Raw genomic sequence first — 57,671 nt, 5'->3', positions numbered from 1 at the left:
TTCACATTCCCAAATATTATCGATCAGTTTTATAACCTTTAGCTGACCCTTTATAGTATAGCGGTATCCCCTTCTATCTGAAATTTCATGTTCAACTACACCCTCTGGTGAATAAATAGAAAAAAGATCCCCTGGTTTTGGCCCAACACTTTCATCAAAATCTACATAGACTTTGTTCGAGTTACTTAAATAAAGAGCTTCAGTACGAGCAAATGAAATTTTACCTAGATCCTGAACAACGTTAGTAGTGACAAAACTGTTCAGAGAAAAGCCTTCTTTAAAATCAAAAGTCACTCGAGATGTCTTATCAAATCCAGCATCATCATATGTTTCATCAGGTTCGAGGATGACGATCTCTGTAACAGGAGGTTCATATTTTTGATATTCTCTGTTTAAATATTGTTTAGATACTTCAAATAAATCATCATAGGTTTCTTCAGATGCATATTGAAAAAATGTCCCTTGATTAACAAGTTTATCTCTTTCATCAACCCATCTTGGTTTAGCACTATCTCCAAAATCAGCAAAATCTATTTTTTTAATATCTTTAATATTTTGATCTGTGGCAAATTTTCCGACTGTCACAGATGGTGGTCTATCAAAATCTCCAGTACTGAAAACAAGCTCCATTCCAGGTTCAATTTGGTGTGGGTTAGTAATATAAGGGTTTAACGACCATATTTTTGAGTAGTAAAAACCAGATCCAAAGAGTTGTTTAGCTATTTTCCATAGCCAATCTCCCTCTTGTACAATGTATTTCCCCTCTTTAGAAGTTACAGCAATTTCTGCCCATTCATCACTTGGAATTTTTCCTTCAACAAATTTCGCCATTTCAAGTAATTTCGCCTCTTCTTCTCCCAAATCAAATATTACGGCCTTCTTTTTAAGTTTTTTTGCTGTCTGTTCATCATTAACTATAAGTTTTTTTTCTTCGCCTTTTTCATTAAGTAATTCATTTAGTTCATTATCTGATGTTTCTTCCTCTTTCACACCAGTGTCTTGGATATCTTTTCTCAATTCGGCAAGTTCATTTTCCTCATCTACACTTTCAAACTCACTAACATCCATATCAGTTTTTGGTAGTGGATCTTCAACTGTCATATCTTTGGCCAGGACATCATCTTCAGATTCTTCAAATAGTTTCATATTATCAAGATCCTGTGCTAACAAAATCTTAGATAAAAATATCAACATGATTGCAAGAATGCGTAGTTTATTCAAAATCTAACCTTCTTGTTTGTCATACCCAAAGAGATCATGCAAGATTGAGTAGTATTTTTGTTGTTTACTAGCTAAATTTAGCTTTTCACTACATACAACTAATCTTCCTAAAACTTTAAAAATCACTGATGAAAAAGCATATTTCATAACGATTTCTTCATATATTTGCATTGATAAATCATATTCTTTTTGTTGAAAAAGAATTTCTCCCAACAAAAATTTTGCTCTAACTTTAATTTGAATTAAAGGCGAGGCCTCCATTTCTCTAAGCAAAATTAGTGCTTCATTATATTTCGCCTCACCAACTAGTTCTTCTGCCTTCAAAATATTTCTGACATGAGATTCGACTGTTTCATCTTCAACTAATTCTCTTAATATTCCTGAATTACTTGTGCTTAGGTCCATTGCCTTTTTTTCAACAGTTGGAAAAACGTCAACTGTTTCTATTAACTGTGCAGGGCCCTTGGCCTCATTGAGATCAGACATAATATTTTGTTGGTTTGAAACACTTGAGTCCATTTCCATTTCGAAATTTTTTATTTCAGGATCGTTTGGGTTAACATCTTTATATTTTTTTAAAAGGGCCAGATATTTTGATCTGACATCTGATGGTTCATTCTCTGTATTACTTACTACTTCTGCAGATTGATTTGAACCAACTTGAGTACTTTTACTTTCTTCTTTTTTGGGTTCATCTTTGCCTTTTCTTGAAATCATTGAACAAGAGAATAGTAATGTATATGGAAGTAAATAAATAAGAGCTACTTTAACTGCTTTGAGTAACATCCTTGTCTCCCTTGAGGTCATCCTGACCTGATAAAAAATACCTTTTTTCTCAGATTATCTTTGAAAAAGGAAAATTCATCTTATATTAATTCTAATTCAAGCTGGGCCCAAGTCAATAACTAATCGATATGAGGTTTAATTATGTCCAACAATATTTTCAAATTTACGATTAGAGTCCCAAAAAGCCAGTCGGCCTTTACATATTTTCAACTTGAATCAAATGAAGGTTTATGTTTTTACTCAACTTTGGAAGAGTCACTTGGTAAGTTATACCGAGATATAGAAATCTGCGGACCGATTGAATTTAAAGATGAGGTAAATAGGTTGTTAGACTTCTTAGGTAAGCAGTACACGATCACAAAAATTTGAACATATTCATTTTAAGTATTTTGTTCTAGCAAATTGCACTGAGTCACGTGCATATAATTAAAATTTGACGAGAGTAGCTCAATTCAGGTATTAATTCTCTAGGTTCAGGAGAAAAATTGAAAAAACAAACACAATCTTTTTTTACACATACTACAATCCTCCCATCTTGGTGGTGGAAATTAGTTATTTATGGGTGAGAGTTTGTTTTAATCAGCATGATAAATTTTTAAAACATAACCAGGCCCACTAATTTAGTGGGCCTTTTTTTTGAGGTAAAAATGATAATTGTACTTAGACCAGAAGTTGAGATGCAACAGGCAGAAATCATTTTAAAAAAAATAGAAGATAAGGGACTAAAACCATTATGTATGCCAGGAATTGAACGAATTGTGCTGGGTGCAATTGGTGATGAAAGAATCCTGCAATCATTAAATTTAGAAGCTGACCCTGCTGTAGAAGAATTGCGCCCCATCCTATCGAAATACAAACTCGTCAGTAAAGAATTTCACTCACATGAAAAAATAGTGAAAATTGGATCTACTAAATTTGGAGGAGGACACCTGGGGATAATCGCTGGCCCTTGTGGGATTGAAACCTTAGTTCAAGCATTGGATTCAGCAGAATATATAAACGAAACCGGAGTAACATGTTTTCGAGCTGGAATTTTTAAACCTCGTACTTCACCCTACTCTTTTCAAGGCCTGGGGCTAGAGGGTTTAAGTATTTTAAATGAAATCAAAAAACAATACAACATGTCTATTGTTTCCGAAGTTATAGAAACAAAAGATATAGAACTCATTTATGAACATGTGGATGCTTATCAAATTGGTGCCCGAAATATGCAAAACTACAGATTATTAGAGGCCATGGGAAAAACTAATAAACCAGTTGTTCTCAAAAGGGGTATGTCTGCTACTGTTGAGGAATTTCTCCTTGCAGCTGAATATATTTACAATGCTGGAAATGATCAAATTATTCTTTGTGAAAGAGGGATAAGAACTTTTGAAACAACAACCCGAAATACGCTTGATTTAAACTCTGTGGCCTATATAAAAGAAAAAAGTCAACTTCCAATAATTGTCGATCCAAGTCATGGAACAGGAGTTAGAAATTTAGTTAATCCACTAACCAAAGCGGCCATAGCGGTTGGTGCAGATGGTATCATTGTAGAAACACATCCTAACCCTGAAGTAGCTCTATCAGATGGTAAACAGTCTTTGTATCCACAACAATTTAAACAATTAATTCGAGAAATTTCACAAATTTCAACAATTTTTGGAAAAACCTTATGATTAGTGAAATAAATCTAGGCAAAATGACAAGCATTAACCTACAAATTGATTGTATTGTTGATCCAGTCATTTTTTTTAATAAATTTTCAATGTCTAAAAATACACTGCTTTTGATGAGTTCTGAAATTGATTCTAAGAAAAAGCAAGAAAGTCTTATGATTCTTGAAAGTGCTGTAAAAATAGTTGCCCATGATAGGCTTATTAGTGTCATTGCTCTAACTGAAAATGGTAAAGATTTACTAACTCATTTGTTGAATATATTTTCAGAAACTGAAATCAGCAAAGTATCTCAAGATGAAATCCAAATCAAATTTGAATCTCAAACAGATTCAAAAATTTCAGAAGATGAAAGATTAAGATGTGAAGGGCCATTTAGTATTGTCAGAAAAATAATTGCTTCAATTGATTGTCTTGAAAGCAAGAGTGATCTTTTCTTAGGTGGAAATTTTTCATATGATTTTATAGAAACATTTGAAAAACTAGCACCTGTCAGTAAAAGCGAAACATCATGTCCATACTTTACTCTATACGTTGCACAACTGATGGCCAAAGTAGATCATTCAACAGGCAAATCAAAATTACAGACATGCTTGTTTGGAGGAAAATCATATACTCGAAGTTTTCATGAATATTCTCGAAAAATGGGTGAAATTAAAAAGAGTTATGGCCAATTGAGTAAAAAGGAATTTGATAACACAACATTTCCGGAATCTAATTCTTTTAATTACGAAATGAATATATCAGATGAAGAATTTGCAAAACATGTATCGAATATAAAGCAAAAAATTATTGAAGGAGACATTTTTCAAGCTGTATTATCACGAACTTTTAAAATGTCCTGTAATAATGCATTAAAATGTTTTCGAAACTTGATTGGTATAAATCCAGGGCCTTATATGTTTTATATGAATGATGATGATTTTGAACTTTTCGGGTCATCTCCAGAGAGTGCTTTAAAATTCTTAGCAAAAGAAAGAAGTATTCATATTTATCCAATTGCAGGAACCAGAAGAAGAGGCCTTAAGGAAGATGGAACGATTGATTTAGACTTAGATGGCCGGCACGAACTTGAACTTAGAATGTGTGAAAAAGAAGTCGCAGAGCATATGATGTTAGTCGATCTGGCCAGAAATGATGTCGCGAAAATTTCCCAAACAGGTACTCGCTTTGTTTCACCATTGATGAAAGTAGATCGTTATAGTCGAGTCATGCACCTCGTTTCTCAAGTGAATGGTATTTTAAAAGAAGACCTTGATGCTTTACATGCTTATCAGGCAACAATGAATATGGGAACATTGACAGGTGCTCCAAAGATTTCAGCGATAAATATCGTAAGAAATATTGAAAAACAAGAACGAGGCCCATATGGAGGGGCCGTTGGCTACATTACAGGTGAGGGCAATTTTGATACTTGTATTGTTATTCGTTCAGCATTTGTAAAAAATAAAATGGCCTATGTGCAAGCTGGTGCTGGAGTAGTTTATGATTCAGATCCAATGGCCGAAGCTATGGAGACAAAAGATAAGGCACATGCGGTAATTAAAGCAATTCAACTAAGTGAGGATCAATATGAGTAATGTTAATAAGGTTATAATGATAGATAACTTTGATTCATTTTCTTACAACTTAGTAGATCAAATTCGTGCTTCAAATACTTTAGTTGATATATACAGAAATAATATCGAAATGGATGTCTTAGACAAGGCCATTAACTCTCATTTGGGTAAGATGGCATTAGTGTTATCTCCAGGGCCAGGAAATCCTCAAAGTGCTGGTAATTTACTTCCTATAATTGATAAATATCTTGGAAAAATCCCGATGATAGGGATATGCCTTGGCCATCAAGCATTAATTCAGGCCTATGGTGGTAAAGTGATCAAATCAAACAAAGTCGTTCATGGAAAAACTTCCATATTAAATTTAAGTGACCATCCATTATTTCGAGGTTTGGGAAAAACAGAAACAATCGGTCGCTATCATTCATTACAGGGAAGTGAAATTCCTTGTGAACTTGATGTTCTATCCTCAGTTGATGATATACCAATGATAGTATTCGACAAAAAAAAGAAAGTTATAGGGTTTCAATTTCACCCTGAGTCTATTATGACTATACATGGTAAAACATTTTTATCGAATGCCCTTAATTTTCTTTTCATATAAAAGAGGAGTTCAATTGAAAGAGATTCTAGAAAAACTATATGACGGAAATAACTTATCTATTTTTGAATCCCAAAGAATTTTCAAAGAAATACTGGCCGGTCAAGTTGATCCCATTATCATTAGTTCAATTTTAACAGCATTTCGTGTAAAAAAAGAAACTGATAAAGAAATTACTGGAGCGGCACTAGAAATCTTGGCCGCAGCAGAACTCTACCCTATTCTCTCTGAACCTGTTGGAGATATCGTTGGAACAGGAGGAGATCATTCAGACACGATTAACGTATCGACATTATCTTCGATTACGGCCGCGGCCCTTGGAGTAAAGATGGCCAAACATGGGAATAGAAGCGTATCTTCAAAATGTGGTTCTTTTGATTTATTAGAGGCCCTCAATGTGAATTTTATGAAAGGCCCAAGAGAACTCAAATCTGATCTTGAAGAAGTTGGAATTTGTTTTTTATTTGCTCCTTTATTTCACAAAAGTTTTAAACATGTTATGCCTGTCAGAACGATGTTGAAAACAAGAACCATCTTCAATATTTTAGGGCCATTGGTTAACCCAGTTAGGCCAACGTATCAAATGGTTGGAGTTTATTCGAAAGAGCTTTTAACTCCTATTGCAGGAGTCTTAAATGAAATAGGACCCGAACATGCGTTAGTCATCCATGGTAATGGTCTCGATGAAATTTCTCCAAATGGTGAAACATTAGCTATTGAAGTAAAACAAGGAAGTTGCAAACCTTTTACACTCTCTCCAAAAACATTTGGTTTTGCAGAATTTTCCATTGAAGAAATTAAAGGTGGAGACAAACAAAGGAACTTGGAGAAATCACTTTTAATTTTAGATGGAAAAGGGAGTGAAGGACAAAAGAAAATGATAGCAATGAATGTTTCTCCACTGCTTGTTATGGCCAGTAAAGCAAAAGATTATAAAAGCGCATCACATATGGCGATGGATATGCTAAGTACAGATGAACCAATGAAAGTAATTAAGAGGCTAGCACAAAGAAAATGAAGAAAAATATCCTAAGTACCATTGTTGAACATAAAAAAATAGAAAATGAGCTTGCAAAAAAATCGTTTTCATTAGATTTTCTTAAAAGTAATTGTAAGAAAACAAATGACCTCTTCTATCAAATTCTATCGATAAAAAAAACCCACTTTATTTTAGAGTGTAAAAAAGGATCACCTTCAAGAGGAATTATAAATCCCAATTATAATCCTGTTGAAAGTGTAAAGGTATACAACCAATATGCTAGTGCTATAAGTGTTCTAACCGATGAAAAATTTTTCTTTGGAAGTTTCAACGATCTTAAATTAGTAAGAGAAGTGACTACTTTGCCAATTTTGTGTAAAGACTTTGTCATCGATGAATATACAATTTATCGTGCTCGTTTTCATGGGGCCGATGCTATACTTTTGATTCTAGAGATATTAACAGATGAAGAATATCTTAATCTGAGCTCAATTGCACACGAACTTGGGATGGGGGTTCTCACTGAGATTGCGACTGAGCAACAAGCATTAAGGGCCAATCAATTAGGTTCAAAAGTGGTTGGAATTAACAACAGGAATCTTAAGGATTTCACAATTGACTTAAAGAAATGTGAAAGGCTAGCAAAACTTCTAACAAATTCTCCGGTTGTTATTAGTGAATCAGGAATTTCCAATCACGCACAGATTAAAGAAAATAAAATTAAAGCAGATGGTTTTCTTATTGGAACTTCTCTCATGAAAGAAAGTAATCTAGATTATGCCTGTAGGTCTTTAATTTATGGGAAAAACAAAGTATGCGGAATAACTTCTTCTGAAATATTAGCTGCAGTTTACGAAGCAGGGGCAGCCTATGCGGGAATCAATTTTATTAAAACTTCTCCTCGTTTTGTAGAAATTTCAAAGGCGATTGAAATAACCAAAAACTCCCCCCTTCCTATTGTTGGAATATTTTGTAATCAAAGCATTGAAGAGATTAAAAAAGTTATTGAGAATGTTCCTCTTCAAGTTGTACAACTGCATGGAGATGAAAATGAATCTTATATCCATGAACTTAAAAACCAGCTTCCAAATGATTGTAAAATATGGAAGGCGATCTCTGCTGATCAAATAGACCTCCTCAATTTAGTGGATGTTGAAATTTTTGTCATTGATTCAAGAAAACTTGGTCAATTTGGCGGAACCGGTACGACATTTGACTGGTCAATTTTAAATAATCTTCCAAAAGAAAAAATTCTGCTCGCCGGTGGGATAGGCCCCGCAAACGTGAAAGAGGCCTCTCAAATTGGTTGTGTAGGACTTGATCTCAATTCAAAATTGGAAAATGATGACGGACTTAAAGATCTTGATAAAATAAAAGAAACTTTTAAACAAATTATTAATTACTGAGTATTTATGAAAACATTATTAGATCCTTTCTATGGTGAATTTGGGGGAATGTTTGTTCCTCAAATTCTGATTCCCTCTCTAATTGAACTTGAACAAGCGTTTGTGAAATGTAAAGATGATCCGAAATTTAACCAAGAATTTTCAGATTTACTTTCAAAATACGCAGGAAGGCCAACTCCTTTAACCCTTTGTCGTAATCTGTCCAGAGGCACAAAAACTAAAATATATCTTAAACGCGAAGATTTACTTCATGGAGGGGCCCATAAAACCAATCAAGTTATAGGCCAGGCCTTATTATGTAAATACATGGGAAAAAATGAAATCATAGCAGAAACTGGCGCTGGACAACATGGAGTAGCGACGGCGATGATTTGTGCTTTAATGAATATTAAATGTCGTATTTATATGGGAGAAGTCGATTGCAAAAGGCAAGAGCCAAACCTATTTAGGATGCGTCTTCTTGGAGCTGAAGTTATTCCAGTGACAAGTGGTAGTGCGACTTTAAAAGATGCATGTAATGAGGCCTTAAGAGATTGGAGCTTAAACTACCCTACTGCTCATTATTTATTAGGTACGGCCGCAGGTCCCCATCCTTTCCCAAAAATTGTGTGTCATTTTCAAAAGATTATTGGAGAAGAAGCAAAACAGCAAATTCTCTCTGAAGAAGGAAAGTTACCTGATGCTGTCATCGCTTGTGTTGGAGGAGGGTCAAATGCAATTGGAATTTTCAATGATTTTCTCTCTGATGAAGATGTAAAACTTATTGGAGTTGAGCCTGCAGGTAAAGGTCTAGAAACAAATATGCATGGGGCACCAATATATAATAATCAAAAAGGTATTTTTTTTGGAATGCATTCATTTCTTATGCAAGAACATGATGGACAAATAAAGGAATCCTATTCCATTTCAGCAGGGTTAGACTTTCCATCTGTAGGCCCACAGCATGCATATCTGGCCCAGACAGGAAGGGCAACTTATACATCTGTAACAGATGATGAAGCACTTGGTGCTTTTCAGTCTCTTTGTAGACATGAGGGAATAATTCCGGCACTAGAGTCTTCCCATGCTTTAGCTTATGCCTTAAAACTTATGTATGAAGATCCTACGAAAGAACAAATTTTTGTTGTTAATATTTCAGGGCGTGGAGATAAAGATCTCTCTACAGTGAATCAATATCTTAAAAAATGAGTTAAAAATGAATAGATATGAAAAATTAAAAACGAATAATAAAAAAGTTTTTATACCTTTTGTCACTTTAGGTGATCCAAACCCTGAGCTTTCATTTGAGATTATTCAGTTTCTCATTCAAAATGGTGCTGATGCTTTGGAATTAGGACTTCCTTTTTCTGATCCTGTTGCGGATGGAGTTGTTATTCAGGATGCCAATCAGCGAGCTTTAAAAGCTAATACATTTACCAAAGACGCCTTTAGAATTATTGAAAAAATTCGTTCAAAGTATCCAGAAATTCCAATTGGCTTACTGAGCTATTGTAATCTAGCGACTGGTTTTGGGGTTGATCAATTTTTCAAAGAACTTTCTCGAATTGGAGTGGATTCAATTTTGTTTGCAGATCTGCCCATTGAGATGGGTGATTTTTTTAATTATCATTTTTCAAAAAATAATATTTCAAAGGTACTTTTAGCTCCTCCAAATGCAGATCATTCAACTCTTGAATATATTGCTAAAAATTCTGAGGGATATATTTATCTTGTTGGAAGAAGCGGAGTAACGGGGGTAAATCTTAAAACAACAATTGATTTAAGTTCAAATATATCTGAGCTTAAAAAATTTGGGATACCAGTTTATCAAGGTTTTGGAATTTCGGGTAAGAAAGATGTAGAAAAAGCAATTGAAAGTGGTGCTGATGGAGTCATTGTAGGTTCAGCGATTGTAAAAATTATTGCTGAAAATTTTTCAAATAAAGATGACCTTTTTACGAATCTTAAAGGATTGGTTTGTGAAATAAAATCTGCAACATTCTAGATTTATTTTACAATAGAGGAGTATCGTTTCATGGCGATCAATATCAAAATTGTCGACAAGTATGATGAAGAAATTTTTAAGAATTTAGTCGATAAAAATTTAAAAAGTCAAGGTATATTTCTCTCTCCAAAAGATGTTGAAACTACGGGTGATGAAGAATTTGAAATTAAAAGAAAAAAAATAAATATTGCGGCATTTGATGGAGAAAATCTGATTGGTCTTTCGACAGGAGAATCTGTAAAAAAAAATAGGTTCTCAATGCAAATATCTTTAGTAGAAAAGGAATACAGAGGAAGAGGAATTTATCAAGAAATGTTGAAACTTATGTTAAAAGAAACTAAAGGTTTTGATGAAATCGAGTCAAACCATCAACTTTTCAATAACAAAATAATTGCAATAAAATTAAAGTATGGATTTCACATTATTGGTATTGAGCAAAGCATTTTCGTGGGGCCAAGAATTACCATGAGACTTTATAATAATAAAAATATATACGATCTAATGAGATTTCGAGTTGGACTTATCGATAAAAGTACAACAGTATAATTTTTTAAAAGAAAAACAAAAATATTAAAAAAATCCGATTAAAAATTATCTCAATTGAGTACATTTACTCATAGAATTTTTTTTAAGTTTTTCTGCATCAGTTGTAAACTTCACATATATTGGGAAATGATCAGAAAATCCAGCATTTTTAGAAGTCGTTGCACCAAAATTATAGCTTTTTGGAGTATTCATTATTTTTGTCCCGTAAGCAGGATCTTGTCTATCTCTATATTTGAAAGATTTGGTAATAAAATCCGGAGCATAAATATGGTAACTTTCAAGATCAATATCCAATCCTTTACCATCAAGAAGATTTTCATTTACAAAGAAACGATCAAGATAGTTCCAGACCATATCTCGATAAAAGAAATATGTTCCACGGGGCATTCGTTTTTTCCACTCTTCAGAAACAAAATCACTAGACATATAACAGTGATGGACATCTCTTAAGAAATCACCTGGAAAAAAAACTGTTTTAAAAGGATGAGGGTGATCGTCGTCTACTGTATTAAAGTCTCCTGTGAGGATGATTAATCTCTCAGGATCTTGTGCTTGTAGATTCTGAATTACTTTCTTTAATTTGGTCGCTGCAATAACCCTGGTTTGATCAGGGTTTCCCTGAGAGGGCCAGTGGTTTACAAAAATGGTTAATTTATGTTTATTTTCAATTAAAAAATCGACTTGCAAAACATCTCTTGTTGGCTTTCTTTCGAAGTAATTTCCACTTAATCGCAATTCTTGATAATTCACAAGTTGAGCATTTTCTCCTTTATAAAAAAGTGCAACATCTATTCCTCGTTGGTCTGGCCCATTTGTAATAAGAAACTTATTTCCATACCCTAACCTCTTGGCCAGCATATTGGCGACACCTTGAGATTCATTTTGAGTATCTTTGATTGGTTTGTCAGGCCTATTACCTTCAACCTCTGTAATTGCCAAGAAGTCAGGAAGCTGCGCAGAGCGAGACTTGATAACTCTAACAATTTGATTAAGTTTGATTTCAAGTTTTTCATGTGTCCAATTAGTTGATAAACATTCTTTTGAACGAAATTTACTTTTAATGGCCAGGCAATGTTCTTTTTTTTCAGGGTAATCTTTTGGTAGAAAAGTCCAATCATTCTTGGCATTATCATGAGTAAGATCAAAAAGATTTTCTACATTGTAGGCCATAAATTCATAAGAATTGGCGAAAATTTTATGTTGAACAGAAAAAAATAAAATAAAAATTAGAATTGATTTTTTTTTCAAAGTCCATCCTCCCTGAGAAACCTCTAGCACATTCTACTTAATTAAGAAATTAACTGACTACATAATAATTCTGACTTTAAAATACAACTTCTTGTTTGAGAGTCAATCAAATGAGTTTCGCGACGCTTCTATTCAAGAGTTTTCAGGATCTTAAGAACATCATCATGATGAGTTTTTGTATTTACCTTATCCATAATGTGTAAAATTTTTCCATCCTGGCCAATAATAAAAGTTGTACGAAGAATTCCCATAAATTCTTTACCCATAAATTTCTTATTTCCCCACACACCATACTTTTCAGCGATTTTATGATCAGGATCACTCAAGAGAGTAAAATTTAAATTCTTTTTTTCTACAAACTTTGTAAGCTTCTCTGGTTCATCTGGACTTACACCTAAAACCACAGTGTTAAATTTATCAAATTTTTTCTTAGAATCAGTAATTCCACACGCCTGAACTGTGCATCCTGGAGTCAAGGCCCTCGGATAGAAATAGAGAAGAACCTTTTTCTTTCCTTTGAAATCTTTCAAAGACACTTTATTTCCATCTTGGTCATTTAATGAAAATGATGGGGCATTACTACCAATTTTTAATTTACTCATTTGTTACCTCTACCATTTATCTCGTAATTGTCTTAATTTCACAAAAACTTGTTTGTCACCCAATTCAGTGCTATCTTCAATTTGAAAAGTCTTTCGAACCCCTTCAACAACTTCCTTTTGTTCTATTCTCATAAAACTATTAATTTTTTTTTCTTCACCTATTGTTGTTAGAATATGTTCGGCCTTAAGTTTTTTCTTATAACGATCGAACATTTTTTGGGCGTCATTATTACCAGGCTCTCTATCTAGGGTAAATTGGATATTATTTCCCAAATATTCATGTCCAGGATACACAATAATTTCATCAGCAAGTTCATTTATTTGACGATAAATTGTTTGATAAAGAAGCTCGGGGTTTCCTCCATGATAGCAGTTTCCGACACCAGCATTGAAAAGAGTGTCTCCAGAAAATAACGCATAAGGTTTATCGTTAACGTAAAGAAGAAGACATATACTTGAATAGGTGTGGCCTGGAGTTTCTAGAACTTCTAAAAATGTACCGTTTTCAATGTCAATAATATCGCCTTTTTCTAAAGGATGGCTCATTTTGGGAATTTTAGATTCAAGATCTTTATGAGCATATACTTTGCATTTTGTTTTTCTTGCGAGTACTTTATTTCCTCCAATGTGATCATCATGTTCATGTGTATTTATAATTGCAATAAGTTTTCCCCCAATTTTTTCAATTTCGTCTAGGATATATTGTGCGTCAAGGGGATCAATGCAAATAACTTCTTTCTTTGAGTTTTGAATTAAATAATTAAAATTTCTCAGGGGTGAATCTGGAAAAAGTTGATGTACTTTCATAGGATACCTTTTTCTCTAATAATGCTCAGAGTTGAACAAATATTTAGTTATTTTTGAGTATTCATAAATACGGAGTTATAATACTGAATCTTTTTGCAATCCATCAAGGGAAAAAAATGACCTCAAAAGAAGTATCGATCCTGTTTTTAGTTTTCTTAATCATGAAATTCACAATTAAAATATATCTAGACCTTAGAAACAAAGAGTATATCAATAAGCATTCAAAAGAGGTTCCAAATACTTTCAGAGATAAAGTTGAACTTGCGGATCATCAAAAGGCCGCTTTGTATTCATCTAGTAAAATCAATTTTGGTTTAGTATCAGGAGTAATAGGAACGTTGGTACTTTTGGGTTGGACACTTGGAGGTGGACTTAACTACATAGATGAGTATGCCAAGGGTTTTAATCAGGGAAATATTGCCACTGGATTAATTTGTTTTGGTCTGTTTGCTATAGTTTCAATGTTAATTTCATTGCCTGAATCACTTTATTCAACATTTGTACTAGAAGAAAAATTTGGTTTTAATAAAACAACACCTAAAACATTTATTGTGGATATGATTAAGGGTACGGCCCTTGGGATTTTAATCGGAGGACCAATATTAACAGGAATATTATGGATTATGGAGAAATTGGGAACATTTTGGTGGGTTTATGCCTGGGCCTTCTTATGTATTATACAGGTTCTTATGCTTTGGTTGTACCCTACACTCATAGCTCCCATTTTTAATAAGTTTACAGAAATGGAAGAAGGTGAAGTAAAAGAAAAAGTTTTAAAATTACTTGAAAAAACTGGATTCACAAGTAAAGGATTATTTGTCATGGATGCTTCAATAAGGAGTTCACATGGAAACGCATATTTTACAGGTTTTGGACAAAATAAGAGAATTGTTTTCTTTGATACTCTTATTAAGACTTTAACACCCGGAGAAGTTGAAGCAGTCTTGGCCCATGAGTTAGGGCATTTTAAAATGAAGCATGTTCTTAAAAATATAGCTAAGTCATTTATATTTTCATTGATAGGTTTTGCGATTTTAGGTCAGTTAATCCAAAGCCAAAGTTTTTTTAATGGACATGGAGTACAGAATGTATCTATTTATATGGGACTCCTCTTGTTTTCAATGGTTTCGGATGTCTACACATTTTTGATTACACCTATTAATTCTTTGTCATCCAGAAAGCATGAGTTCGAAGCGGATGCATTTGCAGCAAAGTATTCAAATGCATCTGAATTAATTTCAGCTTTAGTTAAACTCTATAAAGATAATGCAAGTACCTTAACTCCAGATCCACTTTATAGTAAGTTTTATCACTCACATCCACCAGCTCTCATAAGAGTAGAACATTTAGATGAGCTAAAGGATCACGCCCTCTAATTCGAGCCATTTTTTTTTCAATTTAAGGCCATAAAAAAAACCACCAAGTCCATTTTTTGCCTTTACTCTATGGCATGGCACTAGAAGTGCGAATGGGTTTTTTCCACATGAGTTTCCTATGGCCTGATATGCTCTTGATTTAAGTTTTTGAGCAATATCACTGTAGGTTATTGTTTTGCCACAAGGAATTGAGAGTATTTGTTTCCAAACTTTGATCTGAAATGGAGTACCTTTAAAATGTAATGGAAGATCAAACTTTTTAAGCTCTCCCGAATTGTACTTTTCTACCTGATCAAGAATTTGTTCTTCGAGAGTACAAGTTGGGATAGGATTTATTATTGTTTCTTGTTTTAAGAGCTCACATTTAAAAATTTCTTCCTCATCATGCACGACTAGGAAATCGCCCACCATTGTGTGAATGAGAAATTCTTTATTGGGCGTCATAGATTAAATCTCTCAAATAATTCTTAAGGTAATCAAAATAAGGCTCTCGATATTTTGCAAGTTCATTGTGCAATTCATGATAAGCACCATTAAATACTTTATGCATAGTTCCCTTATCTACAGTTGAGAAATAGTATACTAAATCTTTTTGTCCTATAATATGGTCTTCACTACCACTGACACAAAGAGCAGAACATTTAGTCCTTAAAGGCCTAGAAAAAATATCTTTACTGGCCTTAATGAGTTCAAATACTAAATGTGTATGTATTTTCAAACAATTTAGAGCATCTTCAAGATATTGTTCTTTGACGTATGGATCATGTGAGAGATTATCAAGATCAACAAGACCGGCCAAAGGAATAGAAGGTAATTTTACTAAGTTTGATAGTAATATATCTGGGGCATATTTAAAAAACTGACCAGCTGGCCCTCCAACAACGGCAGGAGGAGCGCTCAAGATAATTCTTTCTGGATAAAAATCTTCTTTTACATAACGCTGAATAAATCCGGCAGTGATGAGTGCACCCATTGAATGTCCGAAGAGAACATATCGTTTAACTTTATATTCTCTTTTAAGAAATTCAAGCAAGGCCTCAAGATCATCAAAGTAATCTGAAAATGATCCTACGTTTCCTCTTTTTCCGAAGCTTTTGCCATGCCCCCTAAGATCGTAGAGGCAAATATTAAAATCAGAAGCAAAAAGATCAAACAAATAAGTATGCCTCCCTGAGTGTTCTCCCAATCCATGAGTCCCAATAATCCAAATGGGGGCACCAGATTCTTTGATTTTCAGATGAATTTCTTTGTCTTCTGCAATTTCTAAAGTCTTTTCTTCTATAATCACAATTTTCCCTCTACTATTAAACAGTGAACGGACGCAAAATTTTAATTGAGAATAGGTTTATTAAAAACACGAAAAGAGTATCATAAACAGAGAGCTTGAGTCATGACAAAAAGATTATATTGTCCAATATGTTTGAACGACACAATGACGATTTGCAAAAGAGGACTTATTCACCTCTCAGTCAACGGTAGGTCTCGTGATACTGGACGTTTTTTATTCAATATAGAAACGCAAGACCATGATGAAATTCTTGAGGAATTTGAGAACAAGGTTGAAGATTTTCTTAAGTGGTATTCCAATTTTCAGAATATAGAGCCAATTAATAAAATTGAAGTTTATTCAAATGATTTTATATGTGAAAGTGGATGCAAAATCCCTATCGATAAAACCTTTACAATTCTTGATGTACTTTTTACTCATCAAGAGGCCTATAGTGCAGTTGAAAAAATTGCTCAAAAATACAAAATGAAAGTAGAATTAATTACGTCCTAATACATTTTCTTCTTTATCCACAAAGTTTTTGTGACTCGTGCAATTTTTCGATTATCACCATCGGTTATAAAAACTTCAAAAATTGGCTCATGTTTTTTCCCATCTTCACAGGCATTGTGAATTTCTTGGATGGCCTCGGGAGATACATGGAAATGGGCAAATACTTTCGATTTTCCAGGATGAAGAAATTCAATTTCGGCCTTTTTGTCCCAGACGATATATTCTTCGCCAAGTCTTTCGATAAGAATTAACATGTAAAAAGGGTCACACATGGAATACAAAGAACCTCCATAATGAGATCCAACATAATTTCGGTTCCAAAATCGCAATTTCAAAGAAACATCAATAGTATCAAACTCGGGGGAGACATAATCTATAGAAATCCCAGATCCCAAAAATGGGGGCCAGTAGTTGACAATTTTTTTTAGTATTTTTTGTCTTATTCTTAAATTATTCACGATTATTTTTTATATTTAGGTGACTTATAACTTTGTTAAATCTATCGGCAAGTTCATGAAATTCATCCTTATTTCTAAAAACAATTTTTTCACTGTCCTTATTTTCTAAAACTTCATCCATTGTTCTAATTAATTTAGAAATTGGCCCGGCTATTTTATGAGAATAGAATATACAAACTAAAACAACAGCTATTAAGAAAAGTACTGAAATTATAATTAGCCCCTGTATGACGTTTTCCATGTCAGTTCTTAAAACATCTCTTACCTCAAGGGATAAAGTGGACATTTGCAAAACTTCCAAAAAATTTTTTTTGATATACAGAAAAAATGTCCCAAGATAGAGAATTGTTAAAACAAGTCCAGAGATATAGCCTAGGATAATAAACCTTAGTTGAAACCCTGGAATGGGAAAAATATTTTTGATACTTCTTCTCATTTTGTTCCCCAAAAAAACAACATCACCTGGTCGTAAAATCAGATAGTTTTGCAATATTTTAGCAATAAATTTATTTAAAACATAGAAAATTGTATCAATAATTTTTATTTTCACATATAATGATATTATTTTTTAAGAAGCTGTATTTTATGAATAAAAATGGACTAAGTCTGGTTGAATTGATAATTGCTGCGGCCATTTTAAGTGGTTTGGCCCTTGTTGGTGGAAACATCATCACCTCAAGTATGAAGGGCATCAAAACTGTTGAAATCAGAAGTGATGAGTTGAGTTATCTTTCAGAAATTAGAGATATTATATCGGACCGAGATACATGTATTTCTAACTTTCAGGGGTTAAGTGCATACACAGGAACTTTACTAGAGATAAAAAATAAAGAAGGTCTTGCTGTTTTCAAAACTGGGGTAGATTTAAATAATAATGGACATCAAATAAAATCGTTTGAACTTAATCACTCAGATCCTCTCTTAACAGATGATACAACCCATTTATTTGTTTATTTTACAAGAGGACACAGTACAGTGGGTGTTAAAGAGTCTGTCAAAAAAATCAAACTATCTGTGATTCTCGATGGGAATCAGGAGATAACAAGTTGTCGAGCTTTGAGTATTGAAGGAGCAGGTGGCAGTAGTCTGTGGTCTTTAAGCTCAAATTCCCCACAGGGACAAGATAATATATTTTATAACTCTGGTAACGTTGGGATTGGATTAGAAGATCCTAAAGTGAGCTTAGATATAGCAGGAAGTATAAAACTTAGTATGTCTACTGTTGAGTGTAAACCAGAGACAGAAGGAACGATTCGATATGATGCTCGATCAAAAAAACTTCAGTATTGTAACTCTACTTCCTGGGCAAATATTGCTCAAGAACTTATAACGGAAGAAAAATTCTATGACGTTAATCCAAATTTATATGGAGTTACACTTGTAGAAGAAACTAGACAACATAGAAGCGGTAGTGGTGAGCCGTGGGAAAGTATTGGAACTGGAATATATCAATTCAGAGGGAGAAACCTAACAGTTAGTCATTTAGTAAATTTATATTCACTATTTCCAAATTTAAAATCTGCAATGGAAACTGACCCAAGCTCTTTAGTTTATATAGAATTAGTGAATATGGGAGTAGGACTTTTTCCAGATTTTACTGAAAAATTCTCTGATGCTAATAATTTGCCCTTAACTCCCACTGATACAAATATTGACCCACCAAATTGTCAAATGAGACTTAACGTCAAAATGATTTACCCAAATCTAACTGCAGAAACAAAAGATGGTAGGGATAAATATTGGATGGCAAAAATGACATTTGATCCAAGAACAGGATTTATGGAAATCTTTGGAATAGCCGGTGGTGGTTGGGGGGAATGTGCAGGCAACGAATGTACTGGATGTTTAGATAATTTAACCATCCGTGTGAGATATGCACCAATCTAAATTTTTGAATATTTTATATGCTTAGAAGTTAAATAAAAAAAGGGGCCTTACTGGCCCCCGTGAATGATTATTTGTGGGTCAAATTATCATTTATTAACCGAGCAATCTAAGCGCAATTTGTCCTTGAGTATTTGCTTGACTAAGAACAGCTGCACCAGATTGATTAAGAATAGAAAGTTTCGTATTCGTTGCAGTTTCAGTAGCATAATCAGTATCTCTGATACGAGAGTTAGCAGAGCTTAAGTTCTCGTTAGTGATCTGAATATTTTGTATTGTTGAAGTTAGTCTATTTTGCATAGCACCAAACCCAGCTCTCTGTCCAGATACTTGAGTTATCGCACTGTCTAAAATCCCAAGAGATTCTTGTGCAGACTCTTTCGATTGAACAGCAAGGCCATCAACGCCTAAAGCTGCGAGCGTAGAATTTGTAGCTGAAGCATTGAAAGTAATTCTGTCCTCGTTTTCAATATTGTTGATACCAATTTGAAAATCATAGAATTCACCTGTTCCATTTAATAGCTTCTTGCCGTTAAATTCTGTCACATTAGCAATTCTCTCAATTTCTTCTTTCATGTTCTGATACTCTTTATCAGCAAAGCTTCTTTCTGTGTCGCCTACTGTATCTGAGGCAGATTGAACAGAAAGTTCTCTAAGTCTGATAAGGATACTCGAGATTTCATTGAGACCGCCTTCTGCAGTTTGAATAAGAGAAATACCGTCACTGGCGTTTCTTTCGGCCTGAGTAAGGCCTCTAATTTGACCCCTCAATTTTTCAGAAATTGCCAAACCAGCTGCATCATCAGCGGCCTTTACAATTCTTGAACCTGAAGAGAGTTTCCCAAGCGACTCGGCCTGGTCATTTGTGGTCTTCCCTAATGTTCTCTGGGCAGAAAGAGAAGTCACATTCGTGTTAATACGTAAACCCATAGTTGAACCTCCTTGGTCACAGCGCTCCACCCTTGGAACTAAATCTCGCCTTGAGATTTATCTGCTTCGTGCAATATTCGTATAAGTTACTTAATCTTTGTAAAGCATCATTGCTTACATCATGCATATCGGAGTGGAAAATTTTTCCTTAAGAAATTTTTGCCGAATATTAAAAATATTTTTTCACGAGTGTTATCAAGAGTTTAAGGCAATAAAAAGGTGATTTTTAATGAGTTTTTAATTGACAATAATACTTTGTTCGATTAATTTAGCCCCACTTTGAAACATTCCGATTGGGGCGGTTAGCTCAGCTGGGAGAGCACTAGCCTTACAAGCTAGGGGTCACAGGTTCGAACCCTGTACCGCCCACCATATAAATCTCAACTCGACACTATTCGATTCTTCACGTTTCACGGTGGAACACAGATCATAAGGTCTACAGGAAAGTATGTGAAATATATAAATTAAAAGGTATTAAATTTAATTTTTAGATAGTTTATAATATCCTGAAATACTCCTCCATGAAATAATTTTTCAAAAGTAGATTTTCTATGTATTCATCAGATTCAATCTATAATAAAGACAACAAAAAATTGAATCAATTTCACTACATACTCTTTATACCATTTGCCATTTTAATTCTTCTCTTTCCTCTTCGTACTTGGTTTTCAACACACTTGAATCTTATAGATACCTATGACTTTGGTATATACTATAAAGCATTTGTTGAAATAGCTTCATTCACCGATTTTAATCCATATATAAGTTTCAGAAACATTAATATTTTTGCTGATCATTTTGATCCTATCCTATACCCAGTATCAATCATCTTTGGTCAAATTTCAAAGTCTCAAACAATGCTATCACTCATTGAGGCACTCTTTGTTATTCTTCCAGGTTTTGTCTATATCAATAGAGAAAAGAATTTAAACTTTTTTAAAGGTCTTTTTGTATTTGGATTAATATATTTTTCGAGAGGAGTTCTATCAGCGCTTAGTTACGGAGTACACCCTACCACTTGGTCATTATTACCAATATTTTTTCTCATTAATTCAATTTGTGACAAAAAAGATAACCATATCATTTTCTGGTCAATCATTTTATGCTTATTTAAAGAAGTTTTTCCTTTTTCAATTTTTGCCCTTGGTCTTTTCTACATTATCAATAAAGAAAAAAGACTTGGTATCTCTTTAGTTTTCATTTCTATTTTGTTTTTGTTCGTTATTTTCTACATTCGCCCCCTATATGTTGGAAAAACTTATAATTATATCAAATTCGATTCTGTAATCAGTACGATTATGAATTTTAAGTACAAAGATTTTTTAAAACTCATCTATCCATCTTTAATTCCAATATTTTTCATTTTTAAATATGATCTTAAAAATCTAGCTAAGTACAAGTTAAGCATAGTACCTGTCGCTGTTTTTTATCTCCCACAATTTTTTATCCATTTTATAGCAAATAAAATCTACTACCATTATGGAGTGATCATCGCGGCCCCAATATTTTGCTATACAATTTTTAATCTTGATAAATTCATTAAAGAATGTTCTAAAAAAACTATACTTCTTTTTGCTCTTTTTTTAGTTTTTCTACCTGGTATTTCAGGTCATAGAAAAAATTTAGAATACTCAAAAATTTTATTTCAGAAATTTAATCTATTTGCTGAACAAAAAATTACTGAAAATAAAAAAATTGAAAAAGCACTTAGAGAAATTCCAAAGGGAGAATCCATTTTTGCAACATCTGGACTCATTACACGACATCTCATTACTGCACAACTAAATTTTTACCAGATAAACAATTACACAAAACAGCTCAGCGAATATTCAAATTTAGCATTTAATCTAAGTGCGAATGAAATGGTTTTTCCCTATAATAAAAATAAAATCGAAAATATAATAAAATGTGCAAGTCCTTATATTTCAAAGATTTATTATGAAAGCAATGATTATCTTGTTGCAAAGGGACCCTTTCCACTCAAATGTTTTGATTGATTATTGACAATAAAAAAGTCCCCAAAATCGAGACCTTTCAATCCATTTTTTAAAGTTAAAGTTCCTGCTCCATAAAGGATAATTAGAATAGCGCATCTCGCAATTTTTTGACTCTTCTAGAACTCTAAATACATCTTTCCCTTTTTCAACAAAGAGCCAATTGTTTTTAAAATCAGATAAATTTACTTGTGACAAATTTGCCAAGTTCTCAAACTCTAAACTACTGCGACGGTAAAACATTAAATCAAGCCCCACCATCACATAGGGATTTCCTCCATAAAGATAAATTTTATTAATATTATTATTATAGACAAAAGAATAAAATTTTATTGCTGTCTTTGCAGGTTTAAACATGACGACTAAAAGTATCAAAAAGTTCATACCAATTAAGATTTTTATTGCAACCTTTTTTCCCCTATTTTTTGAATCTTTCCACCAGGATTCATCTATACCCAACATGCTTAAAGCATCGAGAAGTGCATAGGGTGCCAGGACAAAAACAGGAAATATGAAACGAAGTGCTTTATGTGAAAGTATGGAGTGTACCAAACATAGGGGAAACGTTGACCAGGTAAATAGACTTTTTGGTTTTCTTAACCATACATAAAAATAAAGACCCACAAATATAATACTTAGTGGAGGTATTCCTTTCGTTATCGTTTTTACAATCAATTCCCACCATGGGGAAGGAGGAAAACCGGACAATTTACCTAAAACCAGATTTTGATTAAGATAGTTCCAAGGTGAAAAAGTCCAAACTCCATAACCCCATTTATCTACAAAAACATTCAAAATCGTTACAACAATTATTCCAAGCGCCATCAGGCATGCATTTGAAATTTTCGCTCTACCAACTAGTAAATACCAAATCCAAGCAAACATGATGATGATTCCTATTTGAAAACGAAAACAAAAGGCAAACCCCATCATCAGACCTATCAAGAATGTAAAGAGTGATTCTCTTTTTAAATTGGCCATTAAAGAATGAATCATTAAGGATAAAGAAAGTAGTAATAGATTTGATCCCATTCCTTCTGAGGATGGCCTAACCTGAATATAGGGAATCATCCACATCACATGACATGAAATAATTGAGATTTTTAATTGAAATTTGTTAGTTGAAAAATAATGCAAACTTAGACAAGCGGCCATGGTACTTAAAAATCCGACTAGACTCGTAAAAAGTCTAAATACTAAGGCCATCCCAAAGGGATTTGCCCCAATGAAACTGTACATAAACTTGTACATCAAATAATAGAGTCCTGGTTGCATCCAAGATCTCATCTTGTTGGGAAATTCCCAAGGTAGAGATTCACTAGGAGAAAGACCTAATTTATAGTTCAGAAATTCAAGAATCTGCCATTGTTCATCAAAATGGTGAAAGCCTACACTGAATATAGCAATAATGATGTGAATAAAGAGTCCAATATAAAAGACCTTTAGATAAAAATCTTTCCAATCTTTACTATTAATTCCAAGGCCCGTAAGTATATTTTCAATTAAACTATGCATTGGGCAATACTAATGGGCCAAAAAAAAATTGGCAATGTCTTTTTCAAGTTTCGTTATGATGAATGGACGAAGTATTGAGTCAAAATGCTCCCAAAATTTTGGGAGCGCAAAAAAGACTACTCAGTTCTTTTAATAAGATGATATCCAAATTGAGTTTTTACTGGCCCTGAAATTGCTCCAACTTCTAATTCAAATGCAGCATCTTCAAATGGCTTAACCATCATGCCTTTTCCAAACTGTCCCAAGTCACCACCATTTTTGCCGGAAGGGCAATTTGAAAAATCTGATGCCAACTTCTCAAATGTTTCTCCATTTTCAATTTTCTGCAAAATGTCATCGATTTCATGTTGATGATCGACTAAAATGTGAGATGCTCTAATTTTTCCCATTTACAACTCCTTTTTGTTTAGTTTTATTTAATTTAATTAAATTCATGTTATGGTTTTCTTATATCTTCTAACATATCAGTAAGATTTATTGACATAAATTTAAGAATAAACCATTTTTCTTTTCAAATTATTACAAAAGGATGCTCTTTGAAAACATCATTTTCCCTCGTAAAATTAGCTCTATATACTTCAATTGTCTTTAATGCAACCCTATTGGCCAAAGATAAAACAAATGCCTCATCAAAAGAGGACACATTTTGTGAGAGAAAATTTGTTGGACATGTCATTAATTCAAAAGGGGTTAAAAGTGTTCACTTAGTTAATGCCCCTATAGAAACACCAAGCATTATGGTCCCTCCGCACATGCAGGCCGAAATACATTTTGGAGACTTTGTTCAGGCAAACCTAAAAGGACAAGATAGGCTACAAAACACAGTCACATTTTTTAGAAATGGACTTGATATGTATGGCATTTTACGCACAGATAATTTTCATCGTCACTACATAGAAACTTTAATCAATGGCCGAAACTATGAAATTAGAGTTTCAAATGGTAAACGTTCTTCCAAAAAAGCACCTGTTGGTGAGTATGTTAAATTTAAACTTGATCATAAAAGATCAAATGAACAGCATCTCTATGGAAAGTACTCAGAGGTATTAGGAGAAAAATTTCCAGAAGAATTGGAAGAGGAATTAATTTTACAACAATTCGGTCAAAGATTGTATCATTCAACTAGGGCCGTTAATCAAGCTGAAGAACTTTTGCGTGAAAAAAACTTATTGCGCAAGACGATCAAAAGAGAACTTAAAAATGGTCGAAAAGATCTGAGAAAAATACCATTAAGATCTATTGATCCTTCTACAACTACAGACATAGATGATCTTATTTACACAAAAAAAAATGAAGATGGTACGTTTAAACTCTATGTGGCCATTGCTGACCCTACCCATTGGTTTGATGATAGTTCACCTTTGGCCAGAGAAGTTTATGACCGTCACGCAACGGCCTATTATCCTAAAAAAAGGTTTCCGTTATTTCCGCTGAAAATAGAACAAGAACTCTTTAGTCTCCATCCTGGGGAAGAACGTCTGGCCATGGTTGGAGAGATGGATTTTGATCAAAATGGTATTCTAGTAAAAAAAGATTTTTATGAAGCAGTTGTGATTAATCATCGAAAATGGAATTATGATGAGGTTGATCAAATTTTAGAAGATGGAAGCAATATTGAATTTACTGATGATCTTGAGTTATATGCACTTATTCATCAAAACCATAAAAACGATGGTGCACTTTACTTAAATAGAAAATTACGAGAAATGAACATAGAAGAAGTTCCTTCTCACCTTTCACCAGAACTTTTTACAAGTGAATCCCATGAATTAATCGCCGAATTCATGATCTCAGCGAATAAGGCCGCAGGTTCATGGATGAAAGAAATGGGTTATACGGGAGTATATCGTTCACAACTTGAACTTAATGAAGAAGATATCAAAGAAATTTTGAAAAAAGGAGAATCATTAGGTTATGAAAAAGAAAAGGATTATGAAGAATACCAACATTCTGATCTTCAAAGTTTTCTCTCACAAATAACAAATCCTGATCACTTTGCAATTATGGTTCCGAATATTTTAAAACGCTTTAGACCTGCTTACTATACTGACCGACCTCGAGTGCATTCTACACTCAATATTGAGACCTATGCACACTTTACAAGTCCAATCAGAAGAGCTCCAGATCTTGTCAATCATAGAATTATGAAGGCCCTCATGAAAAATGAAACACCTCCTAGTTTGGAGAAGATTGAGAGTTTGGCCAATCATTTTACTGCAAAAACAATTCTAGAAACTCGTCGTGAATTATTTTATGAAAAAGTCCAGAAACTTAAAAAATTTAAAGAAAGGGTATATCGAAAGGAAGGAGAAAAACATTTTCCGGCCAAAGTCATTGATATGAATAAGTTTGTTATTGTATTCAAAGTTATTGGAGAAGATATAGACGGTATCATTTATACAAAAGATCTAGTAAAAAAATATGGTTATGAGTTTAGTAGTGATGGAAAAATCCTTGAGAGTACCAGGCTTAAAAAATTCTTAACTGTTGGAAGTGAAATTATGGTTAAACCTTCTACGATTATTCCGCATTTAGATAGAATTGACTTTAGATTTATTCCAAAATAAAAAAAAGGCCATGCATAGCATGGCCCTTTTTTAATTCTTTTTAACAATTAAAGAGGAAAAATAAATGAGGCGTGTACTTGATACGCCTCGGCCCTAAAATCACCAAGGAAGTATCCATCTTCTCTGTTTCCTGAAGCATCTGCAGTTTCAAGTGCTAAAGAATGGCCACCTGAACTTCCACCGTCATGTGTATACTCAAAAGTTAAATCAAAAGTCATATCTTTAAATTTTTTCCCAGTTCCGATATAATAACCAGGTCCACCACCTGGAGCAGTGAAAGTATTTTTAGCAGTTCCATCGTTTACTACTTGTGTCCCATATGAAGCACCAATTCTTGTTGCCCATTTAGATTCTAGAATATGTTCAAAGCCTAAAGAAAAGATGTGAGCATCTTCCCAATATAGGGGAATATTTCCAGCGCCATTTGCTAATGCATTAGCACCAGCTCCAGAAGAAGAGGCCATACTCGCTTTTAGAGTTCCAGAAATCTCAATTTTCTTAAGTTCTGAATACTTTGTAAAACCATATTGATAATGGAGACTTGTATTTTCACCAAAACTAAAGTGTCCCCCGGCCTGAATATTCCATGGAAATTCACTTTTTGCTTTAGTATCTCTAGTAACTCCATCAAAAGCAGCACTACTTCCTGTTGATCCATGGGCCATTCCCGAAGCTGTTCCATCTTGTAGGTCTAACTCTACTCCGGATCGAAAGACAACACCAAAACTCATACTTTTTGATTCATTTTGGGCCTGCAAACCAACTCTAAAACCATCATAAGCTGTATCGTTTAGGCCCTCTATTTTAGACTGAATAATTGCACTAGTCGCTGAGTTAACCTCAAAACTTTGAAACTCGCCTGTCCCGTAAAGAACTCTCCATGCTGCACCGAAAGTTAACCAGGTGTTAACTCTATATCCAAGAGCAAGAGTTCCTTCATATACTTTTAAATTTGCGGACTGATTACCTAATCTATTTTTTACAGATCCGCTTGAGAGTCCTACTTCCTCAAATTCAGAGATGGCACCACCGATAGTATATATACCCGCGCCTAAGGAAAATTTTGGTGATAATGTTTTTTTTACGAGTCCACCCATGATTGGAAGAACCTTGTACGATCCATTAATAGATTTATTATCTTCAGTGGAAGGCCCATGAAACCGAGACAGACCTGGTGAAATATTCAAAGAAAATGCGTCGTCTCCATTTACAAGACCCGCGGGGTTAAAGTACGCAGCATCGGCAGAATCAACTGCTCCAACAGCGGCCCCACCAAATGCCGACCATTTTGCCGACCATATAGTTGCTTTGTCATAACCACCCGAAAAGGCGCTTATTGACATCCCGGCCATGGCCAGGGTTAAAACTTTTTTATTCCATCCCATAACAAAACCTTCCATTTTTAATATTAAACTACATTAATATTGTTGACTTAGAAGGAGCAAAACGCACTACGCAATGAGTTATGCTTTTGTTTTTTCGCTGTTCTGACAATTAATTTGATAATCTTCAAAAACTTGTTTTTGAAGATCTAAATGAAAATAGTAAGTGTTATAAAATTTTGAGAGAGTATTCATATGTCTTCTAATTGTTGATCGAATTCCGTCAACATTTTCTTGTTCCTGCTCTACGTCTTCATTTTGGTAGAAATGGGCGACACTGTAGGGAAGTCCGAAAATGAGTGCTGAGCCCAAGGTTACAGTTCCAAAAACTTTTCCTGGATTTCTCTTGATCCATTTCTCCAATGCGATATAGATATTGAATGTTTTCTGTCCTTCTGTTGCCTTAAGCATTTTAAGATAGTCATTTCTTAGCAGTCTTTCATTATGGCTTTTTTTATCATAAAGAAATCCAATGACTGGAAAAACGGCCAGACACGATCCCAAGACTGCCTTTTTAATTGGAACCATTGCAATCATTTCATCATTGAGGACATTTCTTCCAAGTTCTCTTTCCTCAAAATTCTCATCATCATAGGCCATTAAACTTATGAAAGGAGTGAGAACTGTACAAAGCGAATAATACAAATATCTGTCATAGGCATTTCTTTGTTTTATAGCTTCTAAGAGATCCCTTTCAACTTTTGTTTGTATATCATCAACGTGACTTATTACTTTCTTTCGATCAAGGTAGTCTGTGTTAATTTTTTCTTCAATTTCTTTGCTAATTTCCCGAGAATACATGGCCACTTCTGTAGAAAAGATAAAAACATGCTCTTTTATTACCGCGTCAAATCTATCTACTTCATCATTAATTCGATTTAAATAGCTTTTTATCTCTTCACAGCGATAATTATTTTCTGTTGCATAAAGAGAATTAATAACTAAGGTAAAGATTGAGAATTTAATAATTAGTAGTTTTTTCATAACGATAGCCTTATTACCATTTGGATTCGCGACAAACAATAAAAAATATAAAATTTATATAAGTTCATTAAAATTAATAGCTTCCATTGATTTTGTTTGCAGATTTGGATAGATCTATTTCTTTGAATTTCTGAAAGGGTAAAATTCAGTGAAATTATTTGGCATTTTTTTTGTTTTTTCTCATTTCTGTCTTCCTCTATACGCCTCAAGCTTTGAAAAGAGGGTTATTTATAACTTGGATAGAGAATACACATTAAATTATCCTGAAAACTTCCATCATTCTTTGGGAAGTAAATCTAGCTCAAGTTTGGAAAATAAAGTTGATTTTTTGCAATTTCACGTGGATCAAAATGAATATACAATAAAGGATGATTCAATTGTTCAGTATCTTTTAGAGGCAATGAAAGATCATCGGTCACCTAAAAGTCATATCTTGCGGGAAGAAATTAAGTTGTGTGACGAGGTCATGGCCGTTCTCATATCATGGGTAGCAGAATCTGATTTGGGAGGGCCAACAATTGCGACGCATTTTGAATTAACTGACAAAGTTCTTAATGGTAAAATAAGCCTGAGTGTTAGTTTAGTTTATAAGATTTACTTGATAGATTTCTTGTGGCGACAATATCTTGAATGGAAAAGACAGATTCGGCCAGGTCTAGGTGTTGTAATACCTGAAAAAATACTTGAGACAGATAAAACATATGTGGCCAAGCAATTTGAACTTTCGCAACTTACTTTAGGTATTTTAAGAGAAGCAATTACTGGGCTATGGGAAATGGTTGAAAAATCAAGTAGGCCAATGGGAATTCTTTCAAAAATAAACAAAGGGGACATATCAGAGATTGTAGAATATGCTAAATACAATAACGGTATGAAAGTCATATCAAAATTTAAAAATGATTTGCATCCAACAAGCCGAAAGATCATTCACGATACTGTAAAAAAAGAGATGCAAACAGATATTTTGAACTTTTTTAAATTTAGTTGGAAAGAAAATCAAAGAAAATACATTATATTAAATACAACTCGTTTTTATCATTCTGCACTTGTAGTTGCTTGGATTAGTGAGTTTGTAAGAATTGCGACTGGCGAGTTCGATTCTAGTTTATTTACTGTTCTGAGTGTATCTTCTATTGGTGAAATTTCAAAAGTAAGACAAGATTATGTAATGAATTTGAAAAATACTCTTTATAAAAGATATAATCGATATGTTTTAAAAGAAAAATTTCTGTTGCGAACTTGTTCACAACTCCTTGAATAACAAGGAGTTGTAAACACTAGTTTGCAACTTCTAGTTCTTGTTCTTCTTTTACTACTGATAAACCTACCACTTGCATGAACATTTCAGGTTGAGTCAGGTTTAAAGCGTGCCTTAAAACGTCATCAACAAATTCACATGCCTCAATTTGAAGTCCATCTAAAATTTCTTGAGAAATTTCAACTAAATCCTTCAGGTTTCTTTTTGGAATAATTACTTTTGTAATACCTGCTTGTTTAGCGGCGAGTAATTTTTCTTTAAGACCACCGATTGGTAAAACTCTCCCTCTAATAGTCACTTCCCCTGTCATTGCCACATTTTGGAAGACTTCAATACCAGTTATTGCTGAGGTAAGGGCCGTGACCATTGTTATTCCGGCAGAAGGCCCATCTTTTGGAGTTGCGCCCTCTGGAACGTGAATATGAATGTCGTGTTTTTCGTACCATTCGTGATCAATCCCAACTCTATCGCTGATAGATCTAACATAGCTTAGAGCGGCCTTAGCTGATTCTTGCATGACTTCGCCCAATTTTCCTGTAATTTGAATCATTCCTTTACCTGGAATGGTCACAACTTCAATATGAAGAAGTTCGCCACCTACTGAAGTCCAGGCCAGACCATTCACTAATCCAACTTGAGGACCTTTTTCAATATCGGCCCGATCAAATTTTATTGGACCCAAGAATTTTTTTAATTGCTTATTAGATATTACAAATTTCTTTGGTGGTTGAATATTATTTGTAACGACATCTGTTGCAACTTTTCTGGCCAAAGTGTTCATTAATCTTTCAAGTTCACGAACACCTGCTTCTTTTGTATACCCTCTGATAATTTGAAGAATATTTTTATCTGAAACTTTTAAATCGAAATCTTTTAATCCATTATGTCTTATAGCTTTATCTAAAAGGAATCGTTTAGCGATTTGTAGTTTTTCAAAAGGAGTATAGCCTGGAACATTAATAATTTCCATTCTATCTCTTAGAGGTCCTGGAATTCTGCTTAGATCATTGGCCGTCATAATAAACATAACTTTTGATAAGTCATATTCAATTTCAATGAAATGATCAGAAAAATTTTTATTTTGTTCAGGATCTAAAACCTCTAACATTGCACTTGCCGGATCGCCTCTAAAGTCGCTACTCATTTTGTCTATTTCATCTAGTAAAATAACTGGGTTTGAGGTTTCAGCTTTTTTCAAAGCTGATATGAGTTTTCCTGGCATTGCCCCAACGTAAGTTCTTCGATGTCCCCGAATTTCACTTTCATCTCTGACTCCACCGAGTGAGATTCGAACAAATTTTCTGCCAAGTGCCGTTGCTAGAGATCTGGCGACAGAAGTTTTTCCAACTCCTGGAGGGCCAGCAAGACAAAGAATGGTCCCCTTGCTTTCATTTTGTATAAGAGAACGTACTGCGAGATATTCGACAATTCTATCTTTTACATCCTGTAGGCCAAAATGTTCAGTATCTAAGACATCTCTAGCGTGAGAGACGCTATTGTCATCTTTTGAGTATTCAAACCAAGGCAAATGAAGCATCCAATCAATATAATTTCTGACGACAGCAGCTTCTGCAGACATAGGAGACATTGATTTTAGCTTTTTAATTTCTTTTTTAGTTTTATCTCTAGCTTCTTCTGGCATATTTTTCGCGGCCAGTTTTTCTTCGAATTCTTGAATTTCTGTTTTGTCATCTTTTTGACCAAGTTCTTTTTGAATTGCACTCATTTGTTCATTTAGATAATACTCTTTTTGGGATTTCTCCATTTGAGTTTTAACCCGAGAACGGATCCTTCTTTCGACGTTAATAATTTCAATTTCACCCTGCATTTTTTCAAGGAGAAGATTGAGTCTTGTTTCTACTTCAATGGCCTCTAATATCTGTTGTTTCTCAGGTATTTTCATGGTGAGATGAGCTACTATGATATCTGCAAGTCTAGAGGGATCAGTTATTGAAGAAATGCTCATTAGGAGTTCAGGAGGAATTCTTTTATTGAGCTTAACATATTGTTCAAAAGTAGTTTTAATAGATCTCATCATTGCTTCAAGTGAGACGGGATCTTTAACTTCGGTATGACATTTTTTAACAGTTGCCCAATAACCCTCTTCATTGTTCTCAAAACTTTGAACTTCTGCTCTATACTTACCTTCGATTAATACCTTAACGGTATTATCAGGTAATCTGAGCATTTGGATAATATTTGCCACTGTTCCTATATTGTAAACATCAGAACTATCTGGATTTAAAACACTCGCATCTTTTTGAGTTACCAAAAATAGTTCATTGTTGTTTTGAGAGGCATCTTCAAGTGCAGAGATTGATTTTTCACGCCCAACAAACAGAGGAACTACCATATGAGGGAATATAATCACATCACGAAGTGGTAGTAGTGGAAACCTTTGAGTATCTGTCGACTTCTTGTCGGACATAGCACCTCCTGCGCCGCTAAATATAACTCTCTCATCAGTTAATTTAAACCTAGAGATTAACTATTATTTTGGCCTGAAAATGATTTAGGGTCAAAAAAAAACCATGGGCAACTTTCTCCTAACCTGCCGCAGTTGACTCTCAACCATATAGAATCATTAATTTTTTAAAATTATATCGGACCAAATGTAAGCTAATTTTTTATTCTGAAAACTAAAGTTCATATAAAATATAGTTTTCTTGCAAATAAGATAAATTTCTATTTTTGATGGCCTTCCAAATATCGTTTATTCTTATTTTCCTTTTCCATTTAGGCCATTTTTCTAAGATTTTCAATCCTGAAGCGTATTCGTCTTTCATACTAGATTCAGATGAAATTGCATAGGCCGGTTGGTTTTCAACTAAAAACTTTCTAATTTTATAATCTGGAAGCGGTTCTACTTTTTTCTGTAGAATTTCTTCGAAATAAAAACTTCTTCTTGATACAAGTGCAATATTGCGTAACTTAATTTTAGAAATTAAATGACTTGGTATATAGGGAAGATAAAAACTACTAATACTTACACTCCAAAGAAATGCAATACTAATAAATTGAAAGATAATACTTTGAAATAAATTATTTTTCAAAATCGAATAGAGAGCAAAAGAGATAAAAATAAATGGTATTGATAATAATAAAATTGACTTAAAGGATGAGAAATAAATCAAAATTAAGATAAAGATTAATATTAAAATGTTAATACCAATGGTTGAAACTTTTACAATTTTATTCATTAAGTCGCCCTCTATGCTATAGTTCAATAGAAGTAGCAATAGAAGATAAGGGATACAAGGCATTGCATACTGACTTGATCTTTGAGAAGGAATAAACCAGAGGCAAAAGAAGACTAAAAAGTGGATAAGGAGAAAAATAGTAATTTTATCGTTTTGCTTTATTTTTCTGACTATATTCTTAATACTCAAGGGTAGAAATAGGATTAAAGGATAAGAGTAAACAAGAAGACCTTCAACAATCTTAAGAGGAGAATGCTTTTCACTACCGAATTTTCCAAAATTTTCTCTAAGAAAAAAGTAGTTGGTAAATTCTTTTCCAAAATCTATATAGTTAACTAAATACCAAATTCCACCAAAGAAAATGCTAAGTATTCCAACACTCAATGACTGCTTGAATATATTTTCATCAAACTCAACTTTGAGATAAATTGCATATAATACGACAGAACAACCGGTCATAACAATTGAAACAGGCCCTTTGATCAAGATGGCCAATGCAGATAGAATAAAAGCTGTTAAAAAATGAAAGATACTTTTGTTTTTAAGAAAACTAAAAAAGAATAGAGAGCTAAGAAAAGGTAAAAAAGTCAGAGAAATTTCCATTAAATAAACTCTTGAAAATTTTAGCATCCCTACAGTCCCAATAAGGAAGAAAAAAGTTTTAGTCAATTCAGTCCCTAGATAACTCACAGACCACTGAGCAGCGAGAAAAGCACAAATTAGGCAAAGAAGACAAATAAGACTCCTAGCAATTGTTAAATTCACCTCCCCCATTAAATCATAGGCAACCTGAGGAATCCAAAAATGCAAGGGGGGTTTTGACCAATGTCTTTCCCCCCTATAGTGAGGAACTTGAAAGTTTTGGGTTTCATGCATTTCCTGTGAGATTTGTATATACAAAGCTTCAGTTCCTTGTCTGGGGGCGTAAATATTACCAATATCCCAAAAAAAAAGAAGAAAAATAAAAAAAAGCAAATATTTGTTGAATCTATCTAAAACCAAGACTAATCCTTTTTATAAAGACTAAATATCTGACCCATAGTATAACTTGTTGATGATACAAATTAAATCTTTTAAAAATCCAATCTTTCTGTTTTTTATTTTCACTGCATTTTTGCTTTCTTTCACACTTAAAGATAAGGCCAATACAGATTTTAGGGCCTACTACTTATCTGCCCAACGTCTTGTTGCAAAAACATTTAATATTCAATTAACTGACTCTGTTCATATTGCCCATCGTCCTCAAATTTTACCTGAAGACTCACTCTATAATAATGATGAACTAACGCCATATAAATACGTTCCTGTTATCGCCTATATCTTTGCTCCTCTTGTTATTTTTGATTATTATACAGCAAAAAAAATTTGGTATTTCTCGATACAGTTTTTTTTGTTTCTCTCATTTTACTTCCTTCTGAGTTTATTAAAATTTGAGAAAAACAATAAACATCTTCTTTTTTTTATTACATATTTTTTTCTTTTTCGCTTTATTCTCTACGACTTAAAAAATTTGCAAATCAATAGTATTATTACATTTTGTCTTTGTGGTTTTTTTTACTTCAAAGAAAAAAAAGAAAACCTTGCATGTTTTCTGCTTGCTTTTGGCATCGGTGTAAAGATTTTCAGTGTCTTTTTGCTCATTTATTTGATAGTTGAAAAAGAATGGAAATTACTTGGCAAAACTATTTTATTTGGAATATTACTTATTTTATTTCCAATAATTTCATATACAAATTTTTCTGAATTATTTCAGGAGTATCTGAACTATTTTCAGTTTATGTCTAATGGACAGCATGCATTTCCTGCTTCTCCCAGTTATATACATCCTTCAATTGACTCTTTGCTGGTTAGAATATTGATGAGCAGGCCTTATTTTTCAAACTTTTCCATAGGAATTTTTGAGTTTTCTCCAGTAATGACTTTTATCCTCATATTAGTAATAAAATTCATACTCTTGATAACAATCATTTATCATCATAGAAAATACAAACATCTTAAATTATTTTGGTGGAGTGTCTATATTTGGTTTACTATTATTATAAATCCACTGGCCTGGAAACATGCTTATGTAGGTTGTTTACCACTGGCGATTTTAGGAGTTCAGGAATTTTTAAATCATCCCTTGAGATCGAAAACAAATATTCTTTTTTTCATCTCCTTGGCACTTATGAGTTTTACTTCAAAAATTTTTTTGGGAAATTATCAAAAAATTGTGGCCGGAATCTCTCCTGTGCTCTTAGGGAGTTTAATTTTGATAATTTTTTACTTAAAACAACAAATCCAGTTGAATTCAAAGTAATTAAATATACTTTTCATCTGTAAGAATTTTAGTTTATTAGCTTTTCAAATATATTTTCGTAAAGATAAATCGCAATGAAATAAATATAAGGGATTGAAATTAAAACTAAAAGTGCTGCAATTTTTTTGTTTATTTCAGCGATTTCTTTAAAATTTAATGTATCAAGAACACGTGTTCCTAAAATAAGATCAACCAAATGTCTCCTTTCAAAATTCATATATGTGCTCATATAAAATAATGGCCCTGTTAATAATATAAAAGTTAATATAAGAATTGGTCTAAAAATACATAGATGAAAAGGGATTTGAGATCGATTGCGACTATCTGTGATGACTTTAATTTTCTTTATATATTTACCAAGAGAGGCATTAAAATATTTTAGTGTCATTGTATGATATAACCAATAGATACCTAAAACGATAATATTAATCTTCAGTCCTTTTGCCCCAAACTGCTCCATTGAGAAATAAATTTCTAAATTGAAAAAATGTGAAATTAGAAACATCATACAAATAACGATTAAAAAATCAATCAATCTGGCCACTAGTCTGTCTCTTGTTTTGGCAGGTACAAGGTGTAAAACTTTAGAGACTGTTGTATAATTTACGGATTCTGTGAGATTTGCTAGTGTATAAGTTGTAGATTTGTTTCTATTGTATTTAAATTCGTCTAATTCAATGGATTCAAAATAGCTCTTTGATTTTGCATGATGAACAATTGTATTTCTAGAGTTTATTTCTCTATTCACTTTTTCTAGTGTTTTCAGATACCTTTTATTTGTTGGATCTTTTTCAAGCTTCTTAGAGTAATGTTCTTGATACTCATAAAGCTGTTCAATAGTTAGATCAGATACCTTGGCCATTTAAATTCCTTCTATGACTTCTTTTCGGAATCATTACATTAAATTTAAATGAAGTTAGATTTACAATAACCTAGCAAAGTATTTTTCTACGACTTCGGTTGCCGGCCCATAATATCCTTCATCAAACATCGAATTTAATATGGTTTTTTCCATATTTAACTCCACTGTTTTGGCAGCGAAACTTTTGGCAATTTCAACAAAACCAGCTGCAGGATAAACATTTCCAGATGTGCCAACTGAAATAAAAAGTTGGCATTCACTTAAGTGTTTTTGTATTTCATCCATAAATAAAGGAATTTCTCCAAACCATACGATATGAGGCCTAAGATTTCCTTTCTTTTGACAACATTCACAGATCGAATTTTCATCAATGTCTAAGAGTGATTCGAATACCTCGCCTGAATGAACACATCGTATTTTCGTAAGTTCACCATGCATGTGTATGACATTCTGAGAACCTGCCCTTTCGTGCAAATTGTCTACGTTTTGAGTGACAAGAACAAATTCTCCTTGAAATTTTTTTTCAAATAATGCCAGTTCAGTATGTGCTTTATTCGGTTTAACTTCTCCACTGAGAAGTTGTTGCCTTCTTAAATTATAAAACCTATACACCAATTCGGGATTTCGTTTAAAGGCATCTGGAGTAGCAACTTCTTCGACTCGGTGGTTTTCCCACAAACCATTGTTATCGCGAAACGTTTTTAGTCCAGATTCACTTGAAATACCAGCTCCCGTTAGTACTACAATTTTTGGTGGCATCATTTGTCCTTTTATTTTTTTAGAATCTGTTAACTGGAAAATTCTTTTTCAAGAATTGATTGTCCTTCTTCGTCAAAGTTATCCTTAATTCCTAAGAGTACCTTTTTCACGTGCTCATAGTTTCCGGCCATTTTAGCAGATTTCACAAGTCTCTCAAGAGATTCTGAAAACGAAGGGATACCTCTAATATACAAAAAAGTCGTGTCAGTGATTTGTAAACTTTCATAGATGGGAAATAATCTAAGTAGTATATCTGTACTCTTCTCATACTGGTGCACATCAAAGAGGGAGCAACCATAATAGTAGAGGGCCGATGCCCGATTAAATCTAGTTGTAGCTCCTACTAGTTTAATAGCTTTTATACAGTTTTTAAAGGACTCTTCACCTTTATCAATTTCTCCAAGTAAAGTTTGAGAAATTGATAAATTAAACCAATCAACAGAATCTTGGGTTTGAATTGCTAAGTCATTATAGACTTTAGAAGCATTGACATAATCTTTCATGTGAAAATAGGCAACTCCACATATACTCATGGCCTCAAATTTAACAAGTTCAATTTCATGATTAAAATATGTAAGCAGTTGATTTATACTTTCAAGAAGTAATTTATCTCTTTGAACTTGATCTTCTACTTCGAGGGCGTACTCAATTTGCTCACCAATTTGAGTGAGAATATTTCTTTCTTCTTCTGGGATCTTGTCTGGATTAAGTTCAAGTTTTCCCATGTTAGTCTCTCAAGAAACTTTTTAGGCTATTTCTTTATCAGATTTATTTATAGAAGAAGAGCTTGCACCTTTATGCAACTTCCTTTCACCCTCAACAAGTATTGGATGGCCAATTCCTTGAATCATGTCTTTAGTAACAATTACTTTATTGATCGTTTCTTTTGAAGGAAGATCATACATTAAATCCAGCATCGACTGCTCTAAGATCGCTCTTAGTCCTCTTGCACCTGTTTTCTTTTTCAGTGCCATGGCGGCAACTTCTTTTAAGGCATCCTCTTCAAATTCAATTTCAATTCCGTCAAATTCAAAGAGTTTTTTGTATTGTTTCGTAATTGCATTTTTTGGTTCAACCAATATTTGAATAAGTGCTTTCTCATCGAGTTCTTCAAGCATAGCATTGACAGGTAGACGGCCAATGAACTCTGGAATCAATCCAAATCTAGACAAATCTTCGGCCTCAATGCCGCCTAGTTTTTCGACAACAGTTTGTTCGTTATTTGATTTTTCAGATTTCCCTAAAAGGCCCATTGGTCTTTTGGTCATTCTTTTTTCAATAATTTTATCGAGACCTACGAACGCTCCAGCGACTATAAAAAGAATATTTCTTGTATCTACTTGTAGGAATTCTTGTTGAGGATGTTTTCTTCCACCCTTTGGAGGAACAGAGGCAACTGTTCCTTCAATAAGTTTAAGAAGTGCTTGTTGAACCCCTTCTCCTGATACATCTCTGGTAATTGAAGGATTTTCTGATTTTCTAGCAATTTTATCTATCTCATCTATATAGATAATTCCTCTTTGGGCCCTTTCAATATCATAGTCACAACTTTGCAATAGGTTTAAAATGATATTTTCAACATCTTCTCCGACGTAACCTGCTTCAGTTAACGAGGTTGCATCAGCAATGGCAAAGGGAACGTTCAAGTATTTAGCTAATGACTGAGCGATAAGGGTTTTACCTGAACCAGTCGGACCGGCCAGAAGGATATTTGATTTTTGCAATTCAACATCATCACCCTTACGGCCTTCACCTTTATTTGCAATTCTTTTATAGTGGTTATGAACAGCAACTGAAATAATTTTTTTAGCTCGGTCTTGACCAATTACATAGCCATCGAGATGAGCTTTTATTTCATGAGGCCTAGGGACATTATCTAATGCTGCCTTTTGATTTGATTTTATAGAGTCTTCATAAATAATATCGTTACAAAGCTCTATACATTCATCACAGATATATACACCAGGGCCAGCGATAAGTTTTTTAACTTCCTTTTGAGATTTGCCACAGAAGCTACAACTTAATGCTGATCCATATCCATTTTTCTCTTTCCCCATAACCCCTATCCTTTTCTTTTCTTTGCTCTACTTAATCAAAGGTCCTTACTTATTTCTTAGTTGTTTCTTTAGGTCTAATGACAGTATCAATCAAACCCATATTTTTAGCTTTTTCAGGATCTAGATAATTATCCCTGTCTGTTTCTTTTTCAACGCGCTCGAATTCCATTCCAGTGTGATTTACGTAAATTCTGTTGAGCTCGTCCTTAAGATCTTGAATCTCTTTTGCCTGAATTTGGATATCAGAGCACTGCCCCTGTGCGCCCCCTAGAGGCTGGTGGATCATAATACGACTGTGTGGAAGAGAATGTCTATGTCCTTTCGCTCCAGCTGTAAGAAGTAAAGACCCCATTGAAGCAGCTAGTCCGACACAGTATGTGTGTACAGGACAAGATATGTGCTGCATAATATCGTAAATCCCAAGCCCTGCATAAACTGAACCACCTGGACTATTTATATAAAAATGGATGGGAGCTTCTGGATCACTTTGCTCTAAGAAGAGCATTTGTGCGATGAGAAGGTTTGCTACAGTGTCGTTAACTTGTGTACCTAGAAATACAATTCTATCAAGTAAAAGGCGTGAATAAATATCGTATTGCCTCTCTCCTCTAGAAGTTTGTTCAATAACAATTGGATTGGGAATGTGAGCATGTGGTAACTTAGACATAAAACCTCTCTTTAAATTTCAATACTCAATAGAACTATTAAATAATAATCAAGAAACCTTTCGGGTAATTATAAAAAGATCTTTAGAATTCTCTTTTTAAATTCACCTTAAGTGAAGCTACCAAATATCTTTGATTATGGGGAGTTATTATGCGCCAAGTTGAAAAAATTTGTCGAGTTTGACTTGAAAAGTGATTCCAACAAGCATAAATTGCCATCTATAACTAAATACGCCTTTTTTTGGCGCTTTAAAACTTAACTCAAGAGGTATGTTATGTCTGAGACTACAACTCCAACTAGAATTGTTGGAAAAACGGCACCTAATTTTCAAACAAATGCTGTGGTTAATGGTGAGATCAAACCCGTGTCACTGAATGACTTCAATGGAAAGTGGAAAGTTTTATTCTTTTATCCACTAGATTTTACTTTTGTTTGTCCGACAGAAATTATTGCCTACTCTGAGGCCGTTTCAAAATTCAAAGAACTAAACTGCGAAGTAATTGCATGTTCAATAGATTCTGCTTTTTCTCACCTTGCCTGGACACAACAAGATAGAAAAACTGGTGGTATTGGTGAAATTAATTTTCCAATCCTTGCAGATGTTACTAAAAAAATATCATCTGACTATGGTGTGCTTATTGAAGAAGCAGGTATTGCGTTACGTGGACTTTTTATCATTGACGACAAAAATGTGATTCAACATTCAACAATAAACAATCTTTCAGTTGGTAGAAATGTTGACGAAACTCTAAGACTTTTAGAGGCCTATCAGTTTACAGCAAAGCATGGTGAAGTTTGTCCTGCTGGATGGACTAAAGGTTCAGCGACAATGAAGCCTGATCCAAAAGGCTCTCAAGAATATTTTTCAAAAAATAATTAATCAACATCTTAAGAGATGCACGGCCAGAATTATCTGGCCGTTTCTCTAAATAAATAACGGGATAGCTGTGGAAGAAATCACCCAATCTGTAATGACGTTTATTCAATCTAATGTGGCGACCGCTCCTTACATTATTTTTGGTTTACTTTTTTTAGCAGGATTCAATATCCCTGTATCCGAAGATATGATGTGTTTTGTTGCCGCGATAATGGCCGCTAAAAATCCACAATATCTTTGGCCCCTATTTATTGCAATCTATGCAGGGGCCTATGTTTCAGATGTTATCTGTTTTTTTCTTGGCCGCGTATTTGGAGAAAAATTATTAAAAATAAAGTTTTTCTCGAGTATGGTGCCCCCTGATAGAGTAAAAAAAATACACTCTTTCTATGAAAAATATGGAATCATCACTCTCATTTTAGGTCGTTTCATACCATTTGGAATTAGAAATGGTCTCTTTCTCACTGCTGGACTTGGAAAAATGAATATAGCTAAATTTTGTCTAAGTGATTTAACAGCTGTTACAATCTCAGTTTGCACTTATTTTACAATCTATTATCATTTTGGTGACACTGTCTTAGATACAATTAAAAAAAGTAATTATATTATTTTTTCTGTTGCTATAGTTGTTGTTATCTATTTCCTTATAAAAAATAGAAGTAAGAAAAGGGCCCAAGTTGGCCCTTAAAAGTGAGTACTTTTTTCATATTTATGCTCTTATCGTTTAACAAGGATACGAATTTTCGTATGCTAATGTGAAGATTATGAATTTTTTTCAGATGAAAAACTTACTTCCTTACAGGATGTAAGTTTTTAATTCTTGAAAATTAACAGACCTTGATAGATAACCGTCGTGCTCAAAAAAGTTGAGGTGGAACGTGTTGTGCAAAAAAAAGATTAGGTGAAGTATGATCTTAGAAAGAGAACAAGAAGGAAATCTTGTAGAATTAAAAAAGTGGAAAGAAGATCACGAGGAAAAATACGACTCAAGATCCTACATTGAATATTTAACTGTTTTAACATTTAATCAACTTATTGATGAATCCCATTACACAGCAGAAGAACTAAAAAAAATGCCACTCAGCAGAGCACTAACAAGACGTTCTCATGAAATCTTAAATGAATTAAACAAACGACTTAACAGAAATATTCAAGGTTAATTTTTCTCAAAACTTTTTAAATCATGCTCAATTTTCATTTTCAGATTACTTAATTCCATATTTTTCTCATAACCTAAAATATCTGCGATTGCACTTAACTTATCTCTATCTTCTTCGCCTGCAATGACCCTAGTCACTGTATCGCTAAAAAGTCCTAAGTTTCTAGAAAATGACTCAACATATTCTGAAATTACTTTTTTTTGATTGTTCTCTATATCTATAAATTCAATCGCCATTCTCTGGATAGGGAGTGGAATGAGCTCACCTTTGGATTTAAAACTTCTAACAATTTTTCCTTTACCCCATACAATATTAAAAAATTGATCATCTCCCGAAATATATCTAATCTTTAATGCCGACATATTTGCCAAATTGGGAATCACTGGCATTTCAAAATAAAAAAAGACCGATTCATCTGACTTGGGAGTAAATGGTAAAAAATCTATCAGTAAACCACCTTCTGAAACATTGATTAAGTTAGTGTGGAAACACTCTCCCTCTCTTCCAGTATCTACACCATAAAGTATTCTACCTCTTAACGGTGCACGTGAGAATTCCCTTGTAAAGTCTTCACTCATAATAATTTTGATGCTATTTCAGATAATTCTGAACGCTCTCCATATTTTAAAATTGTATGGCCAACAATTTCTTCGGCCTTCATTCGCTCTACAACATAGGCCAGTCCATTATTAACGGAATCTAAATAGGGACTGTCAATTTGATCACAGTCTCCTGTTAGAATTATTTTAGTCCCCTCCCCGGCCCTTGTAATAATGGTTTTTACTTCGTGGGGCGATAAATTCTGAGCTTCATCGACAATCATATACTGAGCAGGAATGGATCTTCCCCTAATATAGGTGAGAGGTTCAACATGTAGTAGACCTTGATTAATTAAATCTTCCCAAGAAGAGCTAGAATTTCCATGGTGCCCGAAAAGATAATCCATATTATCAAAAATGGGCTGCATCCAAGGAGCTAGTTTTTCATTGACATCTCCAGGTAAAAATCCAAGGTCTTTCCCCATAGGCTGAACAGGGCGGGAGACGAGTAATCGAATATATTTATTTTGCGCAATGGCCATCTCAAGACCTGCAGCAATGGCCAATAAGGTTTTACCTGTTCCGGCCTTTCCTACTAGGGATACTAATTTCACTTCATCATTTAAAAGAGCATCAAATGCGAACTGTTGTTCTACATTCTTCGGGTGGATTCCCCATACACCTTCTCGCATTCTTATCAAAGGGACAATACCTTTTTTTTGCTGTGAATACCTTCCAAGTAGTCTGTGTCTTTCATTATTAACTTCTGTTACAATCAAATATTGATTGGCATAAAATTGCTTCCACTCGTCTTCTTTTAATTGCAAAAACCTCTCTTCTTCAAACTCTTTCAAACGCTCAACAGACACCTCAAATATCCTCTGCCCAGAGTAGAGGTCTTCTGGATTTGTAGATTTATTACCATAATCTTCAGCAACTAGGCCCAGAGCATCTGACTTAAGGCGAAGGTTAATATCTTTAGTGATTAAAACGACACTCTTTCCTTCATTTTTAAGAGAAAGAACAGTTCCAAGAATTTTATTGTCATTATTAGAAAAATCTATCAAACCTTCATGTTCACTTCCTACTTTTAGGTTAATAGAGACAATAAATTTCCCTCCATTGTTTAAATCTACTCCATCATGGAGAGATCCACCCTTTCTTAAATCATCAACAATCCTGGAAAAATGTCTTGCATTTCTTCCATTTTCGTTTTGATCTTTTTTGAATCGATCAATTTCTTCTATGACAATCAAAGGAAGGTAAACTGTGTGATTTTCAAATTTAAAGATGGCCTGGGGGTCAAATAAAATGACATTCGTATCAAGAACAAAAACTTTTTCCAAAAAGCTCCTCCAAATAAGCTGACTAAAGAGTTCGACATAAAAACTCCCTGCCCTTTATTCTAAAAAGGAATTTATTAAGCATCAAATGAAAAGTCTAAAAATTTGAAATAAATTATTGCCCTTGGTGCTTCTTTTACCCGGTAACCGTTACCAATTTCAACGCCATAAAGTCCTCCTAGGAACTCAATTCCCCAAAATTCAAAGGAAGCTCCGTAGCTTATGTAGCCAGCATTCCAACCAGCAAGGAGTTTAATGATTGGTAAACCCAACTCCATGCCAAGATGCAACATTTGACCGAACTCTAAATTTTGATTCATGGCCTGAATATCTAGAGCAAATTTATAATCTATAAAACCTAAATCCTGAACAAAAGCAGTGGCCAAAGTTGCATTCATCAATTGCGAGGGAGGTTTAGAAGGGCCTTCTTCGTGCAAAAACTTTGTATCTCCAATATCAATGACAGAAAAAGCAAAATTGGCCTTTGTATCATCTCCAATTTTAAGAATATATTCAACTCCCGCATCAAAACCTTTTCCAGAGCCTTTCGAATAGCCTAGTATTTCCTTTAGAGAACTCGGTGAAATTGAACCAGAATTTAATACATCTAAGAGAAGTCCACCAAGCATATCAAAAGTTCCAAAAATACCGGCCCTTTTTACACTTTTAAATGAAAAACCAAAGGAAAATTCGTCTTTACCAAATCCTTCCATTCTGTGTGACATTCCTATCACAAAACCCCTATCTAACCTATCATCTATCGTTAATTGAGGATATTTAGGATTATCAATATAATATCTTCCCTGTCTTTGTGCATACATGGAAATTCCAATCGGCCCAAATTTTAGTGTTGGAAAAGCACCAATAGAAAAATAAAGAGGTATTCCCATCCCTACCTCAGCAATTTGTTCAACACCTGAGGGCATATTTTGAAATTTATCAATATAATCCAAAGGGTTAAGAATTCCTAGATGTGGATTAAAAGGAACAACTCTTAAATCGGCCTCTTTACCTAATGCTGCTGGATTATAGAAAAGGGTATATTCATCATCAGCAAGTGCAGCAAAAGCATCTCCCATAATGAGTGCTCTAGGAGACCTTCCAACATGAAAAACCTCTTTTGCATCTAATTGCATAGAAAGATAAAATATAATCAATCCAAAGATTAGTTTCAACGGTAAAGCCTCTCCATAACAAATGCATAATAGATCTGCAGGTAGCTATCATCTGTAACATCTGTGTTCGCTTCAATACAGTCATCCATATTATAAATATCAAGTAACCCACCAGCATTAGCATCTGCAGTAGTTAAAATTGGTTCAATTAACTCTAAAAGGTTTAAAGCATCTGTAACATCACTCAATTCACCTCCTGTAAATACAGAGGCAACTTCAGTGAAGACATCAAAAAAGTTATTAACAAGTACAACCCCTTCGCAAAGTCGTCTTACACGTTTTGCGGGGTTATTAAAGGAAGTGTGACCAGTACCTGCACTAGTACATGAGCCAGCATCTCCTACTCCTCCACCAATCGTTGCATCAAGAACGGTCCCAAGATCAGCATAGCCACTTACAGAAAGAGTTGTATCATAGGTGTATAGACAATCGTTATCTGTACCGGCCCCTTTTGTACCGGTGGAATCTGCATCACCATAAAAATGAAAGAACTTTCCAAGTAGTATTGAAATAACATAGAACAATTGAAGATTGATATTGTCTGCCTCATCGGAAGTAAGATACTGCGCCCTATTTGCAACATTTGGAGAAGTTGTTGAATCTGGAATTCCAGCGTTAAGTAACACATCAAGTGCATACCAAAGATTTATATATGATTCGTCTTCACTTGAAGTCATAGAATCAGCAACTTCAAAGGTAGCAAATGACCTAAAAACTTCAGGTGCAGAAATTTTTGAAATATCATTTACATAAAAATCTAGAAGAGAAAAATCTGACTTACAGATATAACTAGATGAGACAAGGGTTAGAAAATCAGCATCATTATTGTCCCAATAAGGGGTTAGATAGGCCAGGGCCTTATCACATTTCCCATCATTCAACGCAAAGCGAGCGCCTATCATCGCATCTTCTTTTTTAATCTCAAAGATTTCTTCATCTGTGTGACAGCTCGAAAAAAGAATAAGCATAATTGACGTGGAAACCGCTAAGTGTAAAAGTCTATACATATAAAATTCCCCATAGACAGAGGCCCTTTGGCCATCTTATACGCCTTAAACAATTATATAGAATTTATGATTTAATATCTGGAGGGCATAAACCCCCTATTGAGATACTCTTACTTGAGATATTTGCTCGATTTATTTTGTAATGTACCCAAGCAGTTTTTTTAGGGCATCTTCAAAGTGTTTTTCATCTAAGATAAGTGATATCCGACCAGAATTCTCAACTCCAAAATCAGTACCAGGTCCAATGGCCACGCCTATTTCCGAGAGAATATTTTCGCAAATTTCAACAGAGTAGTCAGTCTGATTACTTTCTGGATTGCGAAATTTTTCAATTATGGGTAGTTTTGAGAAATCAATGAGAAAAAAATAGCATGAACAAGTTTGGTACCATACTTGAGAAAAATTAAAATCTCTAAAGAGCCTTTGTAAAATCCTTGAGTTTTGTCTTAACATTTGTCTAATTGGGGAGAGGTAGGCCCTAAGCTTTGAAAAGTCATAATCCACAAGTGCTCTTTGAATTAGAGAATTCGCACCAGAAGTAGTTTGTTCTTGTATTTTAGCAGCTGCTTTCGCGAGATTTCTTTGGCAAATTGCATGTCCAATTCTAAGTCCGGCAGCGGCCATAGTTTTAGAAATTCCACTTATAATGATTGACCGGTTGAGAAGATTTGGTGAAGTTTGATAAAAATAAGTTGGAGCAGGATCAAAGTAAATCATTTCGCTATAAATCTCATCTGAAATAATAAAAATTTCAGGATTTTTTTCCATTAGTGCAGCAAATTCTTCCATCCATCCTTCACTGTAATGAATACCTGAAGGATTATTGGGAGAATTTATTATGATGGCCTTCGTCTTCATTGAGATAACTTTTTCTATATCGTCTATACATGGATGATAGAAATCATAAACGGATGAAGAAACAAATACCGGCACTCCTCTGCAAAAATTGACGATTTGGGGATACGCAGACCAGTAGGGTCTTATGATAATCACTTCATCCCCTGGATCTAAAATGGTCCCAAGCATATTGGATAGAGCATGTCTTGCACCGTTTGAGATGAGACAATCAAATTCATTCTCTAGACCATCTAAACTTACTCCTCTAGAGTTTTGAAATTCGTGTAGTATTTTTTCTCTTAAAGCAATTTGTCCTTGAGGATCAGAATACAAAAAACTTGCTAAAAAATTAGTATGAGTTTTAATATTATTTAAAAGTTCAATCGGTGGCTTAATATTTAATTCTCCGTGGGCCAGATTATAAATATATCTTCCTTGGGATTTTAAATAGCTTGCTTTTTGATGTAGGTACCTTGAGTGTGAATCTTCAATTTGTCTAACTCTTGAGCTAATCATATACGTTTCTCGTCTTTTAAATATTCAAAAATTTCAGGAGGAACAAATTCACAAATATTTCCCCCATAGGTGTAAATTTCTTTTACTAGAGTGGAAGAAACAAAGTAATGTTCGCCTCCAGTCATAAGAAAAATTGTTTCTACATCGTAGAAGAGTTTTTTGTTCATTGAGGCCATTTGAAATTCAACTTCAAAGTCTCCGGTTGGCCTTAGCCCTCTAATGATCGTTCCTATATTTTCTTGTCTAGCATATTCGATGACAAGTCCATCCCAAGAATCTACCCTTATTCGTTTGTCATTTTCGAATACTTTTGAGATCATCTCAACTCTTTTTTGAGGAGAAAACAATGGCTTTTTCGTTGGTGACTTTGCAACAAGAATAGTCACTTCATCAATTATCTTTAATGATCGTTCCAAAATACTTTTATGTCCATTAGTAAAGGGATCAAATGTTCCAGCATATATAGCTCTACGGTGTTTGTTCATCATTTACTCCCTTTCTTCTTAAGTCTACTAAATATAAAAAAGAATCGCTATGTTCAAATAATTTAAATTCTGGCCCATAATGTTCTCTTAAGAACTCAACAGAGGGCCCTATTAGCTTATCAGATTCTATACATAAAACTCCATCTAAGAAAATGTTATTTAACATAACGAGACATTTTTTATAAAGTTCATGATTTTTGTAGGGAGGATCCAAAAATATAAAATATTTTTCATCCAAATTAAATTCAGGTAATTTTATTTGTATCCACTTTATACTGTCCATTGATGACAAAGTTACTTTTTCTGCTAAAGACTCATCTCTTTTTTTTAGTAAAAGATAATTATCCTTTAGAATTTGAAAAACTTTTCGCTCTTTTTCAACTAAGTAAACCTTATGAGCACCTCGAGAAAGAGCTTCAATACCGACTTGCCCGCTTCCGCAACATAAATCGATAAAACAATATCCCTCCATTGATTGATATGAATCAAATAGTTTTCGTTTCAAAATAACACTAGTAGGCCTGGTCATGCCTGAGTTAGATACTTTTAGTTTTAAATTTTTTAGGTCTCCACCCAAAATTGCAACACTCACAAACACCTCATAATGCACAACATTTTCAAAGATGTTTTTGAGTATACAATAGAAATTATCAAATGTGAGACATGTTTAAGACGCTTTTTTCTCTTCTAATGGTACAGTGAATTTAATTCCACCTGGAAGCTCTACGGTTAGGCCATCGGCCTCTCCTAGATGTAAGATAACATCCTTACCTGATAATTTAAAATTCATCTTCATACAAATATTACCACTAACTTCAAAATTCATTTCTGATACCTGTTTTTGATTTGATTTACTCATGTCATTGTCCTTAAGTGGTATTAAATTGTTATCTACGATTTCTTCACTTACGTGATGCTCAACTTTTTGTTCTGTGTGATTTTTTGCAATTGCTTGAAGCTCCCCTTCTAGGTCTTCATCTGGAACCATTCCCTCAGCTATAATGCTGTGTGAATCACCATTTAACATGTTTGTGACTTCATCTATGGTCGAGCTTGAAATATTGGCAACGGCAGACTCAATTTCTGTATCGATGTTTTTTTGTAATTTTGTTTTTTCTGCCTCAAATGAATCAACTTTTAATTTTTCTAAGACTTCAGGATCAGGATTTTTGATGAGTTCAAATTCGTCTTGCACATCCTCAAGTGACTCAATGTCATCAAACTTAAGCTTTTGTTCAACTTCTTCTTCGACCTCATCTTCAACTTCAGAAACAATTTGTGAAATTTCCTCTGATTCATCATGGAATTCATCGTCATTATTTTCATCAGTAGAATCAAATAGAGCTTCTTCCTCTTGTGAAAGGTCTTCATTAGAATCTGCGTCCAACATCTGCAATTCCTCGTTTGAGATGTCTTCCAGCGAAGATTCCTCATCAGATGTATCATCTCCACCAAACTCTTTTTCTAACGACTCAATTTCAGACATAATATCTTCTAGCTCTGAGTCATTAAAATTCTGCTCAATATCCTCTTCATGAAGCTTTTCACTCATAAACTGACCTTTTAAACTTCTAATCCTTATTACTTGTTATCTATCGGAAACAAAAAAGTTTTTTTTACACGCTAGGCCTTAATTTTTTTCAGAGTTTAACTAAACAATGCGTGGAATCAAGTTAAGTGCAAGAAATCACAACTATCTGTCAGTTTTTTTTTCAATAAAAGCTTTAAAAAAACGTGGAAACTTTTGTACATTTGTATCTAGCAATTTTTGATCGAGGAAATTTTGACAAAAAAAGTCTTTCAGGCCGGATCTTGGCTCGGAAATTCTTATAGCTCCAGTGTAAAACAGGAGTTTCACTCTAGTACACCCATTTACAAGAGTGAGAACGCTATGCCTTTTAATCAAAGGTTTGAATTTAAAAATTTTATTATACCTGAGTGGCATGGTGATAGTTTAATTAGTAAAAATGCCTTGGCCATTAGAAAAAACCTTATCACTTTCTACAATGATGCCAAAAAACAGTTTTCTTGTTTTCATGGTCTGAATAAATCTCTCAAAGATTCAATTTACACAGAATATCTTTCTTATATTGAAGAACGGCAAACACCAAAACTCAACCAGTTTGATTTTTGGAAGAATATTCAAAATGAATCAATTGGACAACACACAGCCGTTAATGAATTTATTAAGTTTTATTGCTTTAGGGCCGCAACTTTTTATTTATACAAAATACGATTTCTATCAAAACTTTGTCATCAAATTAAATTATTTCCAACAGAAAATAATTTAAGAAATCCAAATTCATTTTTATCTAAAATATTTAGAAGAGGAAGTTCTACCGAATTAAATTCACTTGGTCTCCAGGCCAATTCTTATAGCTGGTATCGTCCCTCAATTGTTATCTCTAAAGAAATAGTTATTAAAACGTCTGACTTAGTTTTGAACATCGATATTTCTGAATTTTTAAAAATTACAAACTTTGATAATGTTATAAATACAAATAAAGATTCACTTATATTTGGCCCTACAACTGGGTACTCCCACTCTCTTTCTTCAACCTCTTTTGGTCAATTTCTCAATAATCTATTAATAAAATTTCCAAATTGGTTAAAAAAAGATGAATCTTCGAATTATTCATCAGATAAACAATATCCTATTTCTATAAATTGCAAGTTTCATGGAGAGCAACTCATTTCTTTGGCACATTCACATTGGTTGGCACAAGAAAGCAAAATGGATAAGAAATGGAAACATCTCCTCTGTGCTGAATTTGAATCCATTCATAATCAAAGTGGTGATTTCTTAAAAATATGTCAGGAACTAGAGTTACTGACTATTTTAGTCGATATTGCTGGTAAACAAGATCATGATCCTATAAAGCTGATTTGTAGTTCTTTCAATAATAAGTACTCAGATAATCGACAAAACAATTCTGGTCAAATGAGTATTTTTGGAAATTTATCAAGTGAACATGGAAAACATATTCTTTTTAAAAGAATTGTTCTTAATTTATCAGAAATACCAAAGAAAAATCCGCACCACTACGTTTTGTCCAGCATATTAAAACACAAAGAACAACTCCTAAATGATGGACTACTGTATATTTTAACAAACCAAAATCTCTTTGTTCCTTCACAGTCTGAAAAAATGGAACAGTTCTTAAAAATACTAAAACTTGAGGCCTATTTTAATTTTGATGAATTAACTGGAAAAGGAGAGATTCCTTCTTTTCTTTATATTTTCTCACTTAGAAACGAATCCCCTAGCTATCAGGATAATAATCTTTTTGATCCTAGAGGGCTTAATTCACAATTTGAAATTAAAGAAAAAGAACCTTGCCTAAGTTTCAGATGGAGTGGACAACTGAAAACATTTTCAAAATTTGGTCTATTTGTTGAAACGCTTACAAATTTTTTCAATGAGAAAAGTCCAAGCACATCAACTATTTATATTAAATCATTAGAAAACGACCTTAGTTTTGAACTTCATCAAGATGCAATTATGGATGGAAAACTCTTACATTCAACTTCAAAAGACCCTTCGAATGTGACACATCCTTCTTTTTTTAAAAATTTAACAACTTCCTGCATACCCTTTGATCATTTCTTTCAATTAGAACAAGTTTCTCCATCAGCTAATGGTCAACAAGATACTTTAACATCTGGACTCCTAGGAATTTCATATTCTCCAGAGGATCTTTATCCGCTAGTGCTTATTGCAAATTATACTGATTCTCAAAATATTAAGCTTGAGATAATTCCTTCAAAAAGTTACCAAGCAAAGGCCGAAGAACTGGGCCATGCATTTTATTCATATTTTGGTCTTATTCCTAAATCTAGAGATTTAAATATAAATATGTTTAGAGATTTCTTCAAGTCACATCTTGGAAGTCAAATAGTTCAAATCTGTCTCACAGGTGGAGCGACAAAGGTTAAATCCAAATTAAAATCATTGCTCATTCCCAAATTTTTCTCTGAAACAAAACCAATTCCAACGTATTTAGAATCTACTTTTGATATTTTAAAACTAGCTCCAGATGAAATTAAATCTGAAAATTCATCTAAGCTTCTAGAAGAATTTAATAGAAAAAAAGAATCAATCAAAAGTATTGTTTCAAAGTACCCATGGCATGGGCTGGGTCTTCTTTGTTATTTCAAATACAATCTTTCCTATTTGATTGAAAATCAAAATCAAGCGCATAGTTTTTCTGCTGACATAGATTTTAATAATCCTAATATCTATAGACCGTTAATTGAAAAAAATAAGTCACCTCTATACCCCAATAATCAAGATGTTTATCTTGAATTAAAGATTTCTTCCGTGAAAGAAATTCAATCTTATTACCACTCTTCAAAAATTGTACATTCTGAAGATGAGCTGTATCTAGAGATTCTTTCACACGAAAAAAGTGTGGCCAGATTATATTCTGACAAAGAAATGTTACAATTTATTCACTTTATCCTTGGGCCTGTTCAAAACGCTACAATTTCGCAAATCTTTAGTAGTGTTGAAGTTCCTTCTCTGAAAGATTTAAAAGAAGTCATTAAAAAATCTACTCAAAATCAAGAAGATTTAAAAATTCTCTACAAGGATACAATTCAAATTATAAACCAGCTTTTAAGTTCACAAATTTCACTTTCTTCATAGAACCGAACCCGAGAATATTACTCGGACATACTTAAGTTGTTCTTTTTTTAGAATTATGTGCATAATAGTTCTGTGGATAAAAATTTAGAAAAAGACATTTATAACTATATGAAAAATAAAGCATTTTCTTTGGAAAGTGAAGTATCTGATGAAATGCTTAGTTATAGAAAAAACCAAGAATTTTTTTCAAAAAGAGATTTTACGGTAAGTAATTTTGAACAACTTAACAATGCAATCAAAAGTGCTCATATTTTGTATTTAGGTGACTTCCATTCCTTTGATCAATCTGGAAGAAACTTTGAAAGACTATTAAGACAAATAGTTGAGTCTAAGAAAAATTTATGTATTGGAATTGAGTTTGTACATTCAGAGCAACAATACTCAATTGATGCTTATTTAAGTGGGGATATAACTGAATTAGAATTTCTGGATGTGATTGAATATTGTGAAAACTGGCAGTTCCCATGGCATCATTACAAAAGATTTTTTGATATAGCAAAAAAACATAAGATTGAAATAGTCGCCTTGAATTCTTTTGGATCTTTACAAGAAAGAGATGAATTTGCGGCCATAAAAATTGCAGAGTATTACAAAGAATTTCCTAACACTCTACAAATTGTTTTGTTTGGCGAACTCCATATTATGCCTAACAAACTCCCACAGAAGGTTAACTCGAAATCAATTCCAGAGATTAATCAAGTTATCATTCATCAAAATTTAGATGAGGTTTATTGGAAATTGAAAGATACAAATGAAGTCATCATAAGTTTTAGCCAAAATGAATTTTCACTTCAAACATCTCCACCATGGATAAAATATGAAAGTATGATTTATTGGTATGAAAATATCGATGAAGACCCCGATTTTGAAACTCGTGAAATAGTTATTCACAAAGGACTAAAATCTTTTACAGATTCCACAAATGAAAACTTTATATTTCTTCTTAAGATTATATGTCAAAGGGCCCAACTCATTCTTCCTGAAGATGATATTGAAAACTATAATCTCTATGATTATCATTCTATTGAAATTATTAAAAATAAAATTAAAGAGATCAAACATAATGATCTCAAAGAATATTACAACAACCTTCTGATCCGTGGTAAATCTTTCAGAGTTCCATACTCAAATTTTTACTATTGCTCAAATTATTCAATTAATCGAATCGCTGGCCTTTGTGGTAATCATATTTATTTCTGTTTGAATCAACATGAAGATAATTTTAACGACAAGATATCTGCCTATCTTTATTTTTTCTACACATTCCTATTTACCTATATTGGATCAAAAATTATTAACCCCTATAAGAAATGTGATCTCTATTTAGATTTTTTAAAAAAACTAGATTTAGACACAACATCTGAAAAACAAAAAAATAATATCGCCCTCGTATTCGAAATATTGGAAAAAAGAGATGAAAAAAATATTATTGAAAATTCTGGTATAGATGCCCAATATTATGCAGGTAAATACATTGGTTATTTCCTTGGAGAAGTCATGATGGAAAACTCCAACGATCAAGATAATTATTTAAGTAATCTTTTAAAAAATAAAAGTTTTAATTTTGATTTTTATTTACAACTTTTAGATAGATTCTTGCCTAAAAGTTCATACAAACAATTTAAAAAAAGAGTATTCTGAAATTGGATTTATTTAAAGACTATTGACAAGGTCTTTCTTTTTACCACGTACCAATTTAACAAGCTGCGGTTGAGAAGTCTCATCATTGAGTTTATCCTCAATAATATCAGTATCAATGCTAGAAATCTTCTGAGCTCTTCTAAAGAGTAGCTTGACTTCACCTCCAACAATCATCCCACTCTCATCTAAAATATTTGCAAATGCAATTTCTCCATCTGACTGTTTGAGTAGCTCACTACAAATTTGTAATTCAATTCCAAGTTCATTGGAGTTAATTTGCTTTCCATGTACATATGAATGAATAAATTCTGGAGCAAATCCAACCCCATTATCTTCAATATTTAGTAAAATAGTGCCACCAAGCTTCTTAAGGTTAAATGAAATTCTCTTTTTTCCAAAAACATTCGCACAAGAATTAATCGAATGCATCAATAATTGATAAAGAATATGTTCCAAATCTTCTTCATTAGCGTGTACATAAATGTCTTGGTCAATATCTATTTCAAGAATGACACCCTCAATAAAAATTTTTTCCTTTAAGACTGTAATAACTTTCGTCAATACATCATCTACATTTACACTAAGGATGATTTTTTCCTTCTGTTGATTTGATTGAACAATATTCTCTGGCCTAATTTCAACTTTCTTGGTTTCCTTTTTAGTCTGAACTACTTTGTTTTTTTGTCTGTAATGAGAATAATGGTAGTTGTAAAAAAGTTCCTGACAAAATGAAAGTTCATTTTTTCCTAATGCTGTTCCGATGATTTTTTGGATCTCAAGAGGTTGAATCTTATCCTTGGCCAGTTCAATCTTGGCCATCTCCTCTAATTGTGAATTACTCTCATCTCTCCCACGAACATAAAACCCAAAATAAGAAACAATAGATAAAAGTAATAGAAAACTACAAATCCCAACAATTTTTTGAATTCTTAAACTACGAATTAAATCATTTGAAATATATTCAATATGATCAACAAGTGAATTATTTAATGTTTCAAGTTCATTAAACTTTTCATTAATTGACTCTAAACTGACTGTTTTTTGTAGATTCTGCGAACCAAATTGTTTTACCCTCTCATGAAACCAGTGAGTTTCAGTGGCCAGATTATTCAATTTTTCTAATAATTCAGAATTTTTCAGCGTTTTTGCAATATCAATTGACTCACTATAACAACGCTCAGTGTCCTTATAGAATTCTTTTGTCAGATAGTTAGAATTTAAATTTTCCATGGCCCGAGCAGAAAAAACTTGCCCAACCCTTGAAAAACAAACTCTTGAACCCTCAATTAGTTTTGATTGTGAAGATAAACTACTTGTAGCATTAAATATGAAAATTAATGTAATAACTAGGGCCAATGAAGATGCACCTAATAAAATTGGCAGAATTTTTCTATTTTTTCTGAAATAATTGCCCATATTTTCCCTAGAATGGCACTTATTAGTGCCATCAATATTACTAATCTAACTGATCTACAAAATCAGTCAATAATCGGCCAAATATTCCCTTTTTTGCACAGAGAGTGTATCGTTAAGCATGATTAGTAAACCTAATAACGTTTTCATTATCTCTATTTTTCTTTCCCTACTTTTACATGGATTGGTTTTTAGTGTTTTCAGGTGGATTAAACCCTCAAAAAATACTATTGAAGAATTCGTGTTAAAATCTTCACTTAACTCCCCTATAAAGGTTCAATTTACTGATGATGAATCTTATAAAAATAAAGAAATAAAGATTGGGCAGCAAACAACAAAATTGAAAAAACAAATGATTGCTGAGGCAAAAAAGAACTCAATTCCCAAAGTAATGAAGAAAAAAAAGGTAGAACACAAATCCTTCAATCACATTAGAGTTAGTGATATTATTACGGGCAAAGATGATATTGAGTTTTTTGGACAATCTCAATTGTCAATTGGGCTTGAAAAAGATGAATTTCGTGATGATCCTTTTAATAGTAGGGAGAAAGTTTACTATAGCTTTATTAGGCGTCATCAAATACTTTATTATAATGCTATTATGAATTCATATTTAGAAGTCGTTCGTAAAAGGCCATATCTTAAAAATAGAATTCCTTATATGACAGAACTACTCACGGCCATTCAAAAATATGATTCAAAAGGAAATATCATTTCAATCAAATTTAACAAAATGGGAGATGATAAAGATCTTAATGAAATTTTCGAACTAGCACTCAAGGATCTTTCTATTCCAAATCCCCCTAAGGGTTATCTTGATGAGAATTCTGAATTTAATGTTATTTACTCACTTCGTATTAATCAATAAATTGTATCTTTAGTCCAAGATACTCTACTTTGATCATATTTCCGATATAGACTGGACTTATTGAACGTATATTAATCAGCATGTTTTTCATTATATTTAAAACAGATGTTAAAAATTGCTTATAGGTAAGTTCTGGTAAATCACTATAATTTTTCTCTGCAATTCTATTCCTTTCAGCATCAACAATTTCAAGAAAGAAATTTCTTAAATCACTACATTGAATGCATCCATTTAAATGATTAAAAAAATGAGAATTATTTTGGGGGTTAGTAATTGATGAGATAATATTCTTTGAATAGAAACATTTTTCTTCTGGTCTTTGAAATGAAATTAAATCTGAAAGTTTTAATAGTCTTGAAATAACAATATTTTCAATATCAGTTTTAGATATATTGAGAAGATTTGTAATCTTCATAGTTGATATTCCATTAACAAAATATAGTCCATGAACGAGTTCTTCTAAAAGTTCTTTATAGTTACCACTACTTTTTATGAAGTTATGAAGAGAAGTAAGATAAATTCTTTCTAAAAAATCACTTTTTAAGTATTTCTTAGTAAAAAACTCATAAAATTCATCCTTATAATTTTTTAAAATGGATGATCTTAATTCCTTATAGGAGACCGTTTTACTCTCTCTCTTATTATAATCCTGTAAAATTGATCTGGTTATTTGTTCATAGATTTTAAATATTTGAAATAATTTCCGTAGCTCGTTTTCCATCATTGCATTTTATCTCATTTTTATTTTTTGTGCAGATATTTTTTTATTGGTACTACTTTAATTTTAATTAAGTATACCGATAAGTTTCAAGAGTATCATACAAACTGAGTATGATAATTTAATATGGAGTCATCATGAATTCTGGGTTTATTATGTTGCTTGTTTTTTTGTTTATCAGTTCATGCTCTAAAACAAATAATAAAACATCAACATCGACTATTAAAAAAAATAATACAGATACTAGTACAATTCCAACGACACCGACCTCTCCCACTACTGGAGAGACTGGTTGCAATTCTTCTGGTGTTCAGAAATATGAAATTGAAACTCAAGATTATTATAGATTTAATGATGTGATAACTTTCGGTATGAATTCTGAAGATATAGTATATACAACAGCGGAAGATCCTTTAATTAAAAATAACCCCAGTATCCTAAGTGCTGATAAGAGATTTAAAGTCAGAGTATTGGCAAAAGAATCTCCGGGAAAAGTTAGTGACTCTGCTTTAGTAGGAATAAGTCCTGCAATGATTCAAAAATATCAAAATACAGAAGATCCTGAAACTAATATCAGAAAAGATATCTGTAGACTAACAGCAGTTCCCTATAGCAAATTATCTTTAACAGTCAGATTAAGAACTGCTGAAGGTGGAAATTACGTCCAACATACTTTTGAAGAAGTCCCAGTTGGTGGATGTTCTGATCCGTATAATTTCGATATTCGCTCATTAACAGGTGGAAGTGCGACTCCTAGAATTGAAGTCGTTAATGCAAAATGGGATTATGCCTGTCAGGTTTTTGGAAACCCATGTCCAATGGATAATGTTTGGATCAAGTATTGCTATAAATTTTCATTGCAAGTGTCGACTGATTTAACTTACGATTTTCCCAATTAATTTCAATTATTTTTGCTTTAATTTCTTAATAAACACTTAATCTATGTATTTTTGTTTTGAAATTTTTTCAAACGCGAAATAGATGATTTAATCTTAATGCGAATAAGTATATACAATTTTTTATACTAATTTTCATTGATTAAAAGATTCTCAAGCCCCTTTGTAGAGGTAAGGGAT

Annotated in this window: 54 protein-coding genes and 1 tRNA gene (1 of these 55 running past the window's edge); 24 read left to right on the top strand and 31 right to left on the bottom strand. The window is 33.2% G+C overall.

Going from position 1 to position 57,671, the window contains the following annotated elements; all coding sequences use genetic code 11:
* Both H6622_14520 and H6622_14515 read right to left on the bottom strand, forming a co-directional pair.
* Positions 1–1,221: the 5' portion of a LysM peptidoglycan-binding domain-containing protein gene (locus H6622_14520; GenBank protein MCB9062735.1), read on the bottom strand. Its footprint begins 891 nt before the window's first position; 1,221 of the gene's 2,112 nt are visible here — the first part of the coding sequence; its start codon is at positions 1,219–1,221; its stop codon lies beyond the left edge, outside the window.
* 3 nt (positions 1,222–1,224) lie between these two features.
* Positions 1,225–2,007: a hypothetical protein gene (locus H6622_14515; GenBank protein MCB9062734.1), complete on the bottom strand. Its 783-nt coding sequence runs from the start codon at positions 2,005–2,007 to the stop codon at positions 1,225–1,227.
* Between the two features lie 141 nt (positions 2,008–2,148).
* Between H6622_14515 and H6622_14510 the strand changes: the two genes are divergently transcribed.
* From H6622_14510 to H6622_14470, 9 genes are all read left to right on the top strand, one after another.
* Complete coding sequence (locus H6622_14510) at positions 2,149–2,376, top strand: hypothetical protein (protein MCB9062733.1); 228 nt, start codon at positions 2,149–2,151, stop codon at positions 2,374–2,376.
* A gap of 278 nt (positions 2,377–2,654) precedes the next feature.
* On the top strand, positions 2,655–3,668 hold the full coding sequence (aroF, locus tag H6622_14505; protein ID MCB9062732.1) for a 3-deoxy-7-phosphoheptulonate synthase: 1,014 nt from the start codon (positions 2,655–2,657) through the stop codon (positions 3,666–3,668).
* Positions 3,665–5,245 (top strand): anthranilate synthase component 1, encoded by a 1,581-nt coding sequence (locus H6622_14500; GenBank protein MCB9062731.1) that lies wholly within the window; start codon positions 3,665–3,667, stop codon positions 5,243–5,245. The genes aroF and H6622_14500 overlap by 4 nt, the downstream gene beginning before the upstream one ends.
* A complete protein-coding gene (locus H6622_14495; GenBank protein MCB9062730.1) occupies positions 5,238–5,828 on the top strand; it encodes an aminodeoxychorismate/anthranilate synthase component II in 591 nt (196 codons plus the stop codon). The genes H6622_14500 and H6622_14495 overlap by 8 nt, the downstream gene beginning before the upstream one ends.
* Before the next feature lie 13 nt (positions 5,829–5,841).
* A complete protein-coding gene (gene trpD, locus H6622_14490; GenBank protein ID MCB9062729.1) occupies positions 5,842–6,843 on the top strand; it encodes an anthranilate phosphoribosyltransferase in 1,002 nt (333 codons plus the stop codon).
* Positions 6,840–8,210 (top strand): bifunctional indole-3-glycerol-phosphate synthase TrpC/phosphoribosylanthranilate isomerase TrpF, encoded by a 1,371-nt coding sequence (trpCF, locus tag H6622_14485; protein ID MCB9062728.1) that lies wholly within the window; start codon positions 6,840–6,842, stop codon positions 8,208–8,210. The genes trpD and trpCF overlap by 4 nt, the downstream gene beginning before the upstream one ends.
* Before the next feature lie 6 nt (positions 8,211–8,216).
* Complete coding sequence (gene trpB / locus H6622_14480) at positions 8,217–9,398, top strand: tryptophan synthase subunit beta (protein MCB9062727.1); 1,182 nt, start codon at positions 8,217–8,219, stop codon at positions 9,396–9,398.
* Positions 9,399–9,405: 7 nt separating this feature from the next.
* The gene (gene trpA, locus H6622_14475) at positions 9,406–10,194 is read left to right on the top strand and encodes a tryptophan synthase subunit alpha (GenBank protein ID MCB9062726.1); all 789 of its coding nucleotides are present in this window, start codon (positions 9,406–9,408) and stop codon (positions 10,192–10,194) included.
* Positions 10,195–10,224: 30 nt separating this feature from the next.
* Positions 10,225–10,740, top strand: coding sequence for a hypothetical protein (locus H6622_14470; GenBank protein ID MCB9062725.1), 516 nt, complete (start codon positions 10,225–10,227; stop codon positions 10,738–10,740).
* A 45-nt stretch (positions 10,741–10,785) separates the two neighbouring features.
* Here H6622_14470 and H6622_14465 read toward each other — a convergent pair whose 3' ends face one another.
* The 3 genes from H6622_14465 to H6622_14455 form a co-directional block, all read right to left on the bottom strand.
* Positions 10,786–11,988, bottom strand: coding sequence for a hypothetical protein (locus H6622_14465; GenBank protein MCB9062724.1), 1,203 nt, complete (start codon positions 11,986–11,988; stop codon positions 10,786–10,788).
* 128 nt (positions 11,989–12,116) lie between these two features.
* Entirely contained in the window at positions 12,117–12,590 is a 474-nt protein-coding gene (gene bcp, locus H6622_14460) for a thioredoxin-dependent thiol peroxidase (protein ID MCB9062723.1), read from the bottom strand.
* 9 nt (positions 12,591–12,599) lie between these two features.
* Complete coding sequence (locus H6622_14455) at positions 12,600–13,397, bottom strand: MBL fold metallo-hydrolase (protein MCB9062722.1); 798 nt, start codon at positions 13,395–13,397, stop codon at positions 12,600–12,602.
* 116 nt (positions 13,398–13,513) lie between these two features.
* Between H6622_14455 and H6622_14450 the strand changes: the two genes are divergently transcribed.
* Positions 13,514–14,773: a M48 family metallopeptidase gene (locus H6622_14450; GenBank protein ID MCB9062721.1), complete on the top strand. Its 1,260-nt coding sequence runs from the start codon at positions 13,514–13,516 to the stop codon at positions 14,771–14,773.
* On the opposite strand, the gene H6622_14445 is transcribed toward H6622_14450, so the two are convergent.
* Positions 14,753–15,217, bottom strand: coding sequence for a methylated-DNA--[protein]-cysteine S-methyltransferase (locus tag H6622_14445; GenBank protein MCB9062720.1), 465 nt, complete (start codon positions 15,215–15,217; stop codon positions 14,753–14,755). The two genes, H6622_14450 and H6622_14445, sit on opposite strands and share 21 nt — an antisense overlap.
* Positions 15,204–16,061 (bottom strand): alpha/beta fold hydrolase, encoded by an 858-nt coding sequence (locus H6622_14440; protein ID MCB9062719.1) that lies wholly within the window; start codon positions 16,059–16,061, stop codon positions 15,204–15,206. The genes H6622_14445 and H6622_14440 overlap by 14 nt, the downstream gene beginning before the upstream one ends.
* 132 nt (positions 16,062–16,193) lie before the next feature.
* Here H6622_14440 and H6622_14435 point away from each other — a divergent pair, with 132 nt between their 5' ends.
* Positions 16,194–16,553, top strand: a complete 360-nt coding sequence (locus tag H6622_14435; GenBank protein MCB9062718.1) for a hypothetical protein — start codon at positions 16,194–16,196, stop codon at positions 16,551–16,553.
* On the opposite strand, the gene H6622_14430 is transcribed toward H6622_14435, so the two are convergent.
* Both H6622_14430 and H6622_14425 read right to left on the bottom strand, forming a co-directional pair.
* Positions 16,550–16,984: a DUF4442 domain-containing protein gene (locus tag H6622_14430; GenBank protein MCB9062717.1), complete on the bottom strand. Its 435-nt coding sequence runs from the start codon at positions 16,982–16,984 to the stop codon at positions 16,550–16,552. The genes H6622_14435 and H6622_14430 overlap by 4 nt on opposite strands.
* Positions 16,985–17,003: 19 nt before the next feature.
* Positions 17,004–17,561: a methyl-accepting chemotaxis protein gene (locus H6622_14425; protein MCB9062716.1), complete on the bottom strand. Its 558-nt coding sequence runs from the start codon at positions 17,559–17,561 to the stop codon at positions 17,004–17,006.
* Positions 17,562–17,596: 35 nt separating this feature from the next.
* On the opposite strand from H6622_14425, the gene H6622_14420 reads away from it, so the two are divergent.
* Positions 17,597–18,898: a hypothetical protein gene (locus H6622_14420; GenBank protein ID MCB9062715.1), complete on the top strand. Its 1,302-nt coding sequence runs from the start codon at positions 17,597–17,599 to the stop codon at positions 18,896–18,898.
* Positions 18,899–18,991: 93 nt separating this feature from the next.
* Here the strand turns inward: H6622_14420 and H6622_14415 are convergent, their stop codons facing one another.
* Positions 18,992–19,825 carry a flagellin FliC gene (locus H6622_14415; protein MCB9062714.1) on the bottom strand — a complete coding sequence of 278 codons (834 nt, stop codon included), beginning with the start codon at positions 19,823–19,825 and terminating at the stop codon, positions 18,992–18,994.
* 296 nt (positions 19,826–20,121) lie between these two features.
* On the opposite strand from H6622_14415, the gene H6622_14410 reads away from it, so the two are divergent.
* Together H6622_14410 and H6622_14405 are read left to right on the top strand one after the other, a co-directional pair.
* Positions 20,122–20,197 (top strand) — tRNA-Val (locus H6622_14410).
* A gap of 179 nt (positions 20,198–20,376) precedes the next feature.
* Complete coding sequence (locus tag H6622_14405; GenBank protein MCB9062713.1) at positions 20,377–21,822, top strand: hypothetical protein; 1,446 nt, start codon at positions 20,377–20,379, stop codon at positions 21,820–21,822.
* Here the strand turns inward: H6622_14405 and H6622_14400 are convergent, their stop codons facing one another.
* Together H6622_14400 and H6622_14395 are read right to left on the bottom strand one after the other, a co-directional pair.
* A complete protein-coding gene (locus tag H6622_14400) occupies positions 21,823–23,334 on the bottom strand; it encodes a hypothetical protein (GenBank protein ID MCB9062712.1) in 1,512 nt (503 codons plus the stop codon).
* Between the two features lie 116 nt (positions 23,335–23,450).
* A complete protein-coding gene (locus tag H6622_14395; protein ID MCB9062711.1) occupies positions 23,451–23,723 on the bottom strand; it encodes a peptidyl-prolyl cis-trans isomerase in 273 nt (90 codons plus the stop codon).
* A gap of 147 nt (positions 23,724–23,870) precedes the next feature.
* Here H6622_14395 and H6622_14390 point away from each other — a divergent pair, with 147 nt between their 5' ends.
* On the top strand, positions 23,871–25,901 hold the full coding sequence (locus tag H6622_14390; protein ID MCB9062710.1) for an RNB domain-containing ribonuclease: 2,031 nt from the start codon (positions 23,871–23,873) through the stop codon (positions 25,899–25,901).
* A gap of 47 nt (positions 25,902–25,948) precedes the next feature.
* Here H6622_14390 and H6622_14385 read toward each other — a convergent pair whose 3' ends face one another.
* Positions 25,949–27,301, bottom strand: coding sequence for an outer membrane protein transport protein (locus H6622_14385; protein ID MCB9062709.1), 1,353 nt, complete (start codon positions 27,299–27,301; stop codon positions 25,949–25,951).
* A gap of 63 nt (positions 27,302–27,364) precedes the next feature.
* Positions 27,365–28,267, bottom strand: a complete 903-nt coding sequence (locus H6622_14380; GenBank protein ID MCB9062708.1) for a hypothetical protein — start codon at positions 28,265–28,267, stop codon at positions 27,365–27,367.
* Positions 28,268–28,415: 148 nt separating this feature from the next.
* On the opposite strand from H6622_14380, the gene H6622_14375 reads away from it, so the two are divergent.
* Entirely contained in the window at positions 28,416–29,528 is a 1,113-nt protein-coding gene (locus tag H6622_14375) for a hypothetical protein (GenBank protein ID MCB9062707.1), read from the top strand.
* Positions 29,529–29,544: 16 nt separating this feature from the next.
* On the opposite strand, the gene lon is transcribed toward H6622_14375, so the two are convergent.
* Together lon and H6622_14365 are read right to left on the bottom strand one after the other, a co-directional pair.
* Positions 29,545–31,953, bottom strand: a complete 2,409-nt coding sequence (lon, locus tag H6622_14370; GenBank protein MCB9062706.1) for an endopeptidase La — start codon at positions 31,951–31,953, stop codon at positions 29,545–29,547.
* A gap of 211 nt (positions 31,954–32,164) precedes the next feature.
* Entirely contained in the window at positions 32,165–33,625 is a 1,461-nt protein-coding gene (locus H6622_14365) for a hypothetical protein (GenBank protein MCB9062705.1), read from the bottom strand.
* 154 nt (positions 33,626–33,779) lie between these two features.
* On the opposite strand from H6622_14365, the gene H6622_14360 reads away from it, so the two are divergent.
* On the top strand, positions 33,780–35,024 hold the full coding sequence (locus H6622_14360) for a DUF2029 domain-containing protein (protein MCB9062704.1): 1,245 nt from the start codon (positions 33,780–33,782) through the stop codon (positions 35,022–35,024).
* Between the two features lie 28 nt (positions 35,025–35,052).
* Here the strand turns inward: H6622_14360 and H6622_14355 are convergent, their stop codons facing one another.
* The 5 genes from H6622_14355 to H6622_14335 are packed head-to-tail and all read right to left on the bottom strand — an operon-like array spanning position 35,053 to position 39,369.
* The gene (locus H6622_14355; GenBank protein MCB9062703.1) at positions 35,053–35,886 is read right to left on the bottom strand and encodes an RDD family protein; all 834 of its coding nucleotides are present in this window, start codon (positions 35,884–35,886) and stop codon (positions 35,053–35,055) included.
* 60 nt (positions 35,887–35,946) lie between these two features.
* Positions 35,947–36,648 (bottom strand): NAD-dependent protein deacylase, encoded by a 702-nt coding sequence (cobB, locus tag H6622_14350; GenBank protein MCB9062702.1) that lies wholly within the window; start codon positions 36,646–36,648, stop codon positions 35,947–35,949.
* Between the two features lie 26 nt (positions 36,649–36,674).
* Complete coding sequence (locus H6622_14345) at positions 36,675–37,370, bottom strand: hypothetical protein (protein MCB9062701.1); 696 nt, start codon at positions 37,368–37,370, stop codon at positions 36,675–36,677.
* Positions 37,371–37,391: 21 nt separating this feature from the next.
* Entirely contained in the window at positions 37,392–38,702 is a 1,311-nt protein-coding gene (gene clpX, locus H6622_14340; protein ID MCB9062700.1) for an ATP-dependent Clp protease ATP-binding subunit ClpX, read from the bottom strand.
* A 49-nt stretch (positions 38,703–38,751) separates the two neighbouring features.
* Complete coding sequence (locus H6622_14335) at positions 38,752–39,369, bottom strand: ATP-dependent Clp protease proteolytic subunit (protein MCB9062699.1); 618 nt, start codon at positions 39,367–39,369, stop codon at positions 38,752–38,754.
* Positions 39,370–39,642: 273 nt separating this feature from the next.
* On the opposite strand from H6622_14335, the gene H6622_14330 reads away from it, so the two are divergent.
* From H6622_14330 to H6622_14320, 3 genes are all read left to right on the top strand, one after another.
* A complete protein-coding gene (locus H6622_14330; protein MCB9062698.1) occupies positions 39,643–40,248 on the top strand; it encodes a peroxiredoxin in 606 nt (201 codons plus the stop codon).
* Positions 40,249–40,339: 91 nt separating this feature from the next.
* Entirely contained in the window at positions 40,340–40,933 is a 594-nt protein-coding gene (locus H6622_14325) for a DedA family protein (GenBank protein ID MCB9062697.1), read from the top strand.
* A 220-nt stretch (positions 40,934–41,153) separates the two neighbouring features.
* Entirely contained in the window at positions 41,154–41,405 is a 252-nt protein-coding gene (locus tag H6622_14320) for a hypothetical protein (protein ID MCB9062696.1), read from the top strand.
* On the opposite strand, the gene H6622_14315 is transcribed toward H6622_14320, so the two are convergent.
* From H6622_14315 to H6622_14280, 8 genes are all read right to left on the bottom strand, one after another.
* Positions 41,402–41,983 carry a PilZ domain-containing protein gene (locus H6622_14315; protein ID MCB9062695.1) on the bottom strand — a complete coding sequence of 194 codons (582 nt, stop codon included), beginning with the start codon at positions 41,981–41,983 and terminating at the stop codon, positions 41,402–41,404. The genes H6622_14320 and H6622_14315 overlap by 4 nt on opposite strands.
* Entirely contained in the window at positions 41,980–43,290 is a 1,311-nt protein-coding gene (locus H6622_14310; GenBank protein ID MCB9062694.1) for a PhoH family protein, read from the bottom strand. The genes H6622_14315 and H6622_14310 overlap by 4 nt, the downstream gene beginning before the upstream one ends.
* A 74-nt stretch (positions 43,291–43,364) precedes the next feature.
* Complete coding sequence (locus H6622_14305) at positions 43,365–44,462, bottom strand: hypothetical protein (GenBank protein MCB9062693.1); 1,098 nt, start codon at positions 44,460–44,462, stop codon at positions 43,365–43,367.
* Positions 44,459–45,469: a hypothetical protein gene (locus H6622_14300; GenBank protein MCB9062692.1), complete on the bottom strand. Its 1,011-nt coding sequence runs from the start codon at positions 45,467–45,469 to the stop codon at positions 44,459–44,461. The genes H6622_14305 and H6622_14300 overlap by 4 nt, the downstream gene beginning before the upstream one ends.
* Positions 45,470–45,601: 132 nt before the next feature.
* Positions 45,602–46,822, bottom strand: a complete 1,221-nt coding sequence (locus tag H6622_14295) for an aminotransferase class I/II-fold pyridoxal phosphate-dependent enzyme (protein MCB9062691.1) — start codon at positions 46,820–46,822, stop codon at positions 45,602–45,604.
* Entirely contained in the window at positions 46,819–47,307 is a 489-nt protein-coding gene (coaD, locus tag H6622_14290; protein ID MCB9062690.1) for a pantetheine-phosphate adenylyltransferase, read from the bottom strand. Before coaD ends, H6622_14295 begins: the two co-directional genes overlap by 4 nt.
* Positions 47,291–47,899, bottom strand: a complete 609-nt coding sequence (locus H6622_14285) for an RsmD family RNA methyltransferase (GenBank protein ID MCB9062689.1) — start codon at positions 47,897–47,899, stop codon at positions 47,291–47,293. The genes coaD and H6622_14285 overlap by 17 nt, the downstream gene beginning before the upstream one ends.
* Before the next feature lie 75 nt (positions 47,900–47,974).
* The gene (locus H6622_14280) at positions 47,975–48,859 is read right to left on the bottom strand and encodes a hypothetical protein (GenBank protein MCB9062688.1); all 885 of its coding nucleotides are present in this window, start codon (positions 48,857–48,859) and stop codon (positions 47,975–47,977) included.
* A gap of 231 nt (positions 48,860–49,090) precedes the next feature.
* Between H6622_14280 and H6622_14275 the strand changes: the two genes are divergently transcribed.
* The gene (locus H6622_14275) at positions 49,091–51,955 is read left to right on the top strand and encodes a hypothetical protein (protein MCB9062687.1); all 2,865 of its coding nucleotides are present in this window, start codon (positions 49,091–49,093) and stop codon (positions 51,953–51,955) included.
* Between the two features lie 72 nt (positions 51,956–52,027).
* The gene (locus tag H6622_14270; GenBank protein ID MCB9062686.1) at positions 52,028–53,596 is read left to right on the top strand and encodes a ChaN family lipoprotein; all 1,569 of its coding nucleotides are present in this window, start codon (positions 52,028–52,030) and stop codon (positions 53,594–53,596) included.
* A gap of 12 nt (positions 53,597–53,608) precedes the next feature.
* On the opposite strand, the gene H6622_14265 is transcribed toward H6622_14270, so the two are convergent.
* Positions 53,609–55,012, bottom strand: a complete 1,404-nt coding sequence (locus H6622_14265; protein ID MCB9062685.1) for a HAMP domain-containing histidine kinase — start codon at positions 55,010–55,012, stop codon at positions 53,609–53,611.
* 118 nt (positions 55,013–55,130) lie between these two features.
* On the opposite strand from H6622_14265, the gene H6622_14260 reads away from it, so the two are divergent.
* Complete coding sequence (locus tag H6622_14260; GenBank protein ID MCB9062684.1) at positions 55,131–55,877, top strand: hypothetical protein; 747 nt, start codon at positions 55,131–55,133, stop codon at positions 55,875–55,877.
* Here the strand turns inward: H6622_14260 and H6622_14255 are convergent.
* Positions 55,867–56,598 carry a hypothetical protein gene (locus tag H6622_14255; protein MCB9062683.1) on the bottom strand — a complete coding sequence of 244 codons (732 nt, stop codon included), beginning with the start codon at positions 56,596–56,598 and terminating at the stop codon, positions 55,867–55,869. The genes H6622_14260 and H6622_14255 overlap by 11 nt on opposite strands.
* Positions 56,599–56,732: 134 nt before the next feature.
* Between H6622_14255 and H6622_14250 the strand changes: the two genes are divergently transcribed.
* Positions 56,733–57,494, top strand: coding sequence for a hypothetical protein (locus tag H6622_14250; GenBank protein MCB9062682.1), 762 nt, complete (start codon positions 56,733–56,735; stop codon positions 57,492–57,494).
* The last annotated feature ends 177 nt before the right edge of the window (positions 57,495–57,671 follow it).

It is taken from the genome of Halobacteriovoraceae bacterium, assembly GCA_020635115.1.
Classification (GTDB): domain Bacteria; phylum Bdellovibrionota; class Bacteriovoracia; order Bacteriovoracales; family Bacteriovoracaceae; genus JACKAK01.
Note: the sequence above shows the minus strand (reverse complement) of the source record. Positions and strands in the feature narration are given on the sequence as shown.

Coding starts and splice junctions, on each gene's coding strand:
- H6622_14515 (MCB9062734.1), bottom strand. CDS start 2,007: ATGTTACTCAAAGCAGTTAAAGTAGCTCTTATTTATTTACTTCCATAT.
- H6622_14510 (MCB9062733.1), top strand. CDS start 2,149: ATGTCCAACAATATTTTCAAATTTACGATTAGAGTCCCAAAAAGCCAG.
- aroF (MCB9062732.1), top strand. CDS start 2,655: ATGATAATTGTACTTAGACCAGAAGTTGAGATGCAACAGGCAGAAATC.
- H6622_14500 (MCB9062731.1), top strand. CDS start 3,665: ATGATTAGTGAAATAAATCTAGGCAAAATGACAAGCATTAACCTACAA.
- H6622_14495 (MCB9062730.1), top strand. CDS start 5,238: ATGAGTAATGTTAATAAGGTTATAATGATAGATAACTTTGATTCATTT.
- trpCF (MCB9062728.1), top strand. CDS start 6,840: ATGAAGAAAAATATCCTAAGTACCATTGTTGAACATAAAAAAATAGAA.
- trpB (MCB9062727.1), top strand. CDS start 8,217: ATGAAAACATTATTAGATCCTTTCTATGGTGAATTTGGGGGAATGTTT.
- trpA (MCB9062726.1), top strand. CDS start 9,406: ATGAATAGATATGAAAAATTAAAAACGAATAATAAAAAAGTTTTTATA.
- H6622_14470 (MCB9062725.1), top strand. CDS start 10,225: ATGGCGATCAATATCAAAATTGTCGACAAGTATGATGAAGAAATTTTT.
- bcp (MCB9062723.1), bottom strand. CDS start 12,590: ATGAGTAAATTAAAAATTGGTAGTAATGCCCCATCATTTTCATTAAAT.
- H6622_14455 (MCB9062722.1), bottom strand. CDS start 13,397: ATGAAAGTACATCAACTTTTTCCAGATTCACCCCTGAGAAATTTTAAT.
- H6622_14450 (MCB9062721.1), top strand. CDS start 13,514: ATGACCTCAAAAGAAGTATCGATCCTGTTTTTAGTTTTCTTAATCATG.
- H6622_14445 (MCB9062720.1), bottom strand. CDS start 15,217: ATGACGCCCAATAAAGAATTTCTCATTCACACAATGGTGGGCGATTTC.
- H6622_14420 (MCB9062715.1), top strand. CDS start 17,597: ATGAATAAAAATGGACTAAGTCTGGTTGAATTGATAATTGCTGCGGCC.
- H6622_14415 (MCB9062714.1), bottom strand. CDS start 19,825: ATGGGTTTACGTATTAACACGAATGTGACTTCTCTTTCTGCCCAGAGA.
- H6622_14405 (MCB9062713.1), top strand. CDS start 20,377: ATGTATTCATCAGATTCAATCTATAATAAAGACAACAAAAAATTGAAT.
- H6622_14400 (MCB9062712.1), bottom strand. CDS start 23,334: ATGCATAGTTTAATTGAAAATATACTTACGGGCCTTGGAATTAATAGT.
- H6622_14395 (MCB9062711.1), bottom strand. CDS start 23,723: ATGGGAAAAATTAGAGCATCTCACATTTTAGTCGATCATCAACATGAA.
- H6622_14385 (MCB9062709.1), bottom strand. CDS start 27,301: ATGGAAGGTTTTGTTATGGGATGGAATAAAAAAGTTTTAACCCTGGCC.
- H6622_14380 (MCB9062708.1), bottom strand. CDS start 28,267: ATGAAAAAACTACTAATTATTAAATTCTCAATCTTTACCTTAGTTATT.
- lon (MCB9062706.1), bottom strand. CDS start 31,953: ATGTCCGACAAGAAGTCGACAGATACTCAAAGGTTTCCACTACTACCA.
- H6622_14360 (MCB9062704.1), top strand. CDS start 33,780: ATGATACAAATTAAATCTTTTAAAAATCCAATCTTTCTGTTTTTTATT.
- H6622_14355 (MCB9062703.1), bottom strand. CDS start 35,886: ATGGCCAAGGTATCTGATCTAACTATTGAACAGCTTTATGAGTATCAA.
- cobB (MCB9062702.1), bottom strand. CDS start 36,648: ATGATGCCACCAAAAATTGTAGTACTAACGGGAGCTGGTATTTCAAGT.
- H6622_14345 (MCB9062701.1), bottom strand. CDS start 37,370: ATGGGAAAACTTGAACTTAATCCAGACAAGATCCCAGAAGAAGAAAGA.
- clpX (MCB9062700.1), bottom strand. CDS start 38,702: ATGGGGAAAGAGAAAAATGGATATGGATCAGCATTAAGTTGTAGCTTC.
- H6622_14335 (MCB9062699.1), bottom strand. CDS start 39,369: ATGTCTAAGTTACCACATGCTCACATTCCCAATCCAATTGTTATTGAA.
- H6622_14330 (MCB9062698.1), top strand. CDS start 39,643: ATGTCTGAGACTACAACTCCAACTAGAATTGTTGGAAAAACGGCACCT.
- H6622_14325 (MCB9062697.1), top strand. CDS start 40,340: ATGACGTTTATTCAATCTAATGTGGCGACCGCTCCTTACATTATTTTT.
- H6622_14320 (MCB9062696.1), top strand. CDS start 41,154: ATGATCTTAGAAAGAGAACAAGAAGGAAATCTTGTAGAATTAAAAAAG.
- H6622_14315 (MCB9062695.1), bottom strand. CDS start 41,983: ATGAGTGAAGACTTTACAAGGGAATTCTCACGTGCACCGTTAAGAGGT.
- H6622_14300 (MCB9062692.1), bottom strand. CDS start 45,469: ATGTATAGACTTTTACACTTAGCGGTTTCCACGTCAATTATGCTTATT.
- H6622_14295 (MCB9062691.1), bottom strand. CDS start 46,822: ATGATTAGCTCAAGAGTTAGACAAATTGAAGATTCACACTCAAGGTAC.
- coaD (MCB9062690.1), bottom strand. CDS start 47,307: ATGAACAAACACCGTAGAGCTATATATGCTGGAACATTTGATCCCTTT.
- H6622_14280 (MCB9062688.1), bottom strand. CDS start 48,859: ATGAGTGAAAAGCTTCATGAAGAGGATATTGAGCAGAATTTTAATGAC.
- H6622_14265 (MCB9062685.1), bottom strand. CDS start 55,012: ATGGGCAATTATTTCAGAAAAAATAGAAAAATTCTGCCAATTTTATTA.
- H6622_14260 (MCB9062684.1), top strand. CDS start 55,131: ATGATTAGTAAACCTAATAACGTTTTCATTATCTCTATTTTTCTTTCC.
- H6622_14255 (MCB9062683.1), bottom strand. CDS start 56,598: ATGGAAAACGAGCTACGGAAATTATTTCAAATATTTAAAATCTATGAA.
- H6622_14250 (MCB9062682.1), top strand. CDS start 56,733: ATGAATTCTGGGTTTATTATGTTGCTTGTTTTTTTGTTTATCAGTTCA.